This is a genomic window from Polymorphospora sp. NPDC050346, from assembly GCF_040655695.1.
GTDB classification, from domain to species: domain Bacteria; phylum Actinomycetota; class Actinomycetes; order Mycobacteriales; family Micromonosporaceae; genus Polymorphospora; species Polymorphospora lycopeni.
In genome coordinates this window covers 1-57,671 of the sequence record NZ_JBFAKM010000044.1, presented here as the reverse complement: position 1 = coordinate 57,671, position 57,671 = coordinate 1, and the positions used below count along the sequence as shown (strand labels likewise).

48 protein-coding genes and 4 pseudogenes (1 of these 52 running past the window's edge) are annotated in these 57,671 nt (G+C 71.2%); 33 read left to right on the top strand and 19 right to left on the bottom strand.

The features are described 5' to 3' along the window. From AB0I42_RS31925 to AB0I42_RS31915, 3 genes are all read left to right on the top strand, one after another. On the top strand, positions 1–1,596 hold the 3' portion of the coding sequence (locus tag AB0I42_RS31925) for a valine--tRNA ligase (protein WP_357543249.1). 1,038 nt of this gene lie to the left of the window's left edge; 1,596 of the gene's 2,634 nt are visible here — the last part of the coding sequence; its start codon lies off the left edge, out of view; its stop codon occupies positions 1,594–1,596. Positions 1,597–1,719: 123 nt separating this feature from the next. Further along, the gene (locus AB0I42_RS31920; protein WP_357543247.1) at positions 1,720–3,051 is read left to right on the top strand and encodes a folylpolyglutamate synthase/dihydrofolate synthase family protein; all 1,332 of its coding nucleotides are present in this window, start codon (positions 1,720–1,722) and stop codon (positions 3,049–3,051) included. Then, complete coding sequence (locus AB0I42_RS31915; RefSeq protein WP_357543245.1) at positions 3,048–3,470, top strand: DUF4233 domain-containing protein; 423 nt, start codon at positions 3,048–3,050, stop codon at positions 3,468–3,470. The genes AB0I42_RS31920 and AB0I42_RS31915 overlap by 4 nt, the downstream gene beginning before the upstream one ends. A 35-nt stretch (positions 3,471–3,505) precedes the next feature. Here the strand turns inward: AB0I42_RS31915 and AB0I42_RS31910 are convergent, their stop codons facing one another. Continuing rightward, complete coding sequence (locus AB0I42_RS31910; RefSeq protein ID WP_357543243.1) at positions 3,506–4,945, bottom strand: VOC family protein; 1,440 nt, start codon at positions 4,943–4,945, stop codon at positions 3,506–3,508. 155 nt (positions 4,946–5,100) lie between these two features. Here AB0I42_RS31910 and ndk point away from each other — a divergent pair, with 155 nt between their 5' ends. The 5 genes from ndk (at position 5,101) to AB0I42_RS31885 (ending at position 14,619) form a co-directional block, all read left to right on the top strand. Then, positions 5,101–5,526 (top strand): nucleoside-diphosphate kinase, encoded by a 426-nt coding sequence (ndk, locus tag AB0I42_RS31905; protein WP_357543241.1) that lies wholly within the window; start codon positions 5,101–5,103, stop codon positions 5,524–5,526. Between the two features lie 39 nt (positions 5,527–5,565). Beyond that, on the top strand, positions 5,566–6,936 hold the full coding sequence (locus AB0I42_RS31900) for an SWIM zinc finger family protein (RefSeq protein WP_357543239.1): 1,371 nt from the start codon (positions 5,566–5,568) through the stop codon (positions 6,934–6,936). Continuing rightward, positions 6,933–9,617 (top strand): DUF6493 family protein, encoded by a 2,685-nt coding sequence (locus tag AB0I42_RS31895; RefSeq protein WP_357543237.1) that lies wholly within the window; start codon positions 6,933–6,935, stop codon positions 9,615–9,617. Before AB0I42_RS31900 ends, AB0I42_RS31895 begins: the two co-directional genes overlap by 4 nt. 1,074 nt (positions 9,618–10,691) lie before the next feature. After that, the gene (ileS, locus tag AB0I42_RS31890; protein WP_357543235.1) at positions 10,692–13,862 is read left to right on the top strand and encodes an isoleucine--tRNA ligase; all 3,171 of its coding nucleotides are present in this window, start codon (positions 10,692–10,694) and stop codon (positions 13,860–13,862) included. 88 nt (positions 13,863–13,950) lie between these two features. After that, the gene (locus AB0I42_RS31885) at positions 13,951–14,619 is read left to right on the top strand and encodes a lysophospholipid acyltransferase family protein (RefSeq protein ID WP_357543233.1); all 669 of its coding nucleotides are present in this window, start codon (positions 13,951–13,953) and stop codon (positions 14,617–14,619) included. Between the two features lie 73 nt (positions 14,620–14,692). On the opposite strand, the gene AB0I42_RS31880 is transcribed toward AB0I42_RS31885, so the two are convergent. Both AB0I42_RS31880 and AB0I42_RS31875 read right to left on the bottom strand, forming a co-directional pair. Then, complete coding sequence (locus AB0I42_RS31880; RefSeq protein WP_357543231.1) at positions 14,693–16,165, bottom strand: cryptochrome/photolyase family protein; 1,473 nt, start codon at positions 16,163–16,165, stop codon at positions 14,693–14,695. Positions 16,166–16,290: 125 nt separating this feature from the next. Continuing rightward, positions 16,291–17,691 (bottom strand): hypothetical protein, encoded by a 1,401-nt coding sequence (locus AB0I42_RS31875; protein ID WP_357543229.1) that lies wholly within the window; start codon positions 17,689–17,691, stop codon positions 16,291–16,293. Positions 17,692–17,883: 192 nt separating this feature from the next. Between AB0I42_RS31875 and AB0I42_RS31870 the strand changes: the two genes are divergently transcribed. The 8 genes from AB0I42_RS31870 (at position 17,884) to AB0I42_RS31835 (ending at position 27,433) form a co-directional block, all read left to right on the top strand. Further along, entirely contained in the window at positions 17,884–19,866 is a 1,983-nt protein-coding gene (locus AB0I42_RS31870; RefSeq protein ID WP_357543227.1) for a TIGR03960 family B12-binding radical SAM protein, read from the top strand. Positions 19,867–19,937: 71 nt separating this feature from the next. Beyond that, entirely contained in the window at positions 19,938–20,675 is a 738-nt protein-coding gene (locus AB0I42_RS31865; protein ID WP_357543225.1) for a TIGR03936 family radical SAM-associated protein, read from the top strand. A gap of 134 nt (positions 20,676–20,809) precedes the next feature. After that, a complete protein-coding gene (locus tag AB0I42_RS31860) occupies positions 20,810–23,692 on the top strand; it encodes an Rne/Rng family ribonuclease (protein ID WP_357543223.1) in 2,883 nt (960 codons plus the stop codon). 358 nt (positions 23,693–24,050) lie between these two features. Next, positions 24,051–24,599: a hypothetical protein gene (locus AB0I42_RS31855; RefSeq protein ID WP_357543221.1), complete on the top strand. Its 549-nt coding sequence runs from the start codon at positions 24,051–24,053 to the stop codon at positions 24,597–24,599. 165 nt (positions 24,600–24,764) lie between these two features. Further along, positions 24,765–25,079, top strand: coding sequence for a 50S ribosomal protein L21 (gene rplU, locus AB0I42_RS31850; RefSeq protein ID WP_212821820.1), 315 nt, complete (start codon positions 24,765–24,767; stop codon positions 25,077–25,079). 8 nt (positions 25,080–25,087) lie between these two features. After that, positions 25,088–25,345 carry a 50S ribosomal protein L27 gene (gene rpmA, locus AB0I42_RS31845; RefSeq protein WP_184536332.1) on the top strand — a complete coding sequence of 86 codons (258 nt, stop codon included), beginning with the start codon at positions 25,088–25,090 and terminating at the stop codon, positions 25,343–25,345. 74 nt (positions 25,346–25,419) lie between these two features. After that, entirely contained in the window at positions 25,420–26,874 is a 1,455-nt protein-coding gene (gene obgE / locus AB0I42_RS31840; RefSeq protein ID WP_357543219.1) for a GTPase ObgE, read from the top strand. A 109-nt stretch (positions 26,875–26,983) separates the two neighbouring features. Beyond that, positions 26,984–27,433 (top strand): GNAT family N-acetyltransferase, encoded by a 450-nt coding sequence (locus tag AB0I42_RS31835; protein WP_357543217.1) that lies wholly within the window; start codon positions 26,984–26,986, stop codon positions 27,431–27,433. Positions 27,434–27,462: 29 nt separating this feature from the next. On the opposite strand, the gene AB0I42_RS31830 is transcribed toward AB0I42_RS31835, so the two are convergent. Further along, positions 27,463–27,711 (bottom strand): DUF397 domain-containing protein, encoded by a 249-nt coding sequence (locus AB0I42_RS31830; protein ID WP_357543215.1) that lies wholly within the window; start codon positions 27,709–27,711, stop codon positions 27,463–27,465. Positions 27,712–27,761: 50 nt separating this feature from the next. Here AB0I42_RS31830 and pepN point away from each other — a divergent pair, with 50 nt between their 5' ends. From pepN to AB0I42_RS31780, 10 genes and pseudogenes are all read left to right on the top strand, one after another. Continuing rightward, on the top strand, positions 27,762–30,290 hold the full coding sequence (gene pepN, locus AB0I42_RS31825) for an aminopeptidase N (RefSeq protein ID WP_357543213.1): 2,529 nt from the start codon (positions 27,762–27,764) through the stop codon (positions 30,288–30,290). A gap of 129 nt (positions 30,291–30,419) precedes the next feature. Next, the gene (gene nadD, locus AB0I42_RS31820) at positions 30,420–31,016 is read left to right on the top strand and encodes a nicotinate-nucleotide adenylyltransferase (RefSeq protein ID WP_357543211.1); all 597 of its coding nucleotides are present in this window, start codon (positions 30,420–30,422) and stop codon (positions 31,014–31,016) included. A 100-nt stretch (positions 31,017–31,116) separates the two neighbouring features. Further along, positions 31,117–31,515 carry a ribosome silencing factor gene (gene rsfS / locus AB0I42_RS31815; RefSeq protein ID WP_357543209.1) on the top strand — a complete coding sequence of 133 codons (399 nt, stop codon included), beginning with the start codon at positions 31,117–31,119 and terminating at the stop codon, positions 31,513–31,515. After that, positions 31,512–32,141: a histidine phosphatase family protein gene (locus AB0I42_RS31810; RefSeq protein ID WP_357543207.1), complete on the top strand. Its 630-nt coding sequence runs from the start codon at positions 31,512–31,514 to the stop codon at positions 32,139–32,141. Before rsfS ends, AB0I42_RS31810 begins: the two co-directional genes overlap by 4 nt. 83 nt (positions 32,142–32,224) lie before the next feature. Then, positions 32,225–33,073 (top strand): DegV family protein, encoded by an 849-nt coding sequence (locus AB0I42_RS31805; protein ID WP_357543205.1) that lies wholly within the window; start codon positions 32,225–32,227, stop codon positions 33,071–33,073. Between the two features lie 720 nt (positions 33,074–33,793). Continuing rightward, positions 33,794–34,432 (top strand): annotated as a pseudogene (locus AB0I42_RS31800) (ComEA family DNA-binding protein); the annotation flags it as partial. Positions 34,433–34,509: 77 nt separating this feature from the next. Beyond that, positions 34,510–36,711: pseudogene (locus AB0I42_RS31795) on the top strand (ComEC/Rec2 family competence protein); the annotation flags it as partial. A 51-nt stretch (positions 36,712–36,762) separates the two neighbouring features. Beyond that, a complete protein-coding gene (locus AB0I42_RS31790; protein ID WP_357543203.1) occupies positions 36,763–38,274 on the top strand; it encodes a recombinase family protein in 1,512 nt (503 codons plus the stop codon). 103 nt (positions 38,275–38,377) lie between these two features. Then, positions 38,378–38,902, top strand: a complete 525-nt coding sequence (locus AB0I42_RS31785; RefSeq protein ID WP_357543201.1) for a hypothetical protein — start codon at positions 38,378–38,380, stop codon at positions 38,900–38,902. Between the two features lie 7 nt (positions 38,903–38,909). Beyond that, positions 38,910–40,355, top strand: coding sequence for a HEPN domain-containing protein (locus tag AB0I42_RS31780; protein ID WP_357543199.1), 1,446 nt, complete (start codon positions 38,910–38,912; stop codon positions 40,353–40,355). 385 nt (positions 40,356–40,740) lie between these two features. On the opposite strand, the gene AB0I42_RS31775 is transcribed toward AB0I42_RS31780, so the two are convergent. From AB0I42_RS31775 to AB0I42_RS31715, 13 genes are all read right to left on the bottom strand, one after another. Next, a complete protein-coding gene (locus AB0I42_RS31775; protein WP_357543197.1) occupies positions 40,741–41,445 on the bottom strand; it encodes a hypothetical protein in 705 nt (234 codons plus the stop codon). 50 nt (positions 41,446–41,495) lie between these two features. Continuing rightward, complete coding sequence (locus tag AB0I42_RS31770) at positions 41,496–42,587, bottom strand: hypothetical protein (protein WP_357543195.1); 1,092 nt, start codon at positions 42,585–42,587, stop codon at positions 41,496–41,498. Between the two features lie 147 nt (positions 42,588–42,734). Continuing rightward, positions 42,735–43,115, bottom strand: coding sequence for a hypothetical protein (locus AB0I42_RS31765; RefSeq protein WP_357543193.1), 381 nt, complete (start codon positions 43,113–43,115; stop codon positions 42,735–42,737). Between the two features lie 499 nt (positions 43,116–43,614). Beyond that, the gene (locus tag AB0I42_RS31760; protein WP_357543191.1) at positions 43,615–43,986 is read right to left on the bottom strand and encodes a hypothetical protein; all 372 of its coding nucleotides are present in this window, start codon (positions 43,984–43,986) and stop codon (positions 43,615–43,617) included. Continuing rightward, positions 43,986–44,207 (bottom strand): hypothetical protein, encoded by a 222-nt coding sequence (locus AB0I42_RS31755; RefSeq protein ID WP_357543189.1) that lies wholly within the window; start codon positions 44,205–44,207, stop codon positions 43,986–43,988. Before AB0I42_RS31755 ends, AB0I42_RS31760 begins: the two co-directional genes overlap by 1 nt. Next, positions 44,204–44,398, bottom strand: a complete 195-nt coding sequence (locus AB0I42_RS31750; protein WP_357543187.1) for a hypothetical protein — start codon at positions 44,396–44,398, stop codon at positions 44,204–44,206. Before AB0I42_RS31750 ends, AB0I42_RS31755 begins: the two co-directional genes overlap by 4 nt. After that, a complete protein-coding gene (locus AB0I42_RS31745; protein ID WP_357543185.1) occupies positions 44,395–44,646 on the bottom strand; it encodes a hypothetical protein in 252 nt (83 codons plus the stop codon). Before AB0I42_RS31745 ends, AB0I42_RS31750 begins: the two co-directional genes overlap by 4 nt. 134 nt (positions 44,647–44,780) lie before the next feature. After that, positions 44,781–44,972, bottom strand: a complete 192-nt coding sequence (locus tag AB0I42_RS31740) for a helix-turn-helix domain-containing protein (protein WP_357543183.1) — start codon at positions 44,970–44,972, stop codon at positions 44,781–44,783. 968 nt (positions 44,973–45,940) lie between these two features. Beyond that, the gene (locus tag AB0I42_RS31735) at positions 45,941–46,285 is read right to left on the bottom strand and encodes a hypothetical protein (protein ID WP_357543181.1); all 345 of its coding nucleotides are present in this window, start codon (positions 46,283–46,285) and stop codon (positions 45,941–45,943) included. Continuing rightward, positions 46,282–48,042, bottom strand: a complete 1,761-nt coding sequence (locus AB0I42_RS31730) for a DUF87 domain-containing protein (protein WP_357543179.1) — start codon at positions 48,040–48,042, stop codon at positions 46,282–46,284. The genes AB0I42_RS31735 and AB0I42_RS31730 overlap by 4 nt, the downstream gene beginning before the upstream one ends. Continuing rightward, positions 48,039–48,833, bottom strand: a complete 795-nt coding sequence (locus AB0I42_RS31725; protein ID WP_357543177.1) for an ABC transporter permease — start codon at positions 48,831–48,833, stop codon at positions 48,039–48,041. The genes AB0I42_RS31730 and AB0I42_RS31725 overlap by 4 nt, the downstream gene beginning before the upstream one ends. Then, positions 48,830–49,003 carry a hypothetical protein gene (locus AB0I42_RS31720; RefSeq protein WP_357543175.1) on the bottom strand — a complete coding sequence of 58 codons (174 nt, stop codon included), beginning with the start codon at positions 49,001–49,003 and terminating at the stop codon, positions 48,830–48,832. The genes AB0I42_RS31725 and AB0I42_RS31720 overlap by 4 nt, the downstream gene beginning before the upstream one ends. Beyond that, positions 49,000–49,572 (bottom strand): helix-turn-helix domain-containing protein, encoded by a 573-nt coding sequence (locus AB0I42_RS31715; protein ID WP_357543173.1) that lies wholly within the window; start codon positions 49,570–49,572, stop codon positions 49,000–49,002. The genes AB0I42_RS31720 and AB0I42_RS31715 overlap by 4 nt, the downstream gene beginning before the upstream one ends. A 90-nt stretch (positions 49,573–49,662) precedes the next feature. On the opposite strand from AB0I42_RS31715, the pseudogene AB0I42_RS31710 reads away from it, so the two are divergent. The 3 genes and pseudogenes from AB0I42_RS31710 to AB0I42_RS31700 form a co-directional block, all read left to right on the top strand. Next, a pseudogene (locus AB0I42_RS31710) lies at positions 49,663–49,896 on the top strand (hypothetical protein); the annotation flags it as partial. A 98-nt stretch (positions 49,897–49,994) separates the two neighbouring features. Further along, positions 49,995–50,978: a DNA polymerase III subunit delta gene (gene holA / locus AB0I42_RS31705; protein WP_357543171.1), complete on the top strand. Its 984-nt coding sequence runs from the start codon at positions 49,995–49,997 to the stop codon at positions 50,976–50,978. Continuing rightward, positions 50,975–51,301, top strand: a pseudogene (locus AB0I42_RS31700) (hypothetical protein); the annotation flags it as partial. The gene holA and the pseudogene AB0I42_RS31700, both read left to right, overlap by 4 nt. Before the next feature lie 1,037 nt (positions 51,302–52,338). Here the strand turns inward: AB0I42_RS31700 and rpsT are convergent. Both rpsT and AB0I42_RS31690 read right to left on the bottom strand, forming a co-directional pair. Beyond that, a complete protein-coding gene (gene rpsT / locus AB0I42_RS31695; protein ID WP_357543169.1) occupies positions 52,339–52,605 on the bottom strand; it encodes a 30S ribosomal protein S20 in 267 nt (88 codons plus the stop codon). A 221-nt stretch (positions 52,606–52,826) separates the two neighbouring features. After that, positions 52,827–53,813 (bottom strand): phosphotransferase, encoded by a 987-nt coding sequence (locus tag AB0I42_RS31690; protein WP_357543167.1) that lies wholly within the window; start codon positions 53,811–53,813, stop codon positions 52,827–52,829. Between the two features lie 199 nt (positions 53,814–54,012). On the opposite strand from AB0I42_RS31690, the gene AB0I42_RS31685 reads away from it, so the two are divergent. The 4 genes from AB0I42_RS31685 (at position 54,013) to AB0I42_RS31670 (ending at position 57,515) form a co-directional block, all read left to right on the top strand. After that, entirely contained in the window at positions 54,013–54,585 is a 573-nt protein-coding gene (locus AB0I42_RS31685; protein WP_357543253.1) for a DUF4240 domain-containing protein, read from the top strand. 178 nt (positions 54,586–54,763) lie between these two features. Continuing rightward, positions 54,764–56,644: a translation elongation factor 4 gene (gene lepA, locus AB0I42_RS31680; RefSeq protein WP_357543165.1), complete on the top strand. Its 1,881-nt coding sequence runs from the start codon at positions 54,764–54,766 to the stop codon at positions 56,642–56,644. Beyond that, positions 56,641–57,153, top strand: a complete 513-nt coding sequence (locus AB0I42_RS31675) for an NUDIX domain-containing protein (RefSeq protein ID WP_357543163.1) — start codon at positions 56,641–56,643, stop codon at positions 57,151–57,153. Before lepA ends, AB0I42_RS31675 begins: the two co-directional genes overlap by 4 nt. 80 nt (positions 57,154–57,233) lie before the next feature. Further along, positions 57,234–57,515 carry a GlsB/YeaQ/YmgE family stress response membrane protein gene (locus AB0I42_RS31670; RefSeq protein ID WP_357543161.1) on the top strand — a complete coding sequence of 94 codons (282 nt, stop codon included), beginning with the start codon at positions 57,234–57,236 and terminating at the stop codon, positions 57,513–57,515. Positions 57,516–57,671: the final 156 nt, after the last annotated feature.

The following is a 57,671-nucleotide window of genomic DNA, read 5'->3' as shown; positions in this document are numbered from 1 at the left end:
TACGTGCACGCCGTCGGGCACTGCTCGCGGTGCAAGACGACGGTCGAGCCCCGGCTGTCGTTGCAGTGGTTCGTCAACACCGGCCCGCTGGCCAAGGCGGCCGGCGACGCGGTACGCGACGGCCGTACCCGGATCGAGCCCGCCGAACTCGCCAAGCGCTACTTCGCCTGGGTCGACAACATGCACGACTGGTGCATCTCGCGGCAGCTGTGGTGGGGACACCGGATCCCGGTCTGGTACGGCCCGCAGGGCGAGGTCGTCTGCGTCGGGCCGGACGAGCGGCCGCCGGGGACCGAGGAGCAGGGCTGGCGGCAGGACGAGGACGTACTCGACACCTGGTTCTCCAGCGCGCTGTGGCCGTTCTCGACCCTGGGCTGGCCCGACGACACCGCCGACCTGCGCCGCTTCTACCCGACCTCGGTGCTGGTCACCGGCTACGACATCCTGTTCTTCTGGGTCGCCCGGATGATGATGTTCGGCCTGTACGCCCTCGACGGCCGGCAGCCGTTCGACGTCGTCGCCCTGCACGGCATGGTCCGTGACCAGTTCGGCAAGAAGATGTCGAAGTCGTTCGGCAACGTCGTCGACCCGCTGGACTGGATCGAGCGGTTCGGCGCCGACGCGACCCGGTTCACCCTCGCCCGGGGCGCCAACCCCGGATCGGACGTACCGGTCAGCGAGGAGTGGTGCCAGGGCTCCCGCAACTTCTGCAACAAGCTGTGGAACGCCACCCGGTTCGCGCTGATGAACGGCGCCCACGTCCAGGGTGACCTGCCGGCCGCGGAGCAGCTGTCGACCGTCGACCGGTGGATCCTGTCCCGGCTGCGCCAGGTCGTCGGCGAGGTCGACGAGCAGTTCGAGGCGTACGAGTTCGCGAAGGTCTGCGACACCCTCTACCACTTCGCCTGGGACGACGTCTGTGACTGGTACGTCGAACTGACCAAGCCGGTGCTCGCCGCCGGCGGGCCGGCCGCCGACGCCACCCGGCGGGTGCTCGGGCACGTGCTCGACCAGTTGATGCGGCTGCTGCACCCGGTGATCCCGTTCGTCACCGAGGAACTCTGGATCGCACTGAACGGTGGCGGCACGGTCGTCACGGCCGCCTGGCCGGTCGCCGACGACGCGCTGCTCGACCCCGCAGCGGAGACCGAGATCGCCGCCCTCCAAAAGGTGGTGACCGAGGTCCGCCGGTTCCGGTCCGACCAGGGCCTCAAGCCCGGCCAGCGGGTCGCCGCCCGGCTCGGCGGCCTGGCCGGCGCCGGCATCGCGGCCCACGAGCCGCTGATCCGTGCGCTGGTCCGGCTCGACCCGGCCGGCGCCGACTTCGCCGCCACCGCCACCCTGGCCGTCTCGGCCGCGGTCACCGTCGAGCTGGACACCCGCGGCTCGATCGACGTCGCCGCCGAGCGGGCCCGGCTGGAAAAGGACCGGGCCGCCGCCGAGAAGGAGATCGCGCAGTGCCGGGGCAAACTCGGCAACGCGGCGTTCGTCGGCAAGGCGCCGGAGGCGGTCGTCAACAAGATCAAGGACCGCCTGGCGGCGGCCGAGGCCGATCTCGTACGCATCTCGGCCGCCCTGGCGGCGTTGCCGTCATGACCGAGCGGAGCGACGGGCGCGTGACCGCTGAGCGGAGCGAGGTGGGCGCATGACCGAGCGGAGCGAGGTCATCGGTTGGCTCAGGGGGAGCCATGGGATCGCCGAGCGGAGCGAGGTGGGCGCATGACCAAGGGGGAGTTCGCGGAGGTCGACGCGGCGCTGGCCGGGCGGGGCTTCACCCGGATGGTCTTCGACCTGGGCCGGATCGAGGAGCTGCTCGACCTGCTCGGCAGCCCGCAGCGGGCGTACCCGTCGATCCACCTGACCGGGACCAACGGCAAGACGTCGACGGCCCGGATGATCGACTCGCTGCTGCGGGCGTTCGGGCTGCACACCGGCCGTTACACCAGCCCGCATCTGGAGACGGTGCGGGAGCGGATCAGCCTCGATGGCGAACCGGTCGGCGAGGAGCGGTTCGTGGCGACGTACCGGGAGGTCGAGCCGCTGGCCGCGCTGGTCGATGCGCGGTCCGACGAGCCGCTGACGTACTTCGACATGACCACGGCGCTGGCGTTCGCGACGTTCGCCGACGCGCCGGTCGACGTGGCGGTGGTCGAGGTCGGGCTGGGCGGTGCCGAAGACGCCACCAACGTGTTGCAGGCCGGGGTTTGCGTGATCACCCCGATCGGCCTGGACCACACCGAGTGGCTCGGCGACACGGTGCAGGACATCGCGCTCGCCAAGGCCGGGATCATCCACAAGGGAGCGACGGTGGTCTCGGCGGCCCAGGACGAGGAGGCGGCCCGGCCGCTGCTCGAGCGGTGTGCCGAGGTGGGCGCGACGATCGCCCGGGAGGGCAGCGAGTTCGGCGTACTGCGCCGGTCGATGGCCGTCGGTGGCCAGGTGCTGACCATCCAGGGGCTCGGCGGCGTCTACGACGAGATCTTCATCCCGCTGCACGGCGCGCACCAGGCGCAGAACGCGGCGGTGGCGCTGGCCGCCGTCGAGGCGTTCCTCGGTGCCGGTGCCAACCGTCAGCTGCAGATCGACGCCGTACGCGAGGGGTTCGCCGCGGCCACGTCGCCGGGGCGGCTCGAACGGGTGCGTACGGCGCCGACGATCCTGCTCGACGGTGCCCACAACCCGCACGGGATGACCGCGACGGTCACCGCGTTGCAGGAGGAGTTCGCGTTCAGCCGGCTCGTCGCCGTCGTCGCGGTGCTCGGCGACAAGGACGCGTCCGGCCTGCTCGACCTGCTGGAGCCGGTCGTCGACGCGGTGGTGGTGACCCGGAACAGTTCACCGCGGGCGATGCCGGTCGAGGATCTGGCGGCCCTGGCGGTGGACGTGTTCGGCGAGGACCGGGTCGAGGTGGCCGCGACGATGCCGGACGCGATCGAGGCGGCGGTACGGCTCGCCGAGGCCGACGTGGAGGGCGAACTGAGCGGGGTCGGGGTGGTCGTCACCGGTTCCGTGGTCACGGTCGCCGACGCGCGCCGGCTGCTGAAGCGATGAGCGGCCCGACGGACGGAACGCCCGGGCGGCCGGACGGGGTGGGGCCGGCCGACGCCCCGCCGTCCGGTCCGGCCGGTGGGCGACCGTCCGGGCTGCGTGACCCGGTACGGGCCGTACGTGGGCTCGGCGCGGGCACGCTGGTCATCGAGACGGTCGTGCTGTTGCTGGCGATCCAGCCGATCCGGGTCCTCGGCGGAAACCTGAGCGGCTCCGCGATCGCCGTCGTGGTGGGGCTGGCGGTGGCGGCCGTGGTGCTGGCCGGCATGATGCGTCGCCCGTGGGCGTGGCACGGCGGCACCGTGCTCCAGGTGCTGCTGCTGTTCGCCGGGTTCCTGCACTGGTCGCTGGGGGTGCTCGGGCTGGTCTTCGGCCTGGTGTGGCTGTACGTGCTGCACGTACGGCGGACGATCCTCGGCTGACCCGCGCGCCGGTCGGCGGGCGCGCGGCCGGCGGGTCAGTCGGTGCGGTCGCGCCACTCGGTCAGCGCGATGCCGTGGCCGTCGGGGTCCTTGAACGCGGCCGCCCACTGCTCCACCCGGGCACCCCGGTTGACCACCCTCGGCTCGGAGGTGAACCGGACCCCGTTGGCCCGCAACTGCCGGTAGGCGGCCTGCACGTCGGCCACGTCGAGGTTGAGGTGGGTCACCCGGCGGTTGACCGGGGTCACGTCGGGGGTCGCCCACAGGACCAGCCGGGTGTTGCCCGACGCCAGGACGGCGTTGTTGTCGCCGCCGTCGATCTCGTTGAAGCCCAGCATGTCGCGGTAGAACGCCACGGACCGGGGCAGGTCGGCGACGGTCACGGTGATTCCGGAACCGCTGATGATCCCGCCCGACGACACCGGTCCGGTGTCGGCCGACGGGCGCGCTCCGAGGCCCGGGTCGGGATCCAGGTCGATGTCGAGGTCGTCGTGGAGGCCGGCGTCCGGGCCGGGCTTGCGGACGGTCGTGGGTGGGTCGGCGACGGTGGTGCCGCCCGACGCGGTGGCCGTGGCCGTCGCCGAACCACCGGCAGCGGCCGCGCCGGCGGGCGTGGGGGTGCCGGACGACCTGCGCGCCGACTCGCTGTCGTCCAGATCGGAGTGTTCGGGTTCCGGGGCGAAGTGCTCGGCCGGATCGGGGTATTCCGGGGAGACGGTCCGCTGCCGGGGCCGGTGCGGGCTCGGCTTGGCCCGCTTGGCCAGCGGCGGCGCCGCCGGGGACGGGTCGACGAGGGTGCCCTCCAGCACGATCGGACCGCCCGGGCGCTGGTCGTGGTGGATGATCACGGGCTCGCCCCGCGGCCGGTCGAGGTCGTCGTCGAGGTCGACCGGCAGCGGCTCGACCATGGGCCCGAAGTCGTCGTCGGGGTCACGCCGCTGCCACGGGGGCAGGTCCTGCTCGATGAGGATCTCGTCGTCGAGCGGCTCGTGGTCGTGGAACTCCGGCGGCAGGTGCTCGGCGCTCATCGCCGCCTCGGCGTGGGTCAGCACGTCGTCCCAGAGGATGCGGACGTGCCGCGGGTCGTCGATGGCAACCATGATCGGGAGCGTCGCGCCGGCGTCGGGCCACTTCGTCACCGGGACCCGCGGGTCGCGTACCTTCACCGAGCGCGGGGGGACACCCGGGGCGTCGATCACGATCTGCATCTCGCACCGGCCGTAGGTCGACGACGCCGGCGGTTCGGTGGCGCTGTGCACGTGGGCGACACCGGCCACCCAGGCGCGGGCGCCGCGGCGCATGGCGGTGACCACCAGGAAGCTGACCGCCAGCACCAGCAGTGCCACGCCCAGCGCCACGATCGCCCAGCTCATCATGCCGGCGCCGAAGAGGATCACGAAGGTGGCGAAGGTGCCGAGCACCGCGGCCGCGAGCTTGCGTACGGGTGCAATCGGTCGACGACGGCCGTTCGCCACGATGGACCTCCCCCTGTGATTACCAGTCAGGCTAGGCCCGGGCACCGGGGAAGGGAAGTCCGGTCGATGCCCGGCGGCCGCCGCCGGTGGCCCGTCGCGGCCTCGCTAGGCTGACGGGGCTCGAGCGGTACCCGCGTACGCAGGAGGAGAAACCCGTGTCGACCAGCAGCCCTGTCGAGCAGACGCTCGTCCTGATCAAGCCCGACGCGGTCCGCCGCGGCCTGGTCGGGGAGATCATCGGTCGGTTCGAACGCAAGGGGCTGCGCCTGGACGCCACGGTGCTGCGGACCATGGACGGCGAGCTGGCCGACCAGCACTACGCCGAGCACGTCGACAAGGCGTTCTACCCGCCGCTGCGCGAGTTCATGACCGGCGGCGCGCTCGTGGCGCTGGTCGTCTCCGGTGACCAGGCGATCGACGTCGTGCGCGCCCTGGTCGGCGCGACCGACGGGCGCAAGGCCGCCGCCGGCACGATCCGGGGCGACCTGGCGCTGTCGAACCGGGAGAACCTGGTGCACGCCTCCGACTCGCCGGACAGCGCCAAGCGGGAGATCGAACTCTGGTTCCCCGCCGGGGTCTGACCGCACGTTTCGTCGTACCGGTGACATAGCTTTCCCGGCATGGCCGCGACCGCTACCTATTCGTACCTGCGCCCGTCCGGGCTGGCCCCCGACGACGGGCGACTGACCCTGCAGACCTCGGGTGGGCCGGCGGCCCACCCGAGGTTTTTCACCGGTTTCGTGACCGCGCCCGAGGCTGCCGCCGTCGGGCTGCTGGCCGTCGCCGAGGTCGCCCGCACCCGCTACTTCCAGCCGCTCGCCCCGGCCAGCCTGGACCCGGTGGTGACCGGCGGCCTGGACCGGCTGCGGTTCGAGTCGTTCTCCGGCTGCTGCGGGGTCTACGCCCGGCTCGACGTGCTGCCCGCCGGCCTCGACGGCGACATCGTCGAACACGGCACCACCAACGTCGACGTCAACGCGCCGCTGCGGCAGGCGCTGGCCCGGGTCGGCAACACGGACCCCATGCACCTGGCGGTCGGCCCCGACGACCTGACCGTGACCACCTGGGACGGTCCGGTGGTGGAGAAGAAGGTGCCGCTGCCGTCGCGCTGGCTGCGCGGCTTCGCCGAGGCCCAGGTGATCACGTCCGGGTTCGATCCCCGCGCCGAGATCGACGCCCGGGAGGCGACCCAGTTCCTGCGCCGGCTGCCCGGCGGCTCCGACCGGTCGACGCTGTGGGTGGTCCCGGCCGGCCGGTCGCTGCGACTCACCTCCCGGCCGGTGCCGGGCGCCGTCTGCCTGCCCGGCGCGGGCCGGCTGGTCGCGCTGCGCCCGTTCCTGCGCTTCGCGACCGCGCTGCGGATCTACGGGCCACCGGTCGGCGCCGGCAGCGGCCCGGTCGCCAGCACCTGGGAGCTGCGGTCGCCGGCGATGCGTCTCACGCTGACCCTGTCGCCCGAGCCGCACCGCGGCTTCTCCGGCGAGGGCGCGGTGCTCGCCGCGCTCTCCGGCGACGACGTCGCCGACGACGCCGACCTGATCAGCGCCCTGCTGTCGTGGGACCCGACGATCGACGTCGACGCGCTCGCCGCCGGCTCGGGACTCGCCACCGACCGGGTCCGGGCCGCGCTGGCCCAGCTCGGCACCGCCGGCCGGGTCGGCTTCGACGTGGCCGAGGCCGGCTATTTCCACCGGGTGCTGCCGTACGACGCGGCCGCCGCCGAGCGGCTCAACCCCCGGCTGGTCGCGGCCCGGGCCCTCGTCGAGGCCGGTGCCGTCACGGTCGCCGGTGACCAGGCGACCGTACGCAGCGGCGACGGCTTCTACCAGGTGCGGATCGCCGACGGGCGGCTGTCGTGCACCTGCCTGTGGTGGGCGAAGCACCGCGGCGACCGGGGGCCGTGCAAGCACGCGCTCGCGGTCCGGATCGTCAACTCGCCGGCATCGGCCGAGGTTCGTGCGGTCGCCGAGCGGAACGGGGTGGACGCGTGACCGGTGACCTGTGGGAGCGACTGCGGCCCGGCCTGGACGACGGTAAGGCCGACCGGGTCGCAGCCCTGCTGAAGTCGGTCGACGAGACCGAACGGCTCACCGCCGCGAAACCCCTCGAGGCGTACGTCCGGACGCTGTCGGAGCACGGTTGGGAGCGGCAGTCGGCGGTCGTCCGCGCCATCGGGGTGGCCGCGGTCGGCTGCCTGCCCTCGGCGGCCCGCGCCGGCACCCTGCTCTGCCGGCGCGACGTCCGGTGGCACTGGGACGACCTGTCGATCCCGTTGATGGTCGAGTTGGCCACCATCCGGGAGATCGACTGGCTCGGTGCCCTGGCCCTGCGGATGGCGGCCAAGCTCGACGCCAGGGGATGGGGCAACGACTGGCGCCCGGTGGCCGACCTCGTCCTCGCGGGCGGCGCCACCCCGCCCGCCGACGCGCCGTTCGTCCGTGGGTGGCTTCTCGCCCGGCCGATCGCGCGGCACAACGCCCGGCACGACACCCGGCCCGTTCCGCTCGCCGACCGGCTGCGCGACGACCCGTTCCTCGACCCGCTGTTGCCGGCGGTCTTCGAGCTCGACGGGATCGGCGACGTGCTCGGCAACCGGGGCTGGAGCGCGGAAACCGGTTCCTGGGACACCGCGCTCGTCTACCCGACCGCGCTGGCCGCCCTGGCCGCCGAGGGCCGGGTCGACCGGAAGCTGCTGCTCGACGGGTGCGTGAGCCGCTTCCTGCGCGGGGACCGCCCGGGCGCCCTGCGCGCCTTCGTCGCCCTGCACGACGCGCTGGAGCCGACCCTCGACGAGGCCGTCGAGCGGCGGCTCGACTACGTACGGCTGCTGTCCGAGGCGCCGGCGCCGGTGGCCCTGCTCGCCCTGAAGGCCCTCAAGCCGGTCGACGACGCCGGCCAGCTGGAACTCACGACCCTGCTCGACGCCAGCGCCGCGGTGCTGCGCCGGGAGGAGAAGGGCCTCGTACGCAAGCAGCTCGTCTGGCTCGACCGGCTGGTCCGGCGGCATCCCGACCGGGCTGGCGAGGTGCTGGCCACCCTCGCGACCGCCTGCGGGCACCCCGCGCTCGACGTACAGGAACGTGCCCTGACCGGGCTCGCCCGGCACCGGGCCCGACTCGACCCGGCCAGCCTCGGCGGGGCGCTGGAGGAGCTGGACGCCAGCCTGCACGCCCGGGCCGCCGAACTGCTCGGCGTCACGGTCGCCGCCCCCGAACCGGCGCCGTTCTGGATCCCGGCCGGGATCGCCCCGCCGGCGCCGATGCCGCCGCCCATCGGCAGCCCCGCCGAGCTGGCCGAGGAGATCGCGGTACTGGCGACGGCCACCTCCAGCACCGCCGTCGCCTGGGAGCGGATCCTTGCCGCGCTGGTGTCCCTGCGGGCCACCGACCCGGCCGCCCTGACCGAGGCACTCGCCCCGGTGCTGGCGACACACCACGAGACGCTCACCCACGGCCACTGGACGTCGGGCCTCCTCGGCGAGTTCGGCGAGGCGGTGCGCAGCGCGACCGGCACCCGCCGGCGCGGCCCCGCCTGGCAGCGGGCGATCACCGCCGTCCGGTTGATGGTCAACGGCGGCCAGCCCGACCTGCCGGAGTTCAAGGTACGGCCCAGCCCGCGCCGGGTGCTCGCCCTGCGGCTGGCCGAGATCGCCGTACAGCTCGACCGGGCGCCGGTGCCGGCCCTGCTCGCCACCCCGACCTCGGCGAACGGCCAGCTCGACGCCGCCACGCTCGTCGAGCGGCTGACCAGGGCCGAGGAGGCCGGCTGGCAGCCGTGGCGGCTCGACCTCGAACAGGCCATGCTGCGGGTGTCGCCCGAGGTCGACCCGCTGGTCGTCAAGCGGGCCGAGGCGCTGCGCTCACCGGGCGGCCGGTGGGTCGCCGAGTGGTTCGCCGCCGGAGGGCTGGCCACCCCGGCCCCGGTCCGCACCGAGCAGCGGCTCACCTCCGACCACTACAGCGCCACACCCGACCCCGGCCGCCGGGTGGTCGTCGGGCTCCAGCCCGCCGCCCCGTCACGGGGGATCATCGAGGAGATGCTGTGCGACATCAGGTTCGCCAACCGCGTCTACCACCCGCAGTACCACGGGGCGGACGTGTGGTGGCCGGCGGTGCTGCCGTACCACCGGGAGGTGATCGCCGCCTGGGCGCTGCCGAACCTGGCGGCGATGGCCGACTCCGACGCCCGTGACGACGGCCCCATCCTGCCGGTGCTCGCCGAGTGCGGCGGCCCGGTCGGGCCGGCGATGACCCTCGCACTGACCTACACACTGGCGGCCAAGCAGGAGGCCGACCGGGTGGCGGGCGTGGACGCGCTGCTCACCCTCGCCACCGACCCGCGCTTCGACGCGGCGGCGGTCGGCCGGGAACTCGGCGGCCTCGGCGCGGACAGCGCGATCAAGGTCGGCCGGGTGGTGCCCGGACTCACCGACGCGTTCCGTGCCGGTGCCGGTGCGGCCGTGTGGGACATCGTCGCCGCCGCTACGCCCTACCTGCTCAGCGCCGCCAAGCCGCCGCCGGGCACCCCGGACCTGTTGGCGCTCGGGACGCAGACGGCGGCGGCGCTGGAGCGTCGTACGCCGATCGAGGCGGTCGCGGGCGTCGCCGCGCGGGGTGGCAGCAGCCGCCTGGTGACCGAGGCCCGCCGCCTCCACCAGACCCTGACCGCCTGAACCCCCACCCGTGGCCCGACCCGTGCTCGGCGTGGGGACGGCGGCTGCTCGCGGGCGCCTGGCGGCTCCGGGGCCGGTGGCGCGGCGTGGGTGGTGCTCTGCGGGCGCTCGGCGGGTTGCGGGTGCAGGGTGGGTCGGGGCAGGCGGTGGCTTGCGGCGGCGGCGAGGACGCTTCGAAGTGACGGCCTTCCGGGGTGGCCGCCTCTCGGCGTGGTGGTGGGCCGAGTTGATCGTCTGCTGTTCAGCCGGTGCGATACGGCGTGTCGGACGGTTTGTCAGCAGACGATCACCGGCAAGTGCGGCCGTGCCAATACACGGAGCCGCACCGGAGGCGTGAGCAGTGTGCGTGCGGGTACCGCGCGCGCCGGTGGATTTCGTCGGGTGGTGGCCACGACAACGGTTCCTGCCCGGCCTGCTGCCTTCCGGGCTCCAAGCCCCGCCCTGCCGACCCCCACCGGCATCGTAGACGCGCTCGCTACCGCGGCTGCCTCGATCGTCTGCGGTAGAGGCGTGCGACACGCCGTACCCGGAGTGCCTGTACTGCAAACGATCACGGCGAGCGCGGGCGCTTCGTGGCGAAGGGGCGCCGCACCACCAGGCGCCCCATCCGAGTAGCCCACGCCGGATGCCGCCACGCCGGATGCCCGCCGCGCTGGATGCCCGCCGCGCCGATCGAGGTGATGTATGCCGCAAGACGGGCAGGATCGTCACAACTGCTCCTTGATCGACGCGGCGGGTGGACCGGCTGCCGGGCGGCTGGCGCAAGGCGCCCCGGAGGAGGGAATCCGGTGGGGGTGGCGGGGTCGGCTCGGGTAGCCTGGACAGCCACAGGCGTTGACCCGGCCATCACCGGTGAGCCTCCGGAAGAAAAGGCCTCGCGGGTGGATCAGCACCCACGGGCCTGACTAGAACCGGACGGGTTCGGCCCGTGACAGCCGACCAACGAGCGGGCGGTCGCACCATCGGACCGCCAAGCGGGGTGGTACCGCGGGCACGCGGGGCGCCGTGACGGCGTACCGGAGGCTCGTCCTCGCAGACCACGACAGTGAGCTGCACCGAGGAGAGCGACCCGCGATGGCTTATCCGAAGCATGCCCCCGACGGCACCGGCGTGCCGGCGAGCCCCGACCTGCCCGCGGTCGAGGCCCGGGTGCTGGAGCACTGGACGGCCGACAAGACCTTCGAGACCAGCGTCGAGACCCGCGACGCCGGCCCGGACGGCGCCAACGAGTTCGTCTTCTACGACGGGCCGCCGTTCGCCAACGGGCTGCCGCACTACGGCCACCTGTTCACCGGGTACGTGAAGGACGTGGTGCCGCGCTACCAGACGATGCGCGGCCGGCGGGTCGAGCGGCGCTTCGGCTGGGACTGCCACGGCCTGCCCGCCGAGGTCGTCGCGGAGAAGCAGCTCGGCATCACCACCAAGGCCGAGATCGTCGAACTGGGCATCGAGCGGTTCAACGACGCCTGCCGTACGTCGGTGCTCCAGTACACCCACGACTGGGAGCGCTACGTCACCCGGCAGGCCCGCTGGGTCGACTTCGCCAACGACTACAAGACCCTCGACCTGGACTACATGGAAAGTGTCATGTGGGCCTTCAAGACCCTGCACGACAAGGGTCTGGTCTACGAGGGCTTCAAGGTGCTGGCCTACTGCTGGCGGTGCGAGACGCCGCTGTCCAACACCGAGACCCGGATGGACGACGTCTACCGCGACCGGCAGGACCCGACGCTGACCGTCTGGTTCCAGCTCGAGGCCGCGTCAGACGCGCCCGAGCCGGTCGCCGGGCCGGTGAAGGTCGGCGTCTGGACGACCACGCCGTGGACCCTGCCGTCCAACCTGGCGCTCGCCGTCGGCCCGGACATCGAGTACGCCGTACTGGAGCGGGACGGGGAGCGGTTCGTCGTCGGGGCCGCGCGGGTCGGGGCGTACGCCAAGGAGCTCGAGGGGTTCACCCAGGTCGGCACCGTTCTCGGCCGGGACCTGGTCGGGCGCCGCTACACCCCGCTGTTCGACTTCCTGGTGGAGCGGGCCGGCCCGAACGCCTACCAGGTGCTCGGCGCCGAGTTCGTCACCACCGAGGACGGCACCGGGGTGGTGCACCTGGCACCGGCGTTCGGTGAGGACGACCAGGCGACCTGCAACGCGGCCGGGATCCCGACGATCGTCACGGTCGACGAGCACACCCGGTTCACCGCGCTGGTCCCGTCGTACGAGGGTCAGCAGGTCTTCGACGCCAACAAGCCGGTGATCCGGGAGCTGAAGGAGCGGGGGGTGGTGCTGCGGCACGAGACCTACACCCACTCCTACCCGCACTGCTGGCGCTGCGACACCCCGCTGGTCTACAAGGCGGTGTCGTCGTGGTTCGTCGAGGTGACGAAGTTCCGGGATCGGATGGTCGAACTCAACCAGCAGATCAACTGGATCCCGGGGCACGTCAAGGACGGCTCGTTCGGCAAGTGGCTGGCCAACGCCCGGGACTGGTCGATCAGCCGGAACCGGTTCTGGGGCTCGCCGATCCCGGTGTGGAAGTCCGACGACCCGAACTACCCGCGGCTGGACGTCTACGGTTCGCTGGCCGAGCTGGAGCGCGACTTCGGGGTGCAGGTCACCGACCTGCACCGGCCGCAGATCGACACCCTCGTACGACCCAACCCCGACGACCCGACCGGGAAGTCGATGATGCGCCGGGTGCCGGAGGTGCTGGACTGCTGGTTCGAGTCCGGCTCGATGCCGTTCGCCCAGGTGCACTACCCGTTCGAGAACGCGGACTGGTTCGAGCACCACTACCCGGGCGACTTCATCGTCGAGTACATCGGGCAGACCCGGGGCTGGTTCTACACCATGCACGTGCTGGCGACGGCGCTGTTCGACCGGCCGGCGTTCCGCAACTGCATGAGCCACGGCATCCTGCTCGGCGCCGACGGCCGCAAGATGTCCAAGAGCCTGAAGAACTATCCGGACGTCTACCACGTGTTCAACTCGCACGGGTCGGACGCGATGCGCTGGATGCTGATGGCGTCGCCGGTGCTGCGTGGCGGCGACATGGCGGTGACCGAGGTCGGCATCCGCGACGCCGTACGGCAGGTGCTGCTTCCACTGTGGAACGTCTGGTACTTCTTCTCGCTCTACGCCAACGCCGACGGCTACGAGGCGGTGCGCCGTACCGACTCGACGCACCTGCTCGACCGCTACGTGCTGGCCAAGACCGGCGAGCTGGTTTCGACCGTGCAGGCCCAGATGGACGAGTACGACATCTCCGGCGCCTGCGCGACCGTGCGGTCCTACCTGGACGCGCTGACCAACTGGTACGTCCGCCGGTCGCGGGACCGCTTCTGGTCCGGTGACCGCGACGCCTTCGACACCCTCTACACGGTGCTGGAGACGCTGTGCCGGGTGGTGGCGCCGCTCGCCCCGCTCACCGCCGAGGAGATCTGGCGCGGGCTGACCGGGGAGCGGTCGGTGCACCTGACCGACTGGCCGTCGGCCGACGAGTTCGCCACCGCCGGCCCGGCGGGGGCGCTCGACGGACATGCCCTGGTCGCGGCGATGGACGCCACCCGGGACGTCTGCTCGGCGGCACTGTCGCTGCGCAAGGCGAAGGGCCTGCGGGTCCGGCTGCCGCTGCCGGCACTGACCGTGGCCAGCCCGTCGGCCGACGCGCTGCGGCCGTTCGCCGACCTGGTCGCCGACGAGGTCAACGTCAAGTCGGTGGTCTTCACCGACTCGGTCGACGACTACTGCCGGCAGGTGCTGACCGTGGTGCCGAGGGTGCTCGGGCCGCGGGTCGGCGGGCAGGTCCAGGCCGTGATCAAGGCGGTGAAGACCGGCGACTGGGAACTGGTCGACGGGGCGCCGGTCGCGGCCGGGGTGACGCTGGGCGAGGGGGAGTACGAGCTGCGCCTGGTCGCCGCCGACGCCGACCGCTCCGCGCCGCTGCCCGGCGGCGAGGGCGTGGTCGTGCTCGACACCGAGGTCACCCCGGACCTGGCCGCCGAAGGGCTGGCCCGGGACGTCGTACGGGTCGTGCAGCAGGCCCGGCGGGACGCCGACCTGAACGTGTCGGACCGGATCGCGGTGGTGCTCGCCGGCTCGCCGGAGGTCGCGGCCGCCGTCGGGACGCACCGTGACTTCATCGCGCGTGAGGTGCTGGCCGACAGCGTCGAGGTGGCAGCTGAGCTGGCCGGATTCGTCGGCGAGGTTGGTGACGGCGAGCAGGTGACGGTAACCGTCCGTCGGGTCTGACCCGTGCACGTCCCGCCGGACGGGACGCCTAACATCGGTGCGGCGGCGAGGGCCGCCCGCCCGTTGGGCGCGGACCTGGGGAGGGCGCGTGCCGCTGCTCTACACGATCGGTCAGCTCACCGTCGGTAACACGCTGCGGTGGGGCTGGCGGCCGAAGGTGGAGGGGCTGGAGCACGTGCCGGCCTCCGGTGGGGCCGTCTTCGCCGGCAACCACCTCTCGGTCGCCGACGAGTTGTTCCTCGGCGCCGTCGTGCCCCGGCACATCGCCTTCTGGGCGAAGTCCGAGTACTTCGACGGCACCGGGCTGACCGGCTGGGTGAGCCGTACGGTGATGGAGGGGATGGGCGCGATCCGGGTCGAGCGGGGCGGCGGCCGGGCCGCCCTGACCGCCTTCGACAGCGCGATCCCGGTGCTCAAGGCCGGTGACCTGGTGGCCGTCTATCCGGAGGGCACCAGGTCACCGGACGGCCGGCTCTACCGCGGCCGTACCGGGGCGGCCCGGCTGGCGATGCAGGCCGGGGTGCCGATCATCCCGGTCGGCATGATCGGCACCGACAAGGTCCAGCCGATCGGGGCCCGGGTGCCCCGGCTCGGCAAGATCACCGTACGGTTCGGCAAGCCGCTGGACCTGACCGGCCGGTCGGCCGACCGCAAGTCGCTGCGCGAGATCACCGACGAGACGATGGCCGAGATCCAGAAGCTGACCGGCCAGGAGTACGTCTCCCGCTACGCCCCACCCCGCCAGCCCACCCCCTGACCTTTCTTCGCGATCTTGCACTTGTCGCCCGGCAAACCGAACAAATGGGGGAGACAAGTGCAAGATCGCGAGGTCACGGGGCGCGGGAGCCGCGGTCGCGTTCCTGGGCCAGCACGGCGGGCAGGTCGTCGACCTGTTCGAGCTGGCGCAGCGAACGGGTCATCCGCACGTTGCCGCCGAGGCGGTCACGGGACCGGTCGAGGAAAGCCCAGTAGCCGGCGGTGAAGGGGCAGGCGTCCGCGCCGAGCCGGTGCCGCGGGTCGTAGCGGCAGCCGCCGCAGTAGTCGCTCATCCGGTTCACGTACGACCCGCCGGCCGCGTACGGCTTGGTGCTCATCCGGCCCAGGTCGGCGTACTGGCTCATGCCGACGACGTTGGCGGTCATCACCCACTCGTAGCCGTCGACGAAGCTGCGGTGGAACCAGTCGACGAGTTCGCCCGGCCGCCAGCCGCGTTGCAGCCCGTAGTTGCCGAGCACCATCAGGCGCGGGATGTGGTGCACCCAGCCCCGGTCCCGTACGCCGGCGAGCACGTCGGACAGGCAACGGGCCCGTACGGCGTCGGCGTCGAGGTCGGCGAACCAGGCCGGGATCGAGCGGTTGGCCGCCAGCCGGTTGCTGGCCCGGTAACCGGCGTCGAAATACCAGTAGAGGTGCCAGACGAAGTCGCGCCAGCCGATGAGCTGCCGGACGAAACCCTCCACGCTGGACAGCGGCACTCCGTCGGCACGGTGGGCCCGCTCGGCGCGGCGTACGGCCTCCATCGGGTCGAGCAGGCCGAGGTTGAACGCCGCCGAGAGCATGCTGTGCGCCATCGCCGGGTCGGTCGACAGCATCGCGTCCTCGTACGGCCCGAACAGCGTCAGCCGGTGGTCGACGAAGTGCCGTAGCCGGGCCAGTGCCTCGGCACGGGTCGCCGGGAAGCGGCGCGGGCCGTCCCGGCCGACGAACTCGATCCCGTCGGCCGCCCAGCGGTCCAGATCCTCGCGTACCCCCGCGTCGATGTCGTCCTCGACGATCTCCGGCGGGGCCGGTACGTCGATCCGGGTCGCCCCCTTCGGCGGCGGCTGGCGGTTGTCGGCGTCGAGGTTCCACCGCCCGCTCACCGGGACCTCACCGTCCATCAACACGTCGTGCAGGCGCCGGGCGTGGCGGTAGAAGTCCTCCAGCCGCAGCGCCCCGCGCCGCTCGTCGGCCCAGGCCACGAAGTCGGCCGGCGCGGTCACGAAGCCGCGTGGCGGCAGCATCGTCACCCGGTCGAGGCCGCGCACGAACTCCCTCGCCCGGCGCGAGGTCGGTTGGCAGACCTCCAGCGGCTCGTCGACCTGCCGCAGCGCGTCCCGGTAGGTCTCGGTGCGCAGGTGGACGGCCCGGTCGCCGAGTTCCGCGGCCCGGTGCCGCAGCGCGGACAGGACCAGGTGGGCCTTCTGCCGGTGGAAGGCACGACGCCGGAACACCGCCCTGGACTCCACGAGCAGCACCGGCTGCTCCGGATCGTCGAGAAAGTGCGGCCCGAGCTGATCCGCGAAGATCCAACGCCGCACCATGCCCCGATTCTGCCCCGGTACGCCGTTGCGGGCACGCTTACCGACGTATCCGATGATCCGACCGAACGGCCACCGGTGACCGGATGGTCCGGTGCCGGAGGCGGTCGTTCCGGTGAGGCGGCCGGTCAGCCCCGGGTGATCACGACCGTACGCATCTCGCCGAGCAACCGGGCGCTGTCGTCGACCGACAGCCGGGTGAACAGGCCGGCGCCGAGACTGCCGTGGTCGGCCCAGGCGCACAGCACGACCGCGGTCTCACCCTGCCGGCCGGTGCCGCAGCGCTGGTAGGTGCCCCGGATCCCGGTCTCGATCGGCTCGACCCCGGTGAGCCGGTATTCGCCGGTCAGCCGGGTGATTTCCTCGCTGAGGTCGCTCTCCGGGCTGAACCGGTAGCCGGTGCTGCCGAACAGCGTGACCCGCTTGCCGTTGGGGGCCGAGTAGATGCCGGCGAAGGTGTCGCCGGTGATCAGGGCGGCGATGCCGAGATCCTGCTCGAGTTGCCGGGCCGCCTCGACGCTGTCCGGATCGTCGCGCAGGGTCATGCCGGCCAGTTCGGCGGGCAGGGCCGCGGCGGCCGGGTACTGCTCCCACATCGGCTTGCCGAAGTATGCCGGGCAGCCGCAGCAGCAGGCGATCGTGAACAGGGTCAGGAACACCATCACCAGCGGCCAGCGCCGGCGGCGCCGGACCGGCACCGCGACGTATCCCGGCGGCGGACGCCAGCCCGGCGGCACGACCTGCGGCGGGCCGTACGGGGGCTGGGCGCGTCGGTCCCGCCGGCCGCTCCGGGGCGGCTTCGGCGGGCGGGTGGGCCGGTCGGCCGGTGGAAGTGGCGGGTGTGGGCGGGGGGCAGCGGGCGGCGGCTCGGCGACCGCCGGGAACGGTCGGGTCGGCGGGTTGGCCGGCGAATGTCCGGCCCACGGGTCGCTGTCCGCCCACGGGTCGACCGGGGCACCGTGCTGCAACGCCTCGCGCTCGACGATCGGCAGTTCGAGGGTCGGGTCGCGCGGCGGCTCCGGCCGCGGTGACCGGCCGGCGGGCAGGTCGAGGTTCCAGCGGCGCCGCTTCGGGGTCGCCGGCGGCACGGCTGCCGAGCCGGTCCAGATCGGCGCGGTCGGCGGCTCGTCGGGGCCGGTCGCCGCGCCCGGTCCGCCGGGTGGCGGCAGGGCGGCGGTGTCGGCGGTGTCGATGTCGTCCGCGGCCGGCGGCGCCGGTGGTACGGACTGGACCGGCGGGCCGGACGGAACCGGTGGCCCGGCGGGAACCGGTGGCCCGGCGGGGACCGGTGGCGCGGAGACCGGTGGGGCGGGGGAAGCCGGTGGCGCGGCGACCGGCGGCGCCGACGGAACCGGCGGCGCGGGGGAAGCCGGCGGCGACGGGACCGGTGGCGGGGAGGTGTCCGCCGGGCTCGACGGTGCCGCTGCGGGCGGTGTCGCTGCGGGCGGTGTCGGTTCCGGGCGGGCGGGCCACAGCGGCTCGGGTGCCTCTGGCTGGTCCGCCGGTCGATCCCCGTCCGGCTGCGGCATCGCGTCGTTCTCCTCTCACGCCAGTCCGAGGTTAGTACCGATCCTCCACCGCCCCTTCGATGCACCCGACCGGGCCCGCTCGGCGGCCGGCCCGCCCCTGGTCGGGCCGGAGGTGGGCGGCGTCGGGCGGCCGGCCGGGCGGACCGCGTACCCTTTGTGGTTGGTCCCTGTCCAGGGACGTCGGGAGGTTTCATGAGCGCCGCGTCGGCCACCACGAGCAGGCCCGCGACCCACTCCGTCTGGTCGCGGCTCGAACCGCTGCTGCCCCAGATCGGCAAGCCGATCCAATACGTCGGCGGCGAACTGGGCGCGGTGGTCAAGCAGTGGGAGGACACCGCCGTCCGCTGGGCGCTGATGTATCCCGACGCGTACGAGGTGGGACAGCCGAACCAGGGCGTCCAGATCCTCTACGAGGTGCTCAACGAGCTGCCCGACGTGCTGGCCGAGCGGACGTACGCGGTCTGGCCGGACCTGGAGCGGCTGATGCGGGAGCACGAGGTCCCGCAGTTCACCCTGGAGGCGCACCGGTCGGTGCGGGCCTTCGACCTGTTCGGGGTCTCGTTCTCGACCGAGCTGGGCTACACCAACCTGCTCACCGCGATCGACCTCGCCGGCATTCCGCTGCTCGCCGCCGACCGGGGCGACGACGACCCGGTGGTGCTGGCCGGCGGGCACGCCGCGTTCAACCCCGAGCCGATCGCCGACTTCATCGACGCGGCCGTGCTCGGTGACGGCGAGGAGGCCGTACTCGAGATCACCGCGATCGTGCGGGAGTGGAAGGCCGAGGGGTCGCCGGGCGGCCGCGACGAGCTGCTGCTGCGGCTGGCCCGCACCGAGAGCGTCTACGTGCCCCGGTTCTACGACGTCGACTACCTGCCCGACGGGCGTATCCGGCGGGTGGTGCCCAACCGGGCGGACGTGCCGTTCCGGGTGCACAAGCGGACCACGATGGATCTCGACGCGTGGCCTTACCCGAAGAAGCCGATCGTGCCGCTGGCCGAGACGGTCCACGAGCGCTACGCGGTGGAGATCTTCCGGGGTTGCACCCGGGGCTGCCGGTTCTGCCAGGCCGGCATGATCACCCGGCCGGTACGCGAGCGGTCGATCACCACGGTCGCCCAGATGGTCCACGACGGGCTGGAATACTCCGGCTTCTCCGAGGTCGGCCTGCTCTCGTTGTCGTCGGCCGACCATTCCGAGATCGGCGACATCTGTTCCGGGCTGGCCGAGCAGTACGAGGGCACCAACGTCTCGCTGTCGCTGCCGTCGACCCGGGTCGACGCGTTCAACATCGACCTGGCCCAGGAACTGTCCCGCAACGGCCGGCGGACCGGTCTGACCTTCGCCCCCGAGGGCGGGTCGGAGCGGATCCGCAAGGTGATCAACAAGATGGTGTCGGAGGAGGACCTGATCCGCACCGTCGTCACCGCCTACAGCAACGGCTGGCGGCAGGTGAAGCTCTACTTCATGTGCGGGTTGCCCAGCGAGACCGACGAGGACGTGCTCCAGATCGCCCGGCTCGCCCACGAGGTGATCAAGGCTGGCCGGGCGGCGACCGGCTCGAAGGACATCCGCTGCACGGTCTCCATCGGCGGGTTCGTGCCCAAGCCGCACACCCCGTTCCAGTGGGCGTCGATGCAGACCCCGGAGGTCATCGACAACCGGCTCAAGCTGCTCAAGCAGGCGATCAACAGCGACCGCTCGCTGGGCCGCGCGATCGGCTTCCGCTACCACGACGGCGAGCCGTCGCTGATCGAGGGCCTGCTGTCGCGCGGCGACCGCCGGGTCGGCGCGGTGATCCGCCGGGTCTGGGAGGATGGCGGGCGCTTCGACGGCTGGAGCGAGCACTTCTCCTACCAGCGCTGGGTCGACGCCGCCACCAAGGTGCTGCCGGAGTTCGGGGTCGACCTCGACTGGTTCACCACCCGCGAGCGCGAGGAACTGGAGGTCCTGCCCTGGGACCACCTCGACTCCGGGCTCGACAAGGACTGGCTCTGGCAGGACTGGCAGGACGCCATGTCCGGCTACGAGCAGGACGACTGCCGTTGGACGCCGTGCTTCGACTGCGGGGTCTGCCCGTCGATGGACACCGAGATCCAGATCGGCCCGACCGGGCGCAAGCTGCTGCCGATCACGCCGGTCAACCCGGGCCTGAAGGTGCCGACCGCGGGCTGAGTCTCGGCCCCACCTTCTCAAGGAGCAGGAAGATCAGTAGGAAACCACAGCCGGAAGGCGGCCAGGCGCCGGTGGTCCAGCGGATCCGGATCCGCTACGCCAAGCGCGGGCCGCTCCGGTTCACCTCGCACCGCGACTTTGCCCGCGCCTTCGAACGGGCGCTGCGCCGCGCCGGCGTACCGATCGCCTTCTCGCAGGGGTTCACCCCCCACCCGAAGATCTCCTACGCCAGCGCGGCGCCGACCGGGGTGGCCAGCGAGGCCGAATACCTGGAGATCGGGCTGCGGGAGACGGTCGATCCGGTTGAGCTGCGGCTGGCGCTCGACGCGGCGTTGTCGCCGGGCCTGGACGTCCTCGACGCCGTCGTGGCGAGCGGTGGCAGTCTCGCCGACAGGATCGACGCGTCGCACTGGCGGATCGAGCTGCCCGAGGTCGGCGAGGCGGTTGCCCGCGCCGCGGTGACCGCTTTCACGTCCGCGTCCGAGGTGCTGGTCGAGCGCATGACGAAGCAGGGCAGACGTACCTTCGACGCCCGTGGCGCGGTCCACCGGCTGGAAGTGATCGAGGTGCGCGAGGCACCTTCCGAGGTCACAGCCGTACCGTGTGCGATACTCGACCTAGTCGTACGGCAGGTGACCCCCTCCGTGCGACCCGATGACGTTCTAGCTGGCCTCCGCGTGGTGGCCGACCTGGAGCCGCCGGTATCGCCACGGGCGACCCGGCTGGCGCAGGGCACGCTGACCGCGCAGGGGGACGTCGCGGATCCGTTGGAGGCGGACCGCGTCGGAGCGCTCATCGGTGAACGCTAGCCGGATTCCGGTCGGCGGTCAGTAGCCAGACTTCGGCGGCCAGGTGCACCTCACGGCCGCCGGAAACACCTTTGCGGCATCCCTGCGTGGCAGCGCTCACCCGCGCCCGGGGCAGCCAGAACTGGAGAACGTCCATGCTCGACAACGAGCCCGAGGGCGGCGAACGGACCGGATCACAGCCGGCCGCAGAAACCGCTGAAACGACACCCGTCCGCCGTACCCGTACGACCCGCCGGCGGACCGCCGCCGCCACCGAAGCCGCCGCGGAGCAGCCGGCCGGCGCCGAACCGGCCCCGGCCGCCGACCTGCCGGCGGAACAGCCGCCGGTCAAGGTGGTACGCCGCCGCCGCAAAGCGGCCGTAGCGGAACAACCCGACGATACGGGTGTGTCTTCGCAAGAAGCCACGAACACTCCGAATGTTAGCGATTCGGGCGCCGCCGAGGCCGCCGCCGTACCGGTGAAGGCGACCCGGACCCGCCGCAAGAAGGCCGTACCGGCCGCCGCCGAGGCTCCGTCGGCGGCCGCCGAACCGGTCACCGAGGCTCCCGCCGCCGGCCCGGTCAGCACGGACCCGGCCCCGGTCGGCGCCGTCGGTGAGCCGGTCGTCCCACCCGCGCCCGACGCGACCCCGCCGGCCGAGGCCGCCGAGCCGGTCGAGGAGGCACCCCGGACCCGCCGCCGCCGGGCCGCCCTGTCGGCACCGACCGTGCTGTTCATGGCCCCCGAACCGGAGGAGCAGCCGAAGCCGCGGCGCCGCCGGGCCGCGGCCGAGCCGGTCGAGGAGGCCCCCTCGCCCGTCGAGCCCGCCGCCGCACCCGACGCCGAGGAGGAGGCGGCCACCGAGGTCGCCGAGCCGACCCGTCGCCGGCGGCGCGGACGCCGTACCGCCGAGGTCACCGAGGCGGTGACCGAAGAGGAGGAGGCCGCCGCCGAGGACGAGGAGGAGGCCGCCGAGGCCGAGGCCGACGAGGAAGACGAGGACACCGACGAGACCGGCGAGGTCCGCCGTCGGCGCCGGCGCGGCCGGCGCGGTCGCGGCCGGGGCAAGGGCGGCGCCGACGAGGGCGACGAGGACGAGGAAGAGGCCGCCGAGGCGCAGGCCGACGAGGACGAGGAGACCGACGAGGGCGACGAGGGCGAGGGGCTGACCCGCCGCCGCCGGCGGCGCCGTCGCAAGGGCGCCGGCGACGCCGAGTCGGGCGCCGACGACGGCGTACACACCGTCGTACGCATCCGCGAGCCGCGCCGGACCACCGACGAGGTGCAGGGCGTCTCCGGCTCCACCCGGCTGGAGGCCAAGCGGCAGCGCCGCCGGGACGGACGCGAGCAGCGGCGTACCCGTCCGCCGATCCTGAGCGAGTCGGAGTTCCTGGCCCGCCGCGAGGCGGTCGACCGCGTGATGGTCGTACGGCAGCGCGGCGACCGCACCCAGATCGCCGTCCTCGAGGACGGCGTCCTGGTCGAGCACTACGTCACCCGGGCGTCGGCCGGCACGATGGCCGGCAACGTCTACCTCGGCAAGGTGCAGAACGTCCTGCCCAGCATGGAGGCGGCGTTCGTCGACGTCGGCCGGGGCCGCAACGCCGTGCTCTACGCCGGCGAGGTCAACTGGGACAGCACCGGTCTGGAGGGCCGGGCCCGGTCGATCGAGCAGGCCCTGCGCTCCGGCGACTCGGTGCTCGTACAGGTCACCAAGGACCCGATCGGCCACAAGGGCGCCCGGCTGACCAGCCACATCGCGCTCTCCGGGCGGCACCTGGTCTACGTACCCGGGGGCAACGCCTCGGGGATCAGCCGAAAGCTGCCCGACAACGAGCGCAAGCGGCTGCGCGACATCCTCAAGAAGCTGATCCCGGAGGGCGCGGGCGTCATCGTCCGCACCGCGGCCGAGGGCGCCACCGAGGACGAGCTGGCCCGTGACGTGAAGCGGCTCCAGGCGCAGTGGGAGGACATCCAGGCCAAGGCCGCGCAGGGTGGTGCGCCCGCGCTGCTGTCCGAGGAGCCCGACCTGGTCATCCGGGTCGTCCGGGACCTCTTCAACGAGGACTTCCGCGAGCTGGTCGTACAGGGCGACGACGCGTACGAGATGGTGGAGTCCTACCTGGCGCACGTCTCGCCGGACCTGGTGAACCGGCTGCGGCGGCACACCGCCGTGGCCGACGTCTTCGCCGAGCTGCGCATCGACGAGCAGATCCTCAAGGGGCTGGACCGCAAGGTGTTCCTGCCCTCCGGCGGCCACCTGGTGATCGACCGCACCGAGGCGATGACCGTGGTCGACGTCAACACCGGCAAGTACACCGGTGCGGGCGGCAACCTGGAGGAGACGGTCACCCGCAACAACCTGGAGGCGGCCGAGGAGATCGTGCGCCAGCTCCGGCTGCGCGACCTCGGCGGCATCGTGGTCATCGACTTCATCGACATGGTCCTGGAATCCAACCGTGAGCTGGTCCTCCGCCGGCTCACCGAGTGCCTCGGCCGGGACCGCACCAAGCACCAGGTCACCGAGATCACCTCGCTCGGCCTGGTGCAGATGACCCGTAAGCGGATCGGTGCGGGGCTGCTGGAGGCGTTCAGTGAGACCTGCGACTGCTGCAAGGGCCGGGGTCTGATCATCCACACCGAGCCGGTGCCGGAGAAGCCCAAGGGCGGCGGCGGTGCCGCGGAGCGGGTCAAGGCGGTCGCCGCGGCCCCGGCCGCGCCGGCGACGACCACCGCGCCGGCCCCGGCCACCACCACCTCCGGTACCACCCGGCGCCGGGGGCGCAAGGTCACGGTCGCCGAGCCGGCGCCGCCGCCGGTGTCGGAGTACGAGGACACCATGGGCTACGACCTCTCGCGCTACGAGACCGAGACGTCGAACGGCGTGGTGGAGACGCCACCGGTGGAGCCGACCCGGCTGGCCGGTGCCGACGATCCCGACGCCGTCGACGAGGCGGGCGAGGACGACGACGAGGCGGGCTCGACCGGGCGGCGCCGTGCCCGCCGGGGCGGCACCCGGCGCCGTACCCGGCCGTAGCACCCGCGGCCGGTACGGCTGTGCCGGCTGTCGGCCGGTGTGCCACACGGGATGTGAACGGGCGGCCTGAGCTGCCCGTTCACCCCCGGAGCCGGCGCCGGCGGCGCTACGCTGTCCTCACCAAGGTCAACTGTTGATCCCTCCGGCCCGCGGGGGCCGCCGGGTGGTTGTGGAAACCCCCGCGCCACCCGGCGTCCTTCCCCGCCGGCCGGAGGCGGTGCCACCGGCGGTCGCCGCGGCGGAGCCGGCGGGCGGCGCGGGCGTGCCGCGACGCCCGGCTCGGGTTAGGGTCGGGCGGGGCCGCGGGTGGACCGACCCGGGCCGGTCCCGACGCCCACCCCCTCCGGGAGACCAACACATGCGACGCCTGCTGGCCGCCGCCACGCTCGCCGCCACCCTCCTCCTCGGCGCCGGCTGCTCCGGTGACGAACCCACCGCGGCCCCGTCCCCGGGCGGCACCGGGTCGGCCACCCCGACCGCCGCCACCCCGTCCGCCGACCCGACCGGCACGCCCTCCGTAGAGGGATCGCAGCCGGGGTCCGCTCCCGCACCCGGCACGTCGGTGGCACCGGCCGGCGGCAACGCCCGCGAGGTCTGCGAGACGGCCAGCAAGGCCGCGGCCGGCGCGGCCGACACCTACATCACCCAGCTGGGCGCGATGATGCAGGCGACCGCCTCCGGCGACACGGCCGCCGCCGACGCGGCGCGTACGAAGGCCGAGGCGGCCCTGAAGAGCTGGTCCGGGGCAATGCGTGAGCAGGCCGGCCGGGCCACCGACGCCCGGCTCAAGGCGGTGCTGGGGGAGATCGCCACCGAGGTCGACTCGATGAAGGCCGACGTGACGAGCGTCGACGGTATGAAGCTCGACGAGTTGCAGCAGCGCCTGGACGCGCTCTGCGGCAACTGACCCCCGGCCCCCGGGTGGGGCCGGTTTGGGAGCCGGGACGACCATGGCGTACGCTAACCTGCGGCGCACCTGCGTGCGCAAGGTTGTCGCGTGCCTACTTCCGAGTGTGGCCACCGAACAGCCACCAGTCATCCGCCAGCAGCCAACGACAGGAGTCCGCGTCTCATGTACGCGATCGTCAAGACCGGCGGCAAGCAGTACAAGGTCGCCGAGGGCGACGTGATCGAGGTCGAGAAGCTCGCTGGTGCCCCCGGCGACGCGGTGAAGCTGTCCGCGGTGCTCCTCGTCGACGGTGACGACCTGGTGACCGACGCGGCGAAGCTTGCCGAGGTCGAGGTGTCCGGCGAGATCGCCGCGCACACCAAGGGTCCGAAGATCCGGATCCACAAGTTCAAGAACAAGACCGGCTACCACAAGCGTCAGGGTCACCGCCAGCCGCTGACCCAGGTCAAGGTAACCGGCATCTCCAGCGGGAAGTAGGCGTCCAGATGGCTCACAAAAAGGGTGCGTCCAGCTCGCGTAACGGTCGTGACTCAGCGGCCCAGCGGCTCGGCGTCAAGCGTTTCGGTGGGCAGGTGGTCAGCGCCGGCGAGATCCTGATCCGTCAGCGCGGCACCAAGTTCCACCCGGGCGACCTGGTCGGCCGTGGCGGCGACGACACGCTGTTCGCCCTGGCCGCGGGCGCGGTCCAGTTCGGCACCAAGCGGGGTCGCAAGACCGTCAGCATCGTGCCGGCACAGCAGTAGCTTCCTCGTCGAAGCGGGCCGCGGACACCGTCCCGGCCCGCTTTCGCGTTTCCCAAGGTTGAAAGGATCACGTCGTGGCGACGTTCGTTGACCGGGTCGTCCTGCACCTGCAGGCCGGCGACGGCGGGCACGGCTGTGTCTCCATCCACCGGGAGAAGTTCAAGCCGCTCGGTGGACCGGACGGCGGCAACGGCGGCCACGGCGGCAGCGTGTCGCTGGTGGTCGACCCGCAGGTGCACACCCTGCTCGACTTCCACTTCCGGCCGCACGTCAAGGCCGAGAACGGCAAGGGCGGCGCCGGCTCGAACCGGGACGGGGCGAACGGCACCGACCTGGTCCTGAAGGTGCCGGACGGCACCGTCGTACAGACCTCCGACGGGGAGGTGCTGGCCGACCTCGTCGGCGCAGGCACCACCTTCCACGTGGCCGAGGGCGGGCGCGGCGGCCGGGGCAACGCCTCACTGGCCAACTCCCGTCGTAAGGCGCCCGGCTTCGCCGAACTCGGCGAGCCCGGCGACCGGCTCGACGTCGTCCTCGAACTGAAGAGCGTCGCCGACGTCGGCCTCGTCGGCTTCCCGTCGGCCGGCAAGTCGTCGCTGATCTCGGTCATCTCCGCGGCCAAGCCGAAGATCGCCGACTACCCGTTCACGACGCTCGTACCCAACCTCGGTGTGGTGCAGGCCGGCGAGCAGACGTTCACCGTCGCCGACGTACCGGGGCTGATCCCGGGGGCGGCCACCGGCAAGGGGTTGGGCCTGGAGTTCCTGCGCCACATCGAGCGGTGCTCGGTGCTGGTGCACGTGGTCGACGCGGCGACCATCGAACCCGGCCGCGACCCGCTCGCCGACATCGACGCGATCGAGGCCGAACTGGAGGCGTACGGCGGGCTCGCCGACCGGCCCCGGCTGGTCGTACTGAACAAGATCGACGTACCCGACGGGCGCGACATGGCCGACATCGTCCGGGCCGACGTGGAGGCGCGTGGCCTGCGGGTCTTCGAGACCAGCGCGGCGACCCGCGAGGGGCTGCGCGAACTGAAGTACGCGATGGCGGAACTGGTCACCCAGGCCCGGGTGCGGGAGGTGCCGGCCGAGGCCACCCGCATCGTGATCCGCCCGACGGCGGTCGACGACGCCGGGTTCACCATCGAGCAGGCCGCCGACGGCGCGTTCGTCGTCCGCGGTCCCCGACCCGAACGCTGGGTGCGCCAGACCAACTTCGACAACGACGAGGCGGTCGGCTACCTCGCCGACCGGCTGGCCCGGCTCGGCGTCGAGGACCAGCTCGGCAAGTCCGGCGCGGAGCCTGGCAGCCTGGTCCGGATCGGCGACCGCGAGTTCGACTGGCAGCCGACCCAGTACGCCGGAGCCGAATTCGTACCCGGTGCGCGGGGCACCGACGTGCGGCTGGAGGAGCGGTCCGGCCGGGCCACGGCGGCCGATCGGCTCGCCGCCCGCAAGGCCCGCCGCCAGCGGTTCGAGGACCGGCTGGAGCAGCCGGCGGAGCGGGACACCGACGCGGAGTCGTAGCCGGCCGGGCGGCGCGGGGGTGGTACCGACGCCGATCTGTCTCGGGCGGGCCGGGGAAGGTCCATACTCGGGCAACCTTCCGGAAATCAGACCCTCCTACAGTTGGTCCGTGTTGATCGAGCGTCGCGCGCCCACCGACCCCGAACTCGCCGCCCTGGTGACCACCCAGCAGCGTGAGCTGCGCGAAGCCGACGGCGGGCTGGACGGGCAGGTGTTCATGCCGCACGACGACGCCCGCTACCTGGCCGGGGTCGTCGACGGCCGGACCGTCGCCTGCGGTGCCGTCCAGGCACTTGACGCGCAGACCGCCGAGATCAAACGCATGTACGTCCGGCCGGCGTACCGCCGGCGGGGCCTTGCCCGTCAGCTCCTCACCGCACTGGAGGAGCTGGCGTACGAGTCCGGGCACACGACCGTACGGCTGGAGACCGGGGTGTATCTGCCGGTCGCGATCGGGCTCTACCTCACGGCCGGCTACGAGAAGATCCCGGTGTACGGCGAGTACGTCGACAACCCGTACAGCGTGTGCTTCGAGAAGCGGCTGCCGGTGCCGGCCTGACCTTTCAGGGGGCCGGCCGGCCTTCCGGCTCAGGCGACGTCGAACTCGCCGTCCTGGGCGCCACCGACGAACGCCTCCCACTCCGAGCGGGTGAACACCAGCACCGGACCGTCGGGGTCGGCGGAGTTGCGCAGGCCGATCAGGTCGTCGACGAAGGCGACCTCGACGGCGCCCTGCGCGGCGTCGCCCTCCGCGCGCTGCCACACTGCCCGGGACAGGTCGAAGTCGCCCTTCGGGTGCTCGGTGACGGTGGTTTCCTGCTGTACGTGATCGGTCACGGGGGCCAGGCTATACGTATCCCGGTTGCGGTGTGGGGCAGGATGTTGGGATGACCAGCCTCACGAGGGCCGAAGCCGTCGACCGCGCCGAACTGCTCACCGTCGAGTCCTACGACATCGATCTCGACCTGACCACGTGCGACACCCGTTTCCGGTCGACGACGACGATCCGGTTCCGCGCCGCCCGGCCCGGCAGCGCCACGTTCGTCGAGGTCAAGCCGGCGGAACTGCGCTCGGTACGGCTCAACGACACCCCCGTGGACGCGGCCGGTCTCGACGGCAACCGGCTGCCCCTTTCCGGCCTGCGGGCCGAGAACGTGCTCGTCGTCGAGGCCGAGATGGCATACACCCGTACGGGTGAGGGGCTGCACCGGTTCGTCGACCCGGCCGACGGCGAGACCTACCTCTACGCGATGTCGTTTCTGGACGACGGGCAGCGGATCTTCGCCAGCTTCGACCAGCCCGACCTGAAGGCACCGGTCACCCTGTCGGTCACCGCACCGCAAGACTGGATCGTGGCCGCCAACGGCGCGCTCGACGGCACGGTCACCGACGGCCGCCGGCGGTTCGTGACGACCCGGCCGCTGGCGACGTACCTGGTGTCGCTGATCGCCGGCCCCTACCACGCCCGGTACGACGAGCACGACGGCATACCGCTGGCGATCTACTGTCGACGGTCGCTCGCCGCGCACCTGGACAAGGACGCCGACGAGATCTTCACCGTCACCAGGCAGTGCCTCGACCGGTTCCACCAGCTCTTCGACGTGCGCTATCCGTTCGGCAAATACGACCAGGCGTTCGTGCCCGAGTTCAACGCCGGTGCGATGGAGAACCCCGGGCTGGTCACGATCCGCGACGACTACGTCTTCCGGTCGGCGGTCACCGACAGCCAGCGCGAGCTGCGGGCCTGCACCATCGCGCACGAGATGGCCCACATGTGGTTCGGCGACCTGGTCACCATGCGCTGGTGGGACGACCTGTGGCTCAACGAGTCGTTCGCCGAATACCTCGGCAGCCGGGTGACCGCCGAGGCGACCCGGTTCACCGCCGCCTGGACCACCTTCGGCCTGCGCCGCAAGGGCTGGGGGTATGCCGCCGACCAGCGCCCGTCGACCCACCCGGTGGCGCCCGTGGAGGTCGCCGACTCCGCGCAGGCGCTGCTCAACTTCGACGGCATCTCGTACGCCAAGGGCGCTTCGGTGTTGCGGCAGCTCGTCGCCTGGGTCGGTGACGAGGCGTTCCTGGCCGGGCTCAACGCCCACTTCGCCGAGCACGCGTACGGCAACGCCACGCTCGCCGACCTGCTCGCCGCTCTCCGCCGGGCCGGCGGCCGGGACCTGTCCGGCTGGGCCGCCAGTTGGCTGCGCGAGGCGCAGGTCAACACGCTGCGCGTCGAGGCCGAGGCCGAGGCCGAGGTGGACGGTGCCGGCCGCTACGGCGAGGTCGCCGTCGTGCAGACCGCTCCGGCGAGCCATCCGGTGCTGCGTCCACACCGGATCGGGCTCGGCCTCTTCGACCGCTCCGGCACCGGTGTCGTACTGCGTGAACGGCTCGAGATCGACCTCGACCCGGCCGTCGACGGCGGGCGTACGGTCGTCGAGGGGTTGCGCGGCCAGCCCGCCGCCGACCTGCTGTTGCCGAACCACGGCGACCTCACCTTCGCCAAGGTGCGCCTCGACCCGGCGTCGGTCGCGGCCGTACCGCTGATCCTGCCGCTGCTCGACGACTCGCTGGCCCGCGCGGTGCTGTGGACCGAGATGATCGAGGCGGTACGCGACGCCGAGCGGCCGGTCGGCGAGCTGGTCGCCCTGATCCTCGCCGCGCTGCCGGTGGAGACCGAAGCCGTCGTGGTGGAGGACGTGCTGGGCGCGGCCGGTCGGTTGATCGACCGCTACCTCGACCCGGCGGGCCGCTCGGTCGCGCGTGGTCTCGTCGCCCAGGCGTGCGACCGGCTCCTCGCCGGTGCCGCGCCCGGCGGATCGGTGCAGTTGGCGGCGGCGCACGGGCTGATCGCGGCGGCCGACGACCCGGCCCGGCTGGCGGCCTGGCTGGCCGGCGACGGGGTGCCGGCCGGCATCGAGGTCGACGACGACCTGCGCTGGATGCTGCTCCACCGGCTGGCGGTTTTCGGCGCGGTCGACCAGGCGGCGATCGACGCCGAGGCGGCCCGCGACCGCAGCGCGGCGGGAGCCGAATGGGCGGCCAGGTGCACCGCCGCCCGGCCGGACCCGGCCGCCAAGGAGCGGGCGTGGCGGGAGATCGTCGGTGACCTCGAACTGTCGAACCGGTTGATCGAGGCCCGGGCGGCGGGGTTCTGGCAACCCGAGCAGGTCGAGCTGACCGGGTCCTACGTGGAGCGGTACTTCGCCGAGATGCCGGAGATGGCGCGGGTCCGTACGCCATGGGTGGCGGACGAGATCGCGCAACTGGCGTTTCCGGCGTACGCGGTCGACCCGCGGACCCGGGAACTGGCGGCGGCTCTGCTGGCCCGCGACGACATCGAGCCGGGCCTGCGCCGGATGGTGACCGACGCCGACGACGACCTGCGCCGGGCCCTGGCGGCCCGGACCGGCCGCTGACCCCGGTGGTCGCCCGCGCGCCGCGGGCGACCACCGTTCGGAGATCGGCCTGCGATCGCCCGCACGTCGGCGGGACCGTGACGGGCGACACCGGGCGCGGTGGTCGAAGATCGGCCTACGATCGGTGGCGTGGCGGACGGCACGCGGCGGATCGGGATCATGGGTGGCACGTTCGACCCGATCCATCACGGACACCTCGTGGCGGCCAGTGAGGTCGCCGACCGCTTCGGGCTCGACGAGGTCGTCTTCGTGCCGACCGGGCAGCCGTGGCAGAAGGAGGACGTGCCGGTCAGTCCGGCCGAGGACCGCTACCTGATGACGGTCGTCGCCACCGCCTCGAACCCGCGTTTCCAGGTGAGCCGTGCCGACGTCGACCGGGACGGGCCGACGTACACCGTCGACACGCTGCGGGACCTGCGGGCCGAGTACGGCCCCGACACCCGCCTCTTCTTCATCACCGGTGCCGACGCCCTGGAGAAGATCCTCTCCTGGAAGGACACCGACCAGATGTTCGAGCTGGCGCACTTCATCGGGGTGACCCGGCCGGGCTTCGAACTGTCCGCCGCCCACCTGCCCGACGACGCGGTCAGCCTGGTGCGGGTGCCGGCGATGGCGATCTCGTCGACCGACTGCCGGGCGAGGGTCGCGGCGGGCAAGCCGGTGTGGTACCTGGTGCCGGACGGGGTTGTGCAGTACATCGCAAAACGACGCCTTTACCAGACGTGATTCGCCCTTCTCGTCCTGTTTGTCCCGAGTAACCGAGCGGCTGCCGGCCGGTCTCATGTGAGAGGCTAGACGGGTCTTACGCTCGACCAGAAGGAGAACGGTGACAGTTTCCGACCGCGCCCGCGAACTCGCGCTGGCTGCCGCCCAGGCCGCCGCCGACAAGAAGGCGCAGGACGTCGTCATCATCGACGTCGGGGACCAGCTCGTCATCACCGACGCGTTCCTGCTCGCCTCGGCGCCCAACGAGCGCCAGGTGATCGCCATCGTCGACGCGATCGAGGAACGCCTGCTGAACCTCCCCGAGAAGGCCAAGCCCGTACGCCGTGAGGGTGAACGGTCCGGCCGGTGGGTGCTGCTCGACTACGTCGACGTGGTGATCCATGTGCAGCACTCCGAGGAGCGGGAGTTCTACGCCCTGGACCGGCTGTGGAAGGACTGCCCGACGATCCCGTTCGTCGACCGCGACCTCGTCGACGCCGAGGCGGGTGCCGGCGAATGACCCGGCTGCTGCTGTGGCGGCACGGCAACACCGACTGGAACGCGGTCGACCGGGTGCAGGGCCAGACCGACACCGCCCTCAACGACCTGGGGCGCGAGCAGGCTCTCGCCGCCGCGCCGCTGCTGGCCGCCATGCGGCCGGACGCGATCGTCGCCAGTGACCTCCAGCGGGCGCGGGACACCGCCGACACCCTGGCCGCCCTGACCGGCCTGCCGGTCGGCGCCGACCCCCGGCTGCGGGAGCGTCACTACGGCCTGTTCCAGGGGCTCACCTCGCCCGAGATCGCCGAGCGCTACCCGGCCGAGTACGCCCGCTGGCGGTCCGGTGACCAGTCGCCCGGCTGCGAGGTCGAGAGCCTCGACGACATGGGCAAACGGATGGCCGAGGCGTTGCAGGCGGCCGCCGACGCCAACCCGGGCGGCACGGTGGTGATCGCCACCCACGGCGGCGCCGCCCGCCAGGGCATGGGGCACCTGCTCGGCTGGCCGACCTCGATCCTGCACACCGTCGGCCCGCTCCAGAACTGCCACTGGACCGAGTTGCGCCTCGAAGCCGGCCGGGGCTGGCGGCTGCGCGCCCACAACGTCGGCGTCAACCCCGCGACCACCATCCCCGCCGGCATCTGACCCGACCCACACCACGCCTTCCGGGCCGCTTGCCGCCGTTCACCCGATCGGCGACGGCGGCCCGGATCGGCTACGGTGCCGGAATGTCCGTCGCGGTCGTCACCGACTCCACCGCATACCTGCCGGTCGAGTTGGCCGGCGCCCACGACCTGACCGTCGTGCCGTTGTCCGTGGTCGTCAACGGTGTGGACGGCAGGGAGGGCATCGACATCAGCACGGGCCAGGTTGCCCGGGCCCTGACCGCACGGCGCGCCGCGGTCACCACTTCGCGCCCCGCCCCCGAACAGTTCGTCGAGACCTACCGGCGGCTGCTCGACGGGGGCGCCACGGCGGTGCTCTCGGTGCACCTGTCCGCCGAACTGTCCGGCACCGTCGACGCCGCGCGGATCGCCGCCGCCGAGATCGGTGAGCGGGTGGCCGTCGTCGACGCCCGGTCGACCGGGATGGGACTCGGCTTCCCGGCGCTCGCGGCCGGCGCGGCCGCCGCCCGCGGCGCCGACCTCGACCGGGTACGGCAGGTCGCCCTCGACACGATCGACCGCACCAGCACCCTGTTCTACGTCGACACCCTGGAGTTCCTCCGCAAGGGTGGCCGGATCACGGCGGCCTCCGCACTGCTCGGCACCGCGCTGTCGGTCAAGCCGATCCTGCACGTCGTGGGCGGGGCGATCGTCATCCGGGAGAAGGTTCGTACGCCCAGCCGCGGCCTGGCCCGCCTCGTCGACCTGGCCGTCGAGGCGGCGGCCGACGCCGAGGTGGACGTGGCGGTGCACCACTTCGCCGCGCCGGAACGGGCCGCCGGACTCGCCGAGGCGCTCACCGGCCGGCTGGGGGAGCGGCTGCACGACGTGTATGTCACCGAGATCGGAGCGGTCGTCGCCGCCCACGCCGGTCCGGGACTCGCCTGCGTCGTCGTCCACCGCCGACCCTGAGCGGCCCTCTCCCGCCGCCCTAGCAGAGAACGGCATGATCAGGGCGTCGTCCACAGGGGGCCCGGTCGTCCACAGGCCGGCATCTCGGGACCACCGGTTCCCGGCCCGCCGCCATAACGTCGCCGCGTGTCCGACGATGACGAGACGGTCGTACGGCAGCGCCTGTTGCGCCTGGCCGACAGCGGGGACGGGCCCGGTGCCGACGTACGCCCGCCGTTCCTGGACCCGTTGCGGCAGCCGCTGCGGGTCATGTCACCCGAGCACGATCCGTGGCCCGGTGATCCGCCGGCGACGCTGACCGCCGGTGCGGCACCGGCCGGGGACACCGTTTCCGCCCGGCGCCCGGGTCCGATGGGCCCGTCGTCCGACCGGCTTGCCCGCCCGGCTGGCCTCGCGACCGACCGGCGTGCCGGCCCGGCGGGGGCCGCGCGGACGGGGGCCGGACCGGCGGGGGCCGGACCGGCGGGGGCCGGACCGGCGGGGGCCGGACCGGAGCCGCCGGTCGAATGGCCCGGTGAGGACGCCGACCCGCCGCCGGACCGGTCCGACGATCCGGGGGAGTGGCCGTGGCGGCTCCGCGACCGGTGGGCCGCCGGTGACCCGGCGCCGGACGGTGTGACCGACCACCGGGCCGGCCCGCCGCCCCTTCCGGCGCGGGCACCGGCGTGGGATGTGGAGACCGACTCACCGCCCCCCGACGCGCCGGACGGGACGTCGCCGAGCCGGCTCGGCGGCGCCCGGGCGTTCGACCCGGGGCGGCGGGGAGTGAAGGCGCTCGCGGCCGTCGCGGTGGTGGTGGTCGCCGTGGCCGCCGGCTGGGCCTGGTGGGCGCGGCCACGGGAAGAGCCGGTGGTGTCCGCGTCGATGGACCCGACCGTCGTGGACGCCCCCGCCGAGCCGGGCACGTCACCGGCCGCGACGGAGGTGGTGGTCGCCGTCGCCGGCCGGGTGCACCGTCCCGGCCTGGTCCGGCTGCCCGCCGGGTCCCGAGTCGCGGACGCCCTCACCGCCGCCGGTGGTGCACTACCCGGAGTCGACGTCGCGCTGCTCAACCTCGCCCGCAAGCTGGTCGACGGGGAACTGATCCTGGTCGGCGTCACCGCGCCGCCCGGTGCCGAGGGCGCGGCCGGCGCCCCGGTGGGTGGGGGCGCGCCAGCGGCGCCGGGCGGGAAGCTCAACCTCAACACCGCCACCCTCGCCCAGTTGGACGGTCTGCCCGGGGTGGGGCCGGTGCTGGCACAGCGCATCCTCGACGCCCGTGAACGGCGTGGTGGCTTCCGCAGCGTGAGCGATCTGCGGCAGGTCGACGGGATCGGGGACAGTCGCTACGACGAACTGAAGGACCTGGTGACGGTGTGAAGGCCGGCGACAGGGAAGACCGGCCCGCCGCGGACCCGCCCGACCTGAGACTGGCGGGATTCGCGGTGGCGACCTGGATGTCCGCCCTGGGGGCGCTCCACTGGCCGCTGGCGGTCACCGTCGCGGTCGCGGCGGGAGCCGTACTGGCCACGCTGCTCCTGCTCCTCGTGCCGGCGGCGTCCGGGCCGTTGGTGCCCGGGCCGGCGGCGTCCGGGCCGTTGGCGCCCGTGCCGCTGACAGCCGTGTCGTCGGCGTCGGTGCCGGCGGCACCGGTCGACCGGGCGCCGCCAACCCGCCGGTGGCTCCGGCGGCCCCGGCCCGGCCACCGGCTCTGGATCGCCGTTTCGGTGCTGCTGGGCCTGCTCTGCGGCAGCGCCGCGGCGGGCGCCCGGGTCGCCGTCCGCGACGCGGGGCCGGTCACCGGTCTCGTTGCCGGCCGGGCCCCGGTAACGGTCGAACTGGTCGTACGCGACGATCCCCGGCCACTCACCGGGGCCGCCGGTCGGCCTCCGCTCTACCTGGTCCGGGCCCAGACCTCCTGGATCCGGTCCGACGAGGGCGGCCGGATCGACGTCCGCCTGCGCCTGCTCGTGCTGGCCACCGACGCCGGCTGGCGGCACCTCCTGCCGGGGCAACGGCTGACCGCCACCGGTCGGCTCGCGCAGTCGCGCGGCGGCGACCTGCACGCCGCCGTGCTCAACACCGGGACCGCGCCGGTCCTGGCCGGCGAGCCGTCGTGGGCGCAGCGTGCCGCCGGATCCCTGCGGGCCGGCCTCCAGCGGGCCTGTGCGCCGTTGCCCGTCGAACCCGGTGGCCTGCTGCCCGGCCTGGTCGTCGGTGACACCAGCCGGCTCGATCCGGCGGTCGAGGAGGACTTCCGGGCCACCGGCATGACACACCTGGTCGCCGTGTCCGGATCGAACGTCGCGATCGTGGTCGGGCTGGTGCTGCTGCTGGCCCGCTGGGCCCGCGCCGGACCGGGGCTCGCCGCCGTCGCGTGCACCCTGGCGCTGGTCGGCTTCGTGGTCCTGGCCCGGCCGTCGCCGAGCGTCGTACGCGCCGGCACGATGGGCGCCATCGCGCTGATCGGGCTGGCGATGGGCCGGCCCCGGGCCGCGCTGCCCGCCCTCGGCGCCGCGGTGACGGTGCTGGTCGTCTACGACCCCGAACTGGCCGGCGATGCCGGGTTCGCGCTGTCCGTACTCGCCACCGGCGGCCTGCTGCTGCTCGCACCCCGGATGCGGGACGCGCTGCGCCGGCGCGGAACCCCGGCCTGGCTCGCGGACGCACTCGCGGTGCCGGCCGCCGCCCAACTCGCCTGCGGACCCGTGGTGGCGGGCCTTTCGGGCACGGTCAGCCTGGTGGCCGTACCGGCGAACCTGCTGGCGGTTCCGGCGATCGCGCCGGCCACCGTGCTCGGCGTCGCCGCCGCCGTGGTGTCCCCGCTCTGGCCGGCCGGGGCCGAGTTCGCGGCCTGGCTCGGCGGCTGGCCGGCGTGGTGGCTGGTCGTCGTGGCCCGCTACGGCGCCCGCGCCCCGGCCGGCACCCTGCCCTGGCTCGACGGTGTCGTCGGCGGCCTGTCGTTGGGCCTGCTCACCCTCGTGGTGGTGCTGCTCGCGCGGCACCCGGCCGTACGGCGGCTGCTGGCGGTCGGTGTGGCGGCGGTGGTCGTCGGGGCGTTGCCGGTGCGCCTGGTCGCCCCGGGCTGGCCGCCGTCGGGCTGGGTGGTCGCCATCTGCGCGGTCGGGCAGGGCGACACGGCCGTACTCCCGATCGCGACGGGGCGTGCGGTCGTGATCGACGCCGGACCGGATCCGGCGGCGGCCGACCGCTGCCTGCGCCGCCTCGGGATCCGGGAGGTGTCGCTGTTGGTGATCAGCCATTTCCACGCCGACCACGTGGCCGGCCTCGACGGTGTGCTGCGCGGTCGCCGGCTCGGGGCGGTGGTCACGACCGGGTGGCCGGAGCCGGTCGCCGGCCACGACGCCGTGGCCCGGGCCGCCGCCGCCCGGGGCGTCGGCCCACGCCCGGTCGCGGCCGGCTGGCGGTTCGCGGCCGGACGGGTGGAACTCACCGTGGTCGGCCCGCCGGAGCGGCTTTCCGGCACCCGGTCCGATCCCAACAACAACTCGCTCGTCCTGCGGGCCCGGGTCGGCGCGGCCACCATGATGTTCACCGGCGACGCCGAGGAAGAGGAACAGCGGGCACTGCTCGAGCGACTCGGCCCGGCCGGTCTGCGGGCGCGGCTGCTCAAGGTTCCCCACCACGGGTCGGCGTACTAGCACATGCTACCGTACTTTTTTCTGTCGGTCGAACACCGGGCGGGAGTCATGAGAGCGGCACTCTACCTGCGGATCTCTAAGGATCGGACTGGCGAGGCAGAGGGTGTCGAGCGGCAGGCTGAGGACTGCCGGGCCCTGATTGATGCCAAGGGCTGGACGTTGGTCGAGACATTCACGGACAACGACACTTCGGCAACCTCGGGTCGCCGTCGACCAGGGTTTGAGGCTTTGATGCAAGCGGTCGAGCGGCGAACGGTTGACATGATCGTTCCGTGGAACGCTGACCGGCTCTACCGGACGCCAGCCGACCGGCTACGGGTGATCGAGGCTTGCCGGCAGTACGGCGTGTCACTCCACCCCGTGCGCGGCACCGGTATCGACATGACCACGCCGAACGGTCGGATGGTGGCCGGCATGCTCGGCGAGATGGCATGGGCGGAGGTCGAGAACAAGAGCGACCGGCAGCGGCGAGCCAATCGGCAGGCGGCAGAGAAGGGCAAGCCATGGATGACGGGCCCCCGGCCGTTCGGCTACGAGCGTGCCAACGGCAACCTAGTGCCGCATGAGACCGAGGCTCCGTTGGTCCGGACTGCGTTCGCCCTCATCACCTCGGGCGCCTCGCTGAACTCGGTTACGCGCATGCTCAACCGGGCCAACGTGCGCACAACCCTCGGCAACGAGTGGCGGCACAACAATGTGCGGGTGATGCTGCTCAATCCGCTGTACGCCGGTCTGCGCGCGTACGCCGAGATGCCCCCGCTCGGGTCGAAGCAGTCTGCTCGGTCCCGTCCACCGGTCGAGGAACGCAAGCTAACCCCGGGAACGTGGGAAGCGTTGATCCCCGAGGATGTCTGGCGCGCATCGGTAGCTGTTCTGCGTGACCCTGCCCGGACAACCAACGTCAGTAGCTTCTCAACCGCGCGGCACCTCGGGAGCAACCTGTTTCGGTGTGTCCGCTGTGAGGGCCAGGCCGGCACCGAGGCTGACGCCGGGCGCAGCGGTGAGCCGGTGATGGGGGTCAACTACACGAACCTGAGGCGGGATGGAGAGCGTGGGCACCGGATCTACAAGTGCAAGCGCTGCCACGCCAGCCGGCGAGCCGACCCCGTTGACGCGTTCGTCGGTGAGGTGATCGCGGCCAGGCTCGACCGGAGCGACGTTGTCGACCTGGTCGCCGTCGGAAAGGTGAACGGGACCGAGGTTGCCGGGCTACGGACTGAGGCAGGGGAGTTGCGGGCCCGGCTCGACGTGTTGGCCGATGCTCTCGGCGACGGTGAGATGACACGTGAGCAGTTCGCCCGAGCCAATCGGCGCGCGCAAGAGAGGCTTGCCGAGGTCGAGGGGCGGTTGGCCGAGGCCGGCAGTAGCCATGTGTTGGCCGGGCTGCACGGTCCCGGGGCGGGGCAACGCTGGCTCACGTCGGATGACATTCAGTGGCGCCGTGCAGTGCTCGCCGCACTGGTCGAGGTGGCGTTGCACCAGGTCAAGACGGGCCGACCGAAGAAGGGCGAGCAGGTTGACCCGATGACCATTGAGTTTCGTTGGCGCGGGGACGTGTAGTCCTGGGCGGAGCGAGGCTGACGTTGAGTATCCCGGGGTTTTGATCGATGAAAGGCGATCTAGCCGGGCTTCCGATATCCGCCCTGTCCTCTATGGTCAGAGTGTGAAGTACAGCGACCTTCTTACGACTGTCCTCTCCTCATCGGTCGAGGACTGGCGCTCTGTCCCAGGACGTGTCACTCCGCACTTCGTTGGCGAGATCCAGGAAGGTGATCACCACTGGCTCAAGGTGTCCGAGCATTACAGTCAGTGGATCTTCATGCCAGACGTGCGGATCAGTCTGGCGTTCGGTTTGCCAACCTCAAGCGACGACCCAGAGCTTGAGTTCGAGTGGCGCTTCCCAGACCCGAAAGCGTACGAAGCTTTCGGAGATATCCGCTTCAACGGTTCTGTGGTGCACCGAGCGCATTTGCTTCATGTTGATGGATCCCGCGCCGTGCTTCCGACGCCGCGCAACGAGGTGGCTCCCAGTGGTGCACCTTTCGGGATGGAGCGGTTTGCGTACAGTGCAACCGAATCGGAGGTAGCTTTTGCTCGGCTAATTGATCGAATTTCTGGTCACCGGTCCTTCGATGACTATCTTAGGCGGGCTGGGATCGTTGCGTTGCCCGACGAGTCCGAGGGATAGAGGCAAGATGAAACCCCTTGACGCAACTGGAAAGTTTTGGCTACCGGGAACGAACTCCATTGAGCGACATGGGCGGCTGGTGTTCGATCCGAAAGATGGCGCCGTACTTCATCTAGCGGATGCGCTTGCCGAGCGAACCGCAGACGGTGCGATGGAGAGAATTGGAGGGCGTCGCTCGCGGATTATTGGTGTTATCGACGAGGTGAGCGGCAGTCAGCCCGTTACTCTGGTCGACTGCGGGTGGATGCATAAGAAGAAGTATCTCGTAAACGCTATCCTTATTGGTGGACACTTCGAGGATGACGACGACACTATCTTTGAATCGGTCATTGTTCGTCTCCGTGATGCTGCCCCATGGGTGAACAAGGATGGCATCGCTGTCGAGGTTGACTCTGCGATCGAAGGGGTCGACAGGCGGGAAATGATTTGCCGGCTCGACCGTCCAGTGGCGAGCGAAGCGAGGTTTGCGCGAGGAAAGGTTGCGCTGGACTTCCGGTGGTCACCGGAGACTGTTGACCTAGAAAGTTTCAAGGTCAACCAATGGCCAGAGTTTGTGATCGAGTACGACACGATGACGCCGCTAGTAGGTGTCATCGACGATGCCGGCCACCTCTACAATCTGAGTTCTTTGTGTGTTGACCGTGCAGACTCGTTTGACGGCGTCTATCTTTACAGATCTGATCTCCCAGATAAGGTCCTGTCTGGTGATGTTATTCCAGGTACTCGGCGCAGCATTGAGTTGAAAGCCAGGCTTGGCAACCCCATGCAGCGAGCGGAAGTGAGTAGCCTGTCGGCCGGGGATGTGCTTGTGCCGTTTGATGATCTAGGCGGCATCGAGGCGGTAGCAACCTGGCTCAACGAGGTGCCAAGTTGGATGCCGATTGTCGGCTCCCTGCTGACCATGAGAAGTGTTGGTATTTACAGCGAGAATAAGTTCCTTAACATCTCATCGGCGGCGGAGGGCTTGCATCGAGCAACGGTCGGAGGCTCCTATATGCTCAAGCCTGACTTCGAGCGGCTTCGTAGGAAAATCCGAAATGAATCAGTTCCGGAGGAGCATCATCCCTGGTTCATAGAGGTTATGGGACACGCTAACGATCCGAGTTTGCATCGGCGATTGAGGGAACTCGCCAATGAGATCGGAGTCGGTATCTACTTTCTTGCTGGGGGTGATGTTGAACGTTGGATTAAGGCGATTAAGAAAGCTAGGAACAATCTTACTCACCTCGATAAGGATAGGGATCCAATCGACGGTGCGGACCTAAATTTGCTGGCCGAGAGTCTGTTTCATGTAACGCGTCTTTGTCTGCTGAATCGCATCGGGCTGGCGGATTATCGTCTGCCGCAGATGGCTGAATCCAGTTGGTCGCCAGGGATGTCGCGTTATGTCGAGATGGCGATACAGCGCATCATCGGTCCACCCCCCACTCAGCCCGCAGGGGAGGCAGGGTAACCATCGATGGGGGTATGACCCCTTGGGCGTCATCTCGACACCGGCACGTCATAGCAGCTCCCATCGTGCCGAGGTTTCAAAGTCGATCGTGACTGCCGAAAGGGTGCCTGAGCAGGGAGTTTGCGACCGATGGCCCTGTAAAGAATGCGGCATTCTGGCAGGAGTCAGCGTGACACGCGCAGACGAGCGGGGGTGCCGGCTTACCTGAGCACCCCCGCTCATCCGGTCTAGCGCTTACCGGCGCGCTTCATCGCTCGGTGGTTTCGCTGTCGGCACGCATCCCCGCAGAACACTCGGTGGTAAGCGGCAAATTTGGGCAGCGAATTGGCGCACCAGCCACAGAGCCATTGCCGTGCCCGATGCCCGCGCTCCTCCTTGCTTGGAATCACGCCGCGACCTCCTCGGCCTGGTCGTGCGTCGCCATCCAGTAGGCGAGGTGTACGAGCGAGAGGGCGCCGCCCAGTCGTCGACGTGCCTGATCGAACCGGGCGTGACAGCGTCGGCACATCGGTGAGTAGTGCTGCGGATCAAGGCTGTAAGGCTTGCCGGCCTCGCGTCCCTCGGTCATCCGCACCTGGTCATAGTCGGCATGGCTGTACGCCCACTGCTCGGCCTGCTTGCCGCACCTACAGAGGTGGCGGGAAGCGCTGCCCCGTTCCCGCTTTACCCGGCTATGCGCGCCGTTGTAGGTCAGTTGATCTCTGCGTCGAGGGTCGGGGTGGTTGGCACGGTCGGCACAATTCACCGTGGTGCCGCTGGCTACGTTGTTGATCTGCAACGCCTTGACGGTGCCACACTCGCACCGGAACAGGGCCCGAGGCTCGCCGCTCTGCTCGACGCGTTCGACCAGGACCAGTGCCCCGTAGCGGTTGCCGGGCTTGTGCTTTTGGCTCACGGGCCGGCTGGTCGGGTGCCCCTTACGGACGTAGGTCGCGGCGTGCCTGGCGCTGCGGCATGCCTTGCAACGTGGCTCGCGCCCGTCCTTCCGGCTGCCGTCTCGGCCGGATGTCTCGATCGGCTTGGTCTCGCCGCAGGCGCTGCACTTCTTCTCGGTGACACGCAATGTCTCTTGCTCCTGTAGGTAGCTCATGGAAGCAAGGGAGGGCAGAGCGGGCTGCCCTGCCCTCCCGGTTTCCTCGGTCAGCTGGCGACCCGAGCGATGGCGTCGACCTCGACGGCTACCCGCACGGTGGACTTGGGCGCCACGTCGACGCCGGCTTTCCGCGAAGCCCGGGGCTCGTCGTCAGTGGTTGTTGCCTCCCGGCTCACAACGCGGGATGCCTTGATCCGGCCTACGCCAGCGGCGAACTTGTCGACCAAGCCCGTGATCGCATCGTCGGTGAACTTGTGAAGCTGCGCCGGGGAGTAGGCCCGAGCGGACAGGCGGATTTCGGCTCGGATGGTGTGGGTCACCTGGTCGCCGTTGCGAACCTGCTGCACGACGCTGGACTTGTCGAGGCCCGTGCTGATCAGGGCAACGGTCGTGTCGTAGAGTCCGTTGCCCGACTCGATCTTGCGAACGCCACCCATCTTGCCGATGGCGTCGGCGACGGCGTGGCCGAATTCCTTGGCGTCCTGATCCGTGACCTGTTCAGGCAGGGTCGGCATGTCGGGCTTTACTTGGGCGAGTGCAATCCTGATGGTTACACCACTCGGGTTCGATGTGGCGCGCGACTGGACCAGCGCTGCACCCGTGACCTCGATGGCCCTGAGTGCGCCGAGGGCGACGTCCCCGCTGATGCCGGTCCGGTTGGGGGTAATCACAGTCATGACGACATGCCCGGACATGAGCCCGGTCTTGGCCTGAGTCTTGGTCGGGAGCCCCTGGGACAGGTACACCCCGGGGTCGCCGGGTTCCTCGTTGATCTTGATCGGCAAGCTGAAGACGCCGAAGGCGAACGGGTCGGCCTCGATTCGGCCAGCGATGAACTGGGCCAGCGTCGGAGACGCGAGCGCCGTGGCATGGTCAAGTTCCCGCTCAGCCCGATTGATGAGCGGTTTGGCAGCCTCGATCAGGTAGCCGATGCGGGTCACCTGGGTATCGGCGGTGAGCAGGTCGAGCGGGGTCACGCTTTCGTCACCCTGCTTGAGTCGAGCGACCAGGTCGACCGCAGTCTCTTTTGCTGTTTCCTGCTCAGCCTCGCGGGTGGCGAGCAGGTTGCGAGCCTGGGCCAGCTTCTCGGTGGCAATCTCGGTAGCGGTCTTGGTGGGGTTCTTCTTGGCGGTAGCCACGGTGGTTCTACTCCTTGGGGTTGGTGCCCGTTGCCGGGCATAGAAAAAGGGCCGACGATCATCGGCCCGCACGGGTGTGCGGCGGAGCCTGAGAGAGACGCTGAGTGCCGATCAGGCACGGGGTGGCGAGGAAAGTGATGGATCCGTTTAGGCGTTGGCGAGAGCCGCGATGACGGACCAGCACTGCGCCGTACGCGCGGAAGTGCTGCGCGTCGGGTCGGCACAGCGGATCTGCATCGATACCCCGGGCATGCCGGTCATGTGCTCGTCGAGCACGTATCCGGTACGCCGGTTGACCAAGGCGAACGGGTCGACAATGAGCGGGTCGCCGTGACTGATCGATAGGACCAGTAGCCGGCCGATCATCCGCCCGCCGTCGATCCATGGGACCTTCTTGGGGCGTACCCGGATTGCCGGGGTCCGCTCGGGAGGCGGGATCCTCTGTCCGCGGATTGCGACGGGCTGCACGTCGACCAGGTCCCCGCTGACGTTGCGGAGCACCTGAGCGACCAGCGTTGGCAGGATCATCGCCGAGTCGTCCCAGCGCAAGTTACGGGTGGGGCGGTGGGCGCGAGGGGGGCGGTTGACATAGGACACAGGTGGCGGCACTCCTCCGGGTGCAGGGTTGATCCGCCGGCTATCGCCGGCAGGTTGATCGAGTGGGATGTTGAGAGCCCGCTTGCGCGGGCTCCGTTTGCTGAGTTGGGTTTGCTGGCATGCCTGGTGATCGCCCCCTAACGGGGGCGTCATCGGTTGAGCGGATTAGCGGGTAGTGAGCCCGTTCCGGGCTCTCATCACCTCGCCGCCGCAACGTCCACCATGGACGGCAGCCGCGCAGTCGCGCCGGGGCCAATGAGCCCCCAGGCGGGCCCCGAGCCTGGACCGCGACCGAGCGCCAGCCGTACTGGTTGGGGTGATCGGCAGTTGGCATGGGAGCCGTAGAAGAGTTAAGAGAACTCCTACGTTTCCGCAGGTCGGACCGGTGATGGCGAATCCTGGCAGGATTCAGATTGAATCCCAGCAGGACTCAGTTCGCGGGCCGCAGGCCCCGGGAAACCCCATGCACGTTGCAGGTGTAGGTACCCCGTCCGCCTCGTTGGAATGCGCGTGGGGACACGACCAGGCATCGCGCGTTGGACTCGGGAACGATCAATCCCAGTTCCTTGGCTTTTCGGATCGCCTTGTCGATGCTCTGCCGGTTGGGCTGGTTGCCCTTCCCGTCGGCGAGGATCTGCGCCAGGGGCAGTCCGTCGAACCGGCTGTGTCCCACGTTGTTGGCCCAGCCGATCGCGGCGAACTCGATCCGGTAGACCAGCGGGTGCCGAGGGTCCTTGGCCCGCCGTTGCTGCGCTGCCTGGTTGATGCCGCCCCAGGGGGCGCCGTTGAAGTTGATGGCCATCAGTCGGTGGCCCCGTCGCCGGCTTCGTCCTGCTCGATCGGCAAGCCGATCGCGTCGAACAGCTCCCATACCTCGCCCCAGCCGAGCAGCAGGTACCGCGCCTCCTCGATCGACTCGGGGTCACCCTTGGCCTTCAACTCTTTGTAGTAGGCGTGCGCCTCCAGCGCTCGCCGGTACGCATCGGCCAGCGCGGAGGGGCTGAACGTTCTGGGGACGTTCATCGGCTACCGCCCCAGACCGCGCCCAGCTCGATGGCGCGAACCAGCGACATCGGCAGGTAGCGGGAGCTTGCGCCATCGGTGCGGTGCTTGCGGGCAGCCGCCGCCTCGGCCTCGGCGTAGCCGTCGGCCCGGATACCGGTATCGGCGTAGCCGGCGGAGCGGGTCCACTCGGCGACCAGGTAGCTACTCACCTCGTCCCTCTGGTCGACGCGCCGGACATGGCCCGGTGCCGCTCGGCGTACTCCGACCGGTCGTTGCCGATCCCTGCCGGGTTGAGTCCGCCCGACAGCGAGGATGGTTCGGTCACCTCCTGGTCGTCATCGACGTGCCGCCGGATGTCCCGTGCGGTCCGTACGTGCCCTGCGTGCTCGGCCTGCTCGGCTTCCCGGGCATCGGCAATGGCGATAGCTCGGGCAATGCTGGCGTCTCGGTAGGCCACTGGTTCACTCCTCGGGTTGGTGGGTCGGTGTGTTCACTCGCCGCTGAGCAGGCCACGCAACCGGGCTCGCTGCTCAGGGGTGAGGGGTGGCGCCTGCTCTGCAATGCGGCGGGCGATCTCCCGCAGGGATTCGGTCAACGGTCAATCTCTCGTGCGTACTGTTTGACCTCGCTATGCGGGTACAGCACGCGTCCGAGGTGCTTGATGTATTCCATTCGGGTGCGACCGTCGCTGCGCTGGTTGCGCAGGCTGGCAACGTTCATGTCCAGCCACTTAGCGGCCTCTGCGGGGGTCAGGTAGACAACGCCGTCAACGATGGTCGGCACGGTGATTCTCCACATGGTGTCGGATTGGATGCCTTAGCATCGACTGCAAGGCAATGTGAAGGAGCCGCGCCCTTTAGTGGATGCGCGACTTGGAGTGGGATCAATAGTGGGCGGGTGCCCTGCGCGAGGTTCGCCGGAACCAGGCCGCAGCTCTGCGCATGGTCGCGGCTGGAGAATTGCAGGGCGAATCAGAGGCGGGTATCCGAGCCGGGCCCGCCTGCCTGTCCCTCCACTAACTCCTACTGCACTAACGGTCGACCTTGCGCAGATTTGTGCTCGCCCTGCCAGTTACCACGAGTCATTAGTTTGTGATGCCACGAGTTGACGCGCTCGACCCGGTCGCATTGCCTGGCAGTTTGACCATGTCTGCGGGATGGGCGCTGCGAAACTTCCGCCACGTGCCGTCCTCCATTACGACCAGGTCGACTTCGCGCAACTCCAACGGGTGATACCCCTTCCACAGACACAGAAGAGCCCGGCTGTTGCCGGCCCCGTCCGTCAAATCCAACCCTAGGTGAAGAATTTCGCGGGGCTGACGGCGACACACCTTGCGGGGCTTGGCCGGGGCGGGCGGTGACGGGGACCGGGCCAAGCGTCCGGTCATGGGTGCCGCCGGTCACGACTTCCGGGTTAATGGCAACTGTGGCCTCATGTTCGGGTGCTACCCCAACTGCCCCCAATGCGGTTCCTACGTGGAGACGGTGGAGGAAGGCTAGTCCCGTTCGGGGCAGATGTCTGTGCCGGAGGCCATGGGCGGAGCCGCCTGCGGCGGAAAGACGTTTGATGATCGCCAGCACCGCGACCGGCTCCGCCACGGCCGGCAGCTCCCTGGCAGCGTGAGCGGTGAACACCTCGGCGACGACCGGCCACGAGATTCCGTGATCGCAGGCGGCCTGCACGATCGTGCGGCCGGCGTCGGCGACCGTCGCTCCAGTTCTGGGGCGGCGGGCAGCGGGTTCGACGCCGGGCTATCCGAGGACCACTCGGGCGACTGCAAGGAGATCCCGCATCGCCTCGGCTGCCTGCTCGACGCTCGGTAGTGAGATCACGGGATGCTTCCCGTACAGGCCGATGGCGTCTCTCCCGTCCGCTGTGGTGCCAACGCGAATGGTCCCGCCGTCGTCATCCTCGCTCGGCTCCCATCCTTGCCGGTGCAGGTCCCGGATCGCGTGGTCCCAGTCGGCGGCGTGCAGGCTCGCCATGCCGGCGACCGGCTCGATGTCGTCGGCGACCAGGGGGAGCACCAACAGACCCTCGCCGGTCATCGGGTCGAGGTAGGCGGTGTGGCTCGCGTAGGTCAAGGTCTCGATCACGGGTTGATCATCTCTCTGGTCTCGTTGCCTGCCCAATGGGCAAGGTCGGCACGGGCGTACAGGTCTGCGTTTCCGCTCTTGCCTCTCGGTGTGGGCACCTCTCCGACCCGCCGCTGTAGTCGCTTTTTGGCGGCGTCGAGCTTCCATGGGATGACCCCGGCATCGATCGCCTGGCGCAGCGTCAGGAAGTCCCCGGCAGGGCTTGATAGGCCGCTGACCTGCGATGTCTCCGAGGACCGGGGACATGCAAGCTGCCGAGCCTCGGCAGCGGACAGGTAGGCAACCTGCACCTCGGTCGCCTGCCCGCCGATGACCACCTGCCACCTGCCGAGGGTGCGGGACGCTCGGGGCATCGCGGCCTCGGGAACCAGCATCTTCCAGTTGTTGGCGGTGTAGCGGGCGAGGCACCTGATGCCGAAGTTCTCCCGTGCCTCGGGCCCGCCGATCGCCCGAGCGGTCAGCATCTGGGCGATGGCGAGCACGTTGACCTTGGCGCTGCGGCCCATGAACAGGAGGTTGGCCAGAGCCGACACGGCAGGGGACCGCTTGGGGTCACCCTTGCCGCGCACCTCGGCCCAGAAGTTGACGAGTTGCCCGATGGTCGCGTTCAACTCCTCGGCGATGACCAGCGTGCGGGGACCGCAGTCCCAGTCTTCCGGCTCATGCAGAGCGAGTTGGTTCCGCTCGTCGGCCAGGGCGTCGAGGCGGACCAGGGCGTCATGCATCTGCGCCGGGCGGGTGCAGTAGTCGACGCCTGCCATGCCGAGGGCCCAACGGTGCGAGCCCTTCCGGTCGAGGATGACTACCTGCCCACCTCGGGCGAGCACCTGCACGGCGACCAGCTCGGCGAGCACGCTCTTGCCGGCACCCGTCCCCGCGCTCACCGCGATGTGCGGCGAGTCGTCGCGTAGTGACAGGATCACCGGCCGGTTTCCGGCACCTTGCCCGATGTAGAACTCCCACTCGGCCAGGCGGGGCAGGTGCTCGGCGACCTGGTCGACGCCGACCCGGGCGGGCGGACGCTTGCGCACGGTCCAGGTGGCGCGGACCCTGGGGCCCACCTGATGCCAGGTCTCGACCAGGTCGGCAACGGGGATCTTGCTGCCGATGATCGCCGAGACAAGCTGGCGCTGTTCCTTGGTCAGGTACGCGGTATCGGCTTCCAACTCGATGCGTGGGCCCTGGTCGGGATCGACCGGGCGGCGGAACACAGCCAGCCTCGACGTGACCGGCTGAGCCTTGCGCTGCATTGACCAGGCTGCCCGCTGAGCCTGCTCAGGCAGCCAGCGGATCACGGGCTCGACGTGCTCGCCGTACCAGGCACGTACGGCCGTCTCAGCAGGACTGAGAGGCTTCGCCAGCCGGGGCGTGAGGTTGCCTAGGGTCGGATCAACGTGCAGCCGGACGCCGGTCTGTAGCCCCATCGCGGGGGCGAGAGCAGCCAGGGTCGGCGCGATGTACTCGCGGTTGAACCGGCGCATGGTGAACCGGCGACGTGCTCGCCAGCCGGCGACGGCCACAGCGGTACCGAGTACGCCACCTGCCTGCCCGGGGTAGGCCGCAGCCATGACGGCTGCGACCGGTACCCCGAGCCGGTACGCCTGACGCTGCCAGCCGGCAATCCTGCCCTTCCCGCGCTGGCGATACGGATAGCCGTCGCGCCCGTCGAGCGGACGCCCGGAGACGTAGCGGTAGACCAAGCGTGACAGTGTGTGCTTTCGCCGCAGCCGGCGGATGGCCTGCTCAAGTTCGGTCACTGCTCGACCTCCTCGCGTGACAGGTGGGCGAGGGCAGCGGCCATGCCGAGCACGGCGACCGGCAGGCAGGCGACCAGGGTGGTGATCCACCACGGGGCGGACTCGATGCCGGCCGCGACCAGGAGGTGATACGCCACCTGACCGAGAGCGCCTACCAGGAGAGACCCGATGGCGGACCACTTGGCGAACAGGCGAGCCCGGGGCGGAACCGCACCCGACAGCCAGGCTCGGAGGGCGTACGCGGCGTAGACCTCGACGCCGATCGGCAACGTGATGGCGGTGTTGATGCTGAACCCATCGGCGATCCCGGGCAGCGGGTGGACCACCCCGAACCCAGTGAGCCCGCCGAGCCCCACCCACCCCGACCAGATGGCCACGAACGCGGGAAGCGCAATCAGGATCACGGGCCAGGTGGCCAGCCGGCGACCCTTGCCCGGGACCGGAGAGGGCTCGACCTCGACCGGCGGGTGTCCGACCTGGTCGACCTGCGGGAACGGCTCGGCGACCTTCTCGACGGGCAGGATCAGCGGAACCGGGGTGGTGTCGGTGGCGGGCTCGGCGTACTCCCACGGATCCGTGACAGGCTCGGCCTGGGTCTCGGTGGGTTCGGTGATGGGCTCAGTGATCAGAGCTTCCCGCAGCGCCATCGCCTTGGGCGCACCCACCTTGAACTCACGCATGATCCGGTTGCGTGACGGGATCTCACCGAGCCTGTCTGCCAGGGCCCGGACGTTCGGCATCAGGTCGCCGATGGCGCGCGGGTACGCGCTGGTGATGGTCTCGGTGCTCACTTGCGGGGCTCCTTGCAGGTGCTGTCGAGGCGGCGAGAGCGGGCGATGTCGTCGGCGACCTGGTCGCCGTGCCGGTCGACCAGCAGGCGGGCGATGACGAACGGGGCGAGCATCGTGACGGGCGTGCCGATCAGGGCCAGAGCCAAGGCGTAGGCGGCAGTGGCGTTCATCGGCCACCAGCCAGCGCTTCGGATCGGCAGGGGATGCAGTTGCCGGCAGGCTGGCCAACGTGTCCGGCACGCTGGCACCGGGCGCCGCCGGAGGTCATCGGGAGCGCAGCGCCTCGCCGCTCGGCATAGGCCGGTGCAGGGGTTTGCTTGCTCTTGGGAAGGAATCGACGCCAGTCACGCGCGCTTGCGCGCGTCTTCAACTTCCCTTGGTCTTCAACACTTCGGGTGACACCCTGGCTGTCACCCCCGCTGGCCTGATCTGTCACCCCGGCCGGCTCGTTCGTCGCCCCCGGGCCAGCATTCGTCACCCCCTGGCCGGTCACCAGGCGATAGACGCGAGTGGCGATGCCGGCAACCTTGGACACGACCAGGCGACCAAGCTGCACCAGCTTGGCGAGGCACCGTTGCACGGTCCGCTCGGAGCAACCGGCGTAGTCGGCGATGGTGGCGACCGAGGGCCAGGCGTTGCCCTCCTGGTTGGCGTGAGCAGCGATGGCGATGGCTACGGCCCGCTCGTTCTTTCCGAGATCGCGGGTCGAGAGCAGGGCTTCCTTGACAGCTACACTCATGGGCGGCGGACCTCCTACGTCCGTCAGGGGCCCGGAGCATCAGGTGTTGGCGCACCTGCCGGGCCCGCATTTGTCGGTACCCGCCGCGCTCATGCGTCGGTCTACCAGGACCCACAGTTCCTGGCGGCGGTCGACCCCGCGGTCGCCCTGGTGTCGGTCGGGGTCGGCAACGACTACGGCCATCCGAACCCCGCCCTGCTCGCGATGCTCGCCCGGGGTGGTGCCCGGGTGCTGCGTACCGACCTGGACGGCGACCTCGCGGTGGTCGTCGGTGAGCGGGGGCTCGCGGTGGTCGTACGCGGCCCCGACCACCAGGCCGACTGACCCGATCGGCGTGGGTGAATTGTCGGGATTGGCGCTGGGTGATCCCTCGACCACGCAGAAGAGGTGAGCGAACGCGGCCCGGCCAGGGGCGTGCGACGATGTCCGGCGTGACTCCCACCGGCCCTGCTCCGATCGTGCTCGTTCTCGGCGACGAGGAACTGCTCGCCAACCGCGCGGTCACCCGGACCGTCGCCGACGCCCGGGCGGCAGACCCCAACCTCGACGTACGGGAGTACGAGGCCGGTTCGGTGGCACCCGGTGAGGTCGCCGAGATGCTCAGCCCGTCGTTGTTCGGCGGCCGGCGGGTGCTGGTCCTGCGGGCCGGGCAGGACGCCCGTAAGGACCTGGTGACCGTCCTGCTCGCCTATGCCAAGAACCCGGATCCCGACGTCACCCTCGTGGTCACCCATCTCGGCGCGGCCAAGGGCAAGGCGTTCGCCGACGGGCTGCGCGCCGCCGGCGCCACCGTCATTCCGGTGCCGAAGGTCAAGAAGGAGAAGGAGCGGATCGCGTTCGTCCGCGACGAGATCCGTGGCGGTGGCGGGCGCTGCACCGATGAAGCCGCCGAGACGCTGGTCGCCGCCGTCGGTAACGACCTGCGCGAACTGGCCGCCGCCTGCTCGCAACTGCTGGCCGACACCGACGGCCGGATCGGCGCCGACACCGTGGCCCGCTACTACCGCGGCCGGGCCGAGGTGAGCGGCTTCACCGTCGCCGACGCGGCGATGGTCGGCGACGTTCCCGGCGCGCTCGAAGCGCTGCGGTGGGCGCTGCACGTCGGGGTCGACCCGGTGCCGATCGCCGACGCCATCGCCGACGGGGTGCGCACGGTGGCCCGGGTCGCCTCGGCCGGCCGGGGCAGCTCCTTTCAGTTGGCGAGCAGTCTCGGCATGCCGCCGTGGAAGGTCGAGCGGGCCCAGCGCCAGGGTCGCGGCTGGAGTCCGGAAGGACTCGCCGACGCGATGCAGGCCGCCGCCGAGTGCAACGCCGCGGTCAAGGGTGGTGCCGACGATCGGGCGTACGCCCTCGAACGGGCGGTCTTCGCCGTCGCCGCCGCACGACAGGGAAGCGGGGGGCGATGACGGCCGACCTACCGGCCGACACCTCGGCCGACCGGGAGACGCGTCCGCTCTACGCCCGGCTGCTCCGCCTGAAGCATCTCAACCCCAGTGGGGCCCTGTGCTTCTGCTTCCTCGAGGGCACGGTCGCGCTCGGCCTCCTGCTCGCGCTCGCCGAGCTGGTGTCCCCGTGGGCGATCCCCGTCCTGCCGCTCGTCGTCGCCGCCATGGTCAAGCTCAACGACGTGGTCGCGGGCGCGGTCGTCCGGTCGGCGCAGCAGGTGCCCGACCGGGAGCGGGCCCGCTTCCGCCTGGAGCGGGAATCGGTGGTGGGGCGGGCCGCGGTCGCCAGGACGGAGCCGGCCCGCCCGGGTGCGGTGACCGGCAAGGTGTCGATGGACACCGTCCGGGGCGCCGGCGCTCCGGACGGCACCGGACCGACGGCGGCAGACCCGGTCGACGGCGGGTTCGACGGAGCCGTTCGGCCGGCGGTCGAGGACGACGCCCGGTACGGTGACGACCCGGCCCGCCACACCGGCCGGACGAACGCCGTCGGGCCGGGGGCCGCGGAATCAGCCGTTGCGGGCCGTCCAGCGCGCCACGAGACGGCGACCGACGGGCGCGGACGCGGTGGCACGACGGCCGGCGGAAGCGAGTGGTTCTCCACCGGGCCGTCGACGGCCGGCCGCACGGGTACGGGCTCGTACGCCGTCAACATGCACCCGACGGAGCCGCTGGAGAACCGGCCGCCGCAGTCCTGGCCGGCCGGCATCGAGGAGCCGGGCACCGCGGAGCAGCGAGCCCGCCAGTCCGGCAGCCACCGCTACGAATAGTCCGGGCATGCGGGCCGGATGACCGTGTCCGTCCGTGCCATGTCCCGTCGGCCGTGGCGCGTCCGGGTAGCACGCACCGCGACCCGACACCCTTCATACCGGCAGCCCGCCCGCCGGCCCGTCCGCACCGGTGTCTGTTCGACGCCACAGCGAATTCGCTGTTCTTACGCCGAACTCGCTGTGGTCTCCGACGGCGATGTCCGCTCGGACGGCGGGCGCGTCGGCCTAGATCGTCGCGATCAGGGAGTTCGCACCTCGGCACGCCGACGACACGCCCGTCGAGGTCCCTGATCACGCGGATCTTGGGGAAGAAGGCCGGGGAGCCGGGTTGCAGCTTGCGGCCGCCGGCGGTCAGGTCGGCGTACGCGCGGAACGGCACCGAGACGACGAACTCGCCGATCCGGGCCGCCCGTTCCCCGGCTGACCACCCATCGGCCGTCGGCGCCACTCGAGGGCCGGTGGCTCCGAAGTGGACGATCGGTCGCAGCACGACAGCGCCGACCGGATCCGATCCGGTCGGCGCCATCAGAGCTTGTGGTGCGTCGAACCCGTCAGGCAGAGAGCGAGCTCAGGCGCTTGGCAATGGCCGACTTGCGGTTGGCCGCCTGGTTCTTGTGGATGACGCCCTTGCTCGCGGCCTTGTCGAGCTGGCGCGAGGCGTCGAGCAGGAGCGCGGTCGCCTTCTCGGTCTCGCCGGCCTCGGACGCCTCGTGGAACTTGCGGATGGCGGTCTTCAGCGACGACTTGACCGACTTGTTACGCAGCCGGCGCTTCTCGTTCTGCCGGTTGCGCTTGATCTGGGACTTGATGTTCGCCACGCGACAGCCTCGTCCTGGTAGTTCGGGTTGGTTGACTCGGGCGTAGGCGACTATCAACAGCAACCGACAGTCGAACGATCAACGATCGAGCGATCAACGGTCGAGGTTGTTGCAGCATTCATCGCCACACGCGAAAAGCCAGGTTACCAGGTGGCCCGGCGACGAGCCAAAACGGTCCGGCTCCGGGGGCCCGCCCCCGCCGGCAGCCGGGCCGGACGTGGTCAGCGCCAGCCCTGGCGGTCGGCCAGCCAGTCCAGCGCGGTCGTACCGCTCCACCGCTGATGGGGGCGCAGGTGCGGGGAGCCGCCGGTGGGCGCGGCGGCCGCCCGGCTCAGCCAGTAGCCGCAGAGCGCGGCGAGGGCCGCGTCGAGAGCTTCCGGCGGCGCGTCCCGGCCCGTCGGATGTCGAGCGAACAGCGCGTCGGCGTCGAGCCCGCTGGCGTACGCGGTGACCAGCAACGTCACCGTGTCGAACCAGGCGGGTCCGTGGCACAGCCAGTTCCAGTCGACGAACCACGCGGCGCCCCGACCGTCGATCAGCACGTTGTCGACCCGCAGGTCGCCGTGGACGAGGCCGGGGGCGGTCAGGTGGCCGGGCAGCCGTGCTTCGAGTGCGGCGAGTTCGCCGACCAGGGGGTGGGCGTACGGCGGCGTGGTGGCGGGCAGCGGCTCCCGGCCGGCGGCGATCTCCTGCCACCAGGACAGGTCTTCGCGGGCCAGGTCGGCCATTGCGGGCAGCCCGCCGGCCACCAGTTCCGGAGGCGCCTCGCGCAGGGCGGCGGCGGTGGTCGCCCAGGCGGCGAGGGTGGCGTCGAGGTCGGCGGGCCGCCAGGGCAGCGGCGGCATCTGCCCGTCGACCGCGTCGAAGCAGATCACGTAGTGCCCGGCGGTGGTCAGGGTCCAGCGGGGGCGGGGCGCGGCGACCGCCGGTGGCAGTAGGGCGGTCACGGCCGCCTCGTGCGCGTACCAGTCACTGAGGTGGCGCTGCTCGACCAGGTCGGCGGCCTTGACGAAGACCCGGTCGCCGCCGGCGAGGTCGAGCACGGCGGCGAAACCACGGGTGAAGCCGCCGGTCGCGGGGGTTGCCCAGGTGACCTGGGTGCCGAGGCGCGCGGTGATCGCCGCCCGCAGGTCCGCCGGCAGGTCCGCCCACCGTGGACGGACGGCGGTCGCGTCGTACGACACCGGGGGCAGCGAGGTGACACGCATGGCACCATTCTGCCCGGCCGGCACCGGTGAGCCGGCGGCCGAATGTCCCGGCACCGCGTCGCGGCCTGGCAGACTCCCTCGTCATGAGCGAGCGAGTCGGCGGGCCGGTGGCGCCCGGTGGCCGGGTAGAGAACGGTGGTCGGGCAGAAAGCCGTGGCCGGGCAGAAACCCGTGGCCGGGGAGAAGGCGGGTGGCGGTCGTGAACACCGAGCGGTTCTGGTCGGCGGTCGACCTGGCCCGGCGTGGTCCGGACGGGGCGGCCGGCCCGGCCGGGGGTGAGCCGGCCGACGCCGCGCCGGCCGAGGTGGCGGCCCGGCTGGTCGAGGTCCTGGCCGCGGCGACGCCGGAGACGATCGTGGCCTGGGACACGCATCTGGACCGGGTGCTGGGCGCGTCGGCGAAGGTCGACCTGTGGGCGGCGGCCTACCTGATCAACGGCGGCTGCTCCGACGAGGGGTTCGACCACTTCCGGGGCTGGCTGGTGGCCCAGGGGCGGCGGACGCTGGCCGAGGCGGTGGCCGATCCGGATTCGCTGGCCGGCGTGCCGGCGGTGCGCCGGGCCGCGTCGACGGGGGCGGAGTTGGGCTGCGTGGAGATGCTCCGGGCGGCCGGCGCGGCCTACCACAGGCTGACCGGCGCGGACCTGCCCCGGTCGGGTGCCGGGCCGGCGCGGCCGGGGTTCGACGAGTTCTGGGACTTCGACGACGAGGACGAGATCCGGCGGCGCCTGCCGCGCCTGGCCGTGCTCTTCACCGAGCCGCCCGAGGAGTGATCCGGGCCCGCCCAGGAGTGATCCGACCGCCCGCAGGCCGGCATGGGAACATAGGGGGTGGCCGGCGCCGGTGCCGACCCTTGCCGACGCCGAGACGGCGACCAAGACCGCACCGAGCCGGACAGACCCGACCACGCGAACGAGACCCGACCAGACCACGCAACGAGAACGGACGCCCGTGCCACCGACGCCCGACCCCGGCGCGAACCTGCCCGGTGCCACCGACCCGGCCCGCATCAGGAACTTCTGCATCATCGCGCACATCGACCACGGCAAGTCCACCCTGGCCGACCGGATGCTCCAGCTCACCGAGGTCGTCGACCCCCGGCAGATGCGCGCGCAGTATCTCGACCGGATGGACATCGAGCGTGAACGCGGCATCACGATCAAGAGCCAGGCGGTCCGGATGCCGTGGACCATCCGCGAGGGCGACCGCAAGGGCGAGACCGCCGTACTCAACATGATCGACACGCCGGGCCACGTCGACTTCACGTACGAGGTGTCGCGCTCGCTGGCCGCCTGTGAGGGGGCCGTCCTGCTGGTTGACGCCGCGCAGGGCATCGAGGCGCAGACGCTGGCCAACCTCTACCTGGCGCTCGAGAACGACCTGCACATCATCCCGGTGCTCAACAAGATCGACCTGCCGGCGGCGCAGCCCGACAAGTTCGCCGAGGAGTTGGCGCACCTGATCGGCGGCCGGCCGGAGGACTGCATCCGGGTGTCGGGCAAGACCGGTGAGGGGGTGCCGCACCTGCTCGACGAGATCGTGCGGCAGTTCGTCCCGCCGGTCGGCGTCGCCGACGCGCCGGCCCGCGCGATGATCTTCGACTCGGTCTACGACGTCTACCGGGGCGTGGTCACCTACATCCGGGTGATCGACGGGAAGATCGAGGCCCGCGAGCGGATCAAGATGATGTCGACCGGGGCGGTGCACGAGCTGCTGGAGATCGGGGTGATCTCGCCCGAGATGGTCAAGGGCGGGGCACTCGGGGTGGGCGAGGTCGGCTACCTGATCACCGGGGTGAAGGACGTCCGGCAGTCCCGGGTCGGTGACACGGTCACCATCAACTCACGACCGGCGACGGAGGCCCTGGGCGGCTACAAGGACCCGAAGCCGATGGTCTACTCCGGGCTCTACCCGATCGACGGATCCGACTATCCGGCGCTGCGGGACGCGCTCGACAAGCTGAAGCTCAACGACGCGGCGCTCGCCTACGAGCCGGAGACCAGTGCCGCGCTGGGCTTCGGTTTCCGTTGCGGCTTCCTCGGCCTGCTGCACCTGGAGATCATCGCCGAGCGGCTGGAACGCGAGTTCAACCTCGACCTGATCTCCACCGCGCCGAACGTCGTCTACCGGGTGGTCACCGAGGAGGGCGACGAGGTCACGGTGACCAACCCGAGCGAATACCCGACCCGCAAGATCGCCGAGGTCTACGAACCGGTGGTCCGGGCGACGGTGCTGACCCCCAACGACTACGTCGGTGCCGTGATGGAGCTGTGCCAGGGCCGGCGGGGCAGCCTGCTCGGCATGGACTACCTGTCGGCCGACCGGGTCGAGCTGCGTTACACGCTGCCCCTCGCCGAGATCATTTTCGACTTCTTCGACCAGCTCAAGAGCCGTACGAAGGGTTACGCCAGCCTCGACTACGAGCCCTCCGGGGAGCAGCGGTCCGACCTAGTCAAGGTCGACATCCTGCTGCACGGCGAGCCGGTCGACGCGTTCAGCGCGATCGTGCACAAGGACAAGGCCTACAACTACGGCACGACGATCGCCTCCAAGCTCCAGAAGCTGATCCCACGGCAGCAGTTCGAGGTGCCGATCCAGGCGGCGATCGGCAGCCGGGTGATCGCCCGCGAGACGATCCGGGCGATCCGTAAGGACGTGCTCTCCAAGTGCTACGGCGGTGACATCACCCGTAAGCGCAAGCTGCTGGAGAAGCAGAAGGAAGGCAAGAAGCGGATGAAGATGGTCGGCCGGGTCGAGGTGCCGCAGGAGGCGTTCATCGCCGCGCTGTCCACCTCCGACGGCGACGGCGCCAAGGGCGTCGGTAAGAAGTGATCCCGCGGGCGTACGGGCCGGACGCCCGGTTCTGCCCGCGGTGTGCCGCAGCCCTGCCGACCGCCCCGCCCGGCGGGTGCGACGGCTGTGGCTACCAGCTCTTCGTCAACGCCCGCCCGACGGCGAGCCTGATCGTGCTCGACGGCGACCGGTTCCTGGCCCTGCGTCGGGCCGCCGAGCCGCGGTCGGGCCGCTGGGAGACGCCGGGCGGTTTCTGCGACGGTGCCGAGCACCCGGCCGCCGCCGCGGTGCGCGAGGGGCGGGAGGAACTCGGCGTCGAGGTGACCCTCGGTGACTTCGTCGGCATGTACGTCGGCAGCTACGACTACCAGGGCGAGACGCTGCCCGTACTCGACTGCTTCTATCTCGCGTCGATCCGCGACGGCGCGGTGACCCTGGACCCGGCAGAGTCGTCGGAGCTGGCCTGGTTCGACCTGTACGCACCGCCTGAGCTGGCGTTTCCGACGATGGACGCGGCGATCCGGGATGTGGCCCGGATCGCCCGGTGATCAGCCGGTTTGGATGTTCGAGGGGTCGGGAACTACACGTCACGACGACGTGAAAACGAATCCCCTCGAAGGAGGCGACCATGACGGTCACCGGAATTATCACCGCTCTCATCGTCGGTCTGATCATCGGCGCGCTCGGTCGCCTGGTCGTACCAGGCCGCCAGAACATCCCGATCTGGCTGACGATGCTGATCGGTGTCGGTGCGGCGTTGCTCGGTACCGTGATCGCGCGGGCCGCCGGCATTGCCACCTCGACCGCCGGGATCGACTGGGCGGAGCTGTTGATCCAGGTGGTGCTCGCCGCGATCGGTGTCGCGCTGGTTTCCGGAATGGGTGGCGGTCGCCGCCGCGTGACCCGTTGACGGTCTGCGGCTCGCCGCGACAAATCAAAACGTAGAGGCGCCAGGCCGGCCGGCCTGGCGCCGCGACCAGTGGGCCCCGGGCCCCCCGGGGAGTGTCCCCGGACACCCCCACACGTAAAGGAAAATTTACGTAGATGGGTGGGCGGGGGAGGGAAT

Bases quoted from the DNA above. Each gene is read 5' to 3' on its own strand.
- AB0I42_RS31920 (WP_357543247.1), top strand. From the start codon at position 1,720: ATGACCAAGGGGGAGTTCGCGGAGGTCGACGCGGCGCTGGCCGGGCGG.
- AB0I42_RS31915 (WP_357543245.1), top strand. From the start codon at position 3,048: ATGAGCGGCCCGACGGACGGAACGCCCGGGCGGCCGGACGGGGTGGGG.
- AB0I42_RS31900 (WP_357543239.1), top strand. From the start codon at position 5,566: ATGGCCGCGACCGCTACCTATTCGTACCTGCGCCCGTCCGGGCTGGCC.
- ileS (WP_357543235.1), top strand. From the start codon at position 10,692: ATGGCTTATCCGAAGCATGCCCCCGACGGCACCGGCGTGCCGGCGAGC.
- AB0I42_RS31880 (WP_357543231.1), bottom strand. From the start codon at position 16,165: ATGGTGCGGCGTTGGATCTTCGCGGATCAGCTCGGGCCGCACTTTCTC.
- AB0I42_RS31875 (WP_357543229.1), bottom strand. From the start codon at position 17,691: ATGCCGCAGCCGGACGGGGATCGACCGGCGGACCAGCCAGAGGCACCC.
- AB0I42_RS31870 (WP_357543227.1), top strand. From the start codon at position 17,884: ATGAGCGCCGCGTCGGCCACCACGAGCAGGCCCGCGACCCACTCCGTC.
- AB0I42_RS31860 (WP_357543223.1), top strand. From the start codon at position 20,810: ATGCTCGACAACGAGCCCGAGGGCGGCGAACGGACCGGATCACAGCCG.
- AB0I42_RS31855 (WP_357543221.1), top strand. From the start codon at position 24,051: ATGCGACGCCTGCTGGCCGCCGCCACGCTCGCCGCCACCCTCCTCCTC.
- rplU (WP_212821820.1), top strand. From the start codon at position 24,765: ATGTACGCGATCGTCAAGACCGGCGGCAAGCAGTACAAGGTCGCCGAG.
- rpmA (WP_184536332.1), top strand. From the start codon at position 25,088: ATGGCTCACAAAAAGGGTGCGTCCAGCTCGCGTAACGGTCGTGACTCA.
- pepN (WP_357543213.1), top strand. From the start codon at position 27,762: ATGACCAGCCTCACGAGGGCCGAAGCCGTCGACCGCGCCGAACTGCTC.
- AB0I42_RS31810 (WP_357543207.1), top strand. From the start codon at position 31,512: ATGACCCGGCTGCTGCTGTGGCGGCACGGCAACACCGACTGGAACGCG.
- AB0I42_RS31805 (WP_357543205.1), top strand. From the start codon at position 32,225: ATGTCCGTCGCGGTCGTCACCGACTCCACCGCATACCTGCCGGTCGAG.
- AB0I42_RS31790 (WP_357543203.1), top strand. From the start codon at position 36,763: ATGAGAGCGGCACTCTACCTGCGGATCTCTAAGGATCGGACTGGCGAG.
- AB0I42_RS31780 (WP_357543199.1), top strand. From the start codon at position 38,910: ATGAAACCCCTTGACGCAACTGGAAAGTTTTGGCTACCGGGAACGAAC.
- AB0I42_RS31775 (WP_357543197.1), bottom strand. From the start codon at position 41,445: ATGAGCTACCTACAGGAGCAAGAGACATTGCGTGTCACCGAGAAGAAG.
- AB0I42_RS31765 (WP_357543193.1), bottom strand. From the start codon at position 43,115: ATGATCCTGCCAACGCTGGTCGCTCAGGTGCTCCGCAACGTCAGCGGG.
- AB0I42_RS31760 (WP_357543191.1), bottom strand. From the start codon at position 43,986: ATGGCCATCAACTTCAACGGCGCCCCCTGGGGCGGCATCAACCAGGCA.
- AB0I42_RS31755 (WP_357543189.1), bottom strand. From the start codon at position 44,207: ATGAACGTCCCCAGAACGTTCAGCCCCTCCGCGCTGGCCGATGCGTAC.
- AB0I42_RS31720 (WP_357543175.1), bottom strand. From the start codon at position 49,003: ATGAACGCCACTGCCGCCTACGCCTTGGCTCTGGCCCTGATCGGCACG.
- AB0I42_RS31715 (WP_357543173.1), bottom strand. From the start codon at position 49,572: ATGAGTGTAGCTGTCAAGGAAGCCCTGCTCTCGACCCGCGATCTCGGA.
- holA (WP_357543171.1), top strand. From the start codon at position 49,995: ATGTCCGGCGTGACTCCCACCGGCCCTGCTCCGATCGTGCTCGTTCTC.
- AB0I42_RS31690 (WP_357543167.1), bottom strand. From the start codon at position 53,813: ATGCGTGTCACCTCGCTGCCCCCGGTGTCGTACGACGCGACCGCCGTC.
- AB0I42_RS31670 (WP_357543161.1), top strand. From the start codon at position 57,234: ATGACGGTCACCGGAATTATCACCGCTCTCATCGTCGGTCTGATCATC.